Raw genomic sequence first — 54,906 nt, 5'->3', positions numbered from 1 at the left:
TGATCGACGAGCTCTCCCCCGGTGCCGGAGCAGCCACCGTCGCCGACGCCGCCCGGGCCGGCGACGTGGTCGTCGTCTCGATCCCGATCAACGGCTACCGGGACCTGCCGGCCGAGGCGTTCGCGGGCAAGGTCGTCGTCGACACCGGCAACTACTACCCGGAGTTCTTCGGACCCGTGGACGAGCTCGAGCAGGGCGCGGTGCCGACCACCTCCGAGCTGCTCCAGCGGTCGCTGCCGGACGCCCGGGTCGTCAAGGCGTTCAACAACCTCGGTGCCGCCGACGTCACCACGGACGGGTCCCCCGCGGGCACGCCGGGGCGCCGAGCCCTGACCGTCGCCGGGGACGACGCGGACGCGAAGGCCGTCGTCACCGAGCTGCTCGAGCGGTTCGGGTTCGACGTGGTCGACGTCGGGCCACTCAGCGAGGGCTGGCGGTACGAGCGCGACCAGCCGGCGTACGGGGTCCGGCACGACCGGGCCGGCATGACCGCCGCACTGGCGGCAGCGGCTCGCCGCTAGCCCGGGGGCGACACCTCGGGCGCCGCCCGCGCCTCGGGGTCGTCCCGCACCGCAGCCGCGACGAGCGTGTCGAGCAGCCCTGGCCAGCGCGCGTCGAGCGCGTCCCGGCGCAGCTGCACGGCGTGCTCGCGCCCCGTCACCCGCGTCCGGGTCAGGCCCGACTCGCGCAGCACCTTGAAGTGGTGCGAGAGCGTCGTCTTGTGGATGTCGAGCCGGTAGTCGGTGAGGTTGCACGGGTGGTGGTCGCCGTCCGACAGCCGCTCGATGATCACCAGTCGCGCGGGGTCACCGGCCGCCCGGAGCACCCGCACCAGTTCGAGGTCCTCGACGGCGGGCAGGGGGAAGGGGTCGTGCCCGACCGTCGACTCTTCGTTTGACATGCATCAAACCTATCAGGGATGATCCCAATGGTTTGATGCTTGTCAAACAATGCCGAGGCAACGGCCTCGACGCCGAAGGAGTGACCACCGTGCCTACCACCACCGACCGCCACGTCACCGACAACCGCGCCGCGATCCGCGCCGACCGACCCCCGGTCGGCCGGATCGCGATCGTCACCGCGGACCGCGTCGAGGACGTCGAGTTCTTCTACCCCTACTACCGCTTCGTCGAGGCCGGCTACGACGTCGACGTCCTGACGCCCGACGGCGGGACCCTCACCGGGTACGTCGGCCTGTCGCTGCGGACCGGGCTGCAGCGCGTCGCGGACGCCACCGCCGAGCACTACGACGCGGTCTTCATCCCCGGCGGCCTGGCCCCGGCCGAGGTCCGGACCGTCCCCGAGGCCCTGTCGTTCGTCCGGGACTTCGCCGCCACGGGCCGACTCATCGGCTCCGTGTGCCACGGACCCCAGGTCCTGGCCTCCGCCGGGCTGGTCGACGGACGCAGCCTGACGTCCTGGCACGAGGTCGCCGACGAGGTCCGTGCAGCGGGCGGCACCTGGATCGACGAGCCGGTCGTCGAGGACGGCCAGTTCGTCACCGCCCGGAAACCCGGGGACATGCCGCAGCAGCTGGCCCGGATCCTCGAGCGGCTCGCCACGGCACGGACGGAGCGCGACGATGTCTGACCCCGTCCGCACCCCCTTCTCCGCATCCGCCACCGCGGCCGACGTCCTCGCCGGCGTGGACCTGCACGGCCGCCGGTACCTGGTGACCGGAGGCGCCTCCGGCATCGGCGAGGAGACCGTCCGCGCCCTCGCCGGCGCCGGAGCCGAGGTCGTCGTCGGGGTGCGCGACACGGCCCGCGCCGATGCGGCGTTCGCCGACCTGGAGGCCCGTGGCCGGGTCGTGCCGCGAGCGCTCGACCTCAGCGACCTCGGTTCCGTGCGCCGCTTCACCGGCGCGTGGCAGGGCCCGGTCGACGGGGTGGTCGCCAACGCCGGCGTGATGGCCCTGCCCGAGAAGCAGCTCGCCGCATCGGGCTGGGAGATGCAGCTCGCGACGAACCACCTCGGCCACTTCGCCCTGCTGCTCGGCCTGCGGGAGCACCTGTTCGCGGCCGGGTCCGCGCGGGTGGTGACGGTGAGCTCGACCGCGCACCTGCGCTCCCCGTTCCACTTCGAAGACCCGCACTTCGCGGTGCGTCCGTACGACCGGTGGGCCGCCTACGCGCAGTCGAAGACGGCCGACGTGCTCCTCGCGGTGGGCGTCGCCGACCGCTGGGCGGAGCACGGCGTCACCGCGAACGCCGTGATGCCCGGCTGGATCACGACCCGACTGCAGCGCCACCTCGACGACGCGACGCTCCGGGCGATGGGCGCGCTCGACGACGACGGCAACCGGATCGAGCAGCCGTTCTTCAAGACGCCGGCGCAGGGCGCGGCGACGTCGGCACTGCTGGTCGCCTCCCCGCTGGTCGCCGGCGTGACCGGGCGGTACTTCGAGGACAACCAGGAGTCACCGGTGCTCGACGACGGCACCGGCCACGACCGCGGGGTGGCGCGGTACGCGCTGGACCACGGCGACGCGGAGCGGCTCTGGACGCTGGGTGCCGGATACGTCACCTGACGGATGCTGCCGGGACGGGCCTCCTGTCAGCGTGGAGCACGCCACGCACCATCCGTCACCAGCGACCAACGAGGAGCCCACCATGACCGGAAACCCGAAGCACATCGCCCTGGAGCCCGCCGCCCAGGAGTTCGTCGACGCGACGTCGAACCCGCCGTTCCTGAACGACCTGCCGCCCGCCGAGGGACGCAAGGCGGTCGACTCCGTGCAGGACTCCCCCATCTTCAAGCCCGAGGTCGACGAGGAGTGGCTGGAGATCGAGGGCGGTCCCACCGGCACCGTGAAGATCCGCCTGGTCAAGCCGGCCGGCACCACCGCGAACCTGCCCGTGATCCTGTACGTGCACGGTGCCGGCTGGGTCTTCGGCGACGCCCACACCCACGACCGCCTGGTGCGCGACCTCGCCATCGGGTCGAACGCCGCCGTCGTGTTCCCGGAGTACGACCGCTCGCCCGAGGTCGGCCACCCGGTCGCACTCGAGCAGTCGTACGCCGCGGCCCAGTGGGTCGTCAAGGAGGGTGGCGACAAGGGGCTCGACGCCTCGCGCTTCGCGGTCTCGGGTGACTCGGTCGGCGGCAACATGGCGATCGCCCTGGCACTCCTCGCCGCCGAGCGCGGGGACGTCGAGTTCGTGAAGCTCGTCGCCTTCTACCCGGTGACGAACGCCGCGTTCGACACCGGTTCGTACGAGGAGTTCGCCGAGGGATACTTCCTCACCCGCGCCGGCATGCAGTGGTACTGGGACCAGTACACGACCGACGAGGCCGTGCGTGCCCTGCCCACGGTGTCGCCGCTCCGTGCGCCGCTCGAGGTGCTCGCGACCCTGCCCGAGACCCTCGTCATCACCGGCGAGGCCGACGTGCTCCGCGACGAGGGCGAGGCCTTCGCGGCACGCCTGCGCGAAGCCGGCGTCAAGGCGACGAACGCCCGGTTCGGCGGCATCGTCCACGACTTCGTGATGGTGAACGCGCTGCACGACACCGAGGCCGCGAAGCACGCGCTGATGCTCGCCACCGCGTCGCTCCGCGCAGCCCTTGCCTGAGCAGGAGCACGGCCGCGCGGGCACCCCGGAGACGCTCGAGACGCTCGTCGCGCGCGAGGAGATCCGCACCCTGCTGGCGACCTACGCCCGCGGGGCCGACCGTCGCGACGCGGTGCTCGAGGCGTCCGTGTTCACCGAGGACGGGGTCGTCGTGCTGTACGACGGCGACCCCTCCTCGCACGATCCGGTCGACACGATCCACGGCCGCGAGCACCTGGCCGAGACGTTCGCCGGACTGATCGCGCAGTACGAGGTGACGACGTACCTCAACGGCCAGTCCACGATCCGGTTCACGGGGCCCGACGCCGCCGAGGGCGAGACGTACTGCGTCGCGTTCCACGTGCTGCACGACGGGGACGAGCGGGTGCTGCTGACGATGTCCATCCGCTACCTCGACCGGTTCGTGCGGGCCGAGGGCGCGTGGGCGATCGCGCACCGGGACCTCGTCTTCGACTGGACCGACCGGTCCCCGTCGCACACTTGACGAAGACCGCCACCACCGCACCCCGACACCGACACCGACACCGACACCGACACCCGACGGAGACACCATGTCGCAACCGCTCGAATCGCTCATGCACGCCAACCTGTTCGAGGTGTTCGGGGAACGCGACCCGGACCGCCGCCGCGCCACCATCGAGCGGACGTACGCCCCGGACGTCGAGTTCCTGGACCCCGACGAGGTCGTCACCGGCCACGACGCCCTGCACACCAAGGCGCAGCGCCTGCTCGACGAGGCCCCCGGGTTCGTGTTCTCGCCGGCCGGCCCGGTCTACGAGAACCACGGGATGGGGTACCTCGCCTGGCACTTCGGCCCGGAGGGGCAACCGCCCGTCGTGTCCGGGATGGACATCTGCTTCGTCGAGGGCGACGTGATCGCGAAGGTCTACACGCTGCTGACCAGCTGAACCCACCTGCGGACGCCCGACCCGGCGCAGCGTCACACACCCTGCGATGATGGTCGGGCGTCTGGACGGCGGGCGCGCGGCAGGAGGACACGGGCGATGTCGATGCAGCACGAGGTGCCCCCGGAGTCGCCGTACGCCTACATGAGCGCCGAGCAGGTGCGCACCTGGTACGCGTACATGAAGCTCCAGCTGCGCCTGCGGTACGAGATGAACCGGCAACTGCGGGCGGACAGCGACATCTCGCTCGCCGACTACGACGTCCTCGTCGCGCTCACGAGCGAGCCGGGCGGCGAGATGACGATGTCGGCCCTGGCGACCCGCATCGGGTGGGAGCGCAGCCGTGCCTCCCACCATGCCAAACGCATGGCCGAACGCGGGTTCCTCGAGCTCCGTCGGGCCGAACACGACCGGCGCACCACGGCCGTCGCTCTGACCGAGGCGGGCTGGCGGACGCTCCGCGAAGCGACACCGAGCCACACCGAACTCGTCAAGGACATGTTCTTCAGCGACCTGCGCGAGGACGAGCTGACGGGCTTCGCCGACGTGCTCGAGCGCGTCTACGAGTCGGTGCTCGAGCACGGCACCCTGCCCCGACCGGCCGACCACCCCTAGCCGCGCTTGCCCTCGCGTGCCAGTACGACGTAATTTAGGTGAAAGATCACCTAAATGAGCGAAGGGCAGCGTGTGGACGCCGAACGAACTGTGTCACCGCCGGTCCACGACCGTGCACTGTTCGGCCGCGCAGACGAACTCGCAGCCCTCACGCGCATGCTCGACGATGCCGCGGCGGCGGCGGACGGAACAGCCGAGCGCGGCGCCGCGGTCCTCGTCGAGGGCGAGGCGGGCATCGGCAAGACGACCCTGCTCGCCGCCGTCGAACGGCACGCGCGTCGAGCGGGCTTCCGCGTGCTGACCTGCACCGGCATCCAGGGCGCGAACAGCGTGGGCTTCGACGGCCTGCACGAGCTGCTCCACCCGCTGCTGCCCTTCGCGTCGGCCCTGCCACCCCGGCAGCGGACCGCACTGCTCACGGCCCTCGCGGTCGAGGACGGCCCGAGTCCGGACCGTCTCCTGGTGAGCACCGCGACGCTCGGGCTGCTCGAGGAGGCCGCGTCGCACCGGCCGGTGTTCGTCCGCGCCGAGGACCTGCAGTGGCTCGACCGGTCCACCACCGAGGTGCTCGACTTCGTGGGGCGCAGGCTCTCGAACACCCCGGTCGTCGTCATCGCGGCGGCCCGGACCGGACACGCCCCGAACGCCGTCCCCCCGTGCAGCTTCACGCGGTTCGAGCTCGGGCCGCTCCCCGACGACGCCGCCGAGGCCCTGCTCGACGCACACGCCGGCACCCTGTCCGCCTCGGTCCGCCGACGGGTGCTGGCCGAGGCCGGCGGCAACCCACTCGCCCTGCACGAACTCCCCGTCACCTGGGCCACGGGTGGCCCGGCCACCATCGCGTCCCGGCTCCCCACCACGCGGCGGCTCGAGCAGGCGTTCCTCGAGCAGGTCGCCGCCGTCCCGTCCGGCAGCCGCTCGTTCCTGCTGCTCGCCGCGGCGGCCGACGACGCAGGCCTGCAGGACGTCATGGCGGCGGCCCGGACGATGGACCTCGGGGTCGACGACCTCGAACCGCTCGAGGAACTCGGGCTCCTCCGCACGGACCTCGTCTCCCTGCGTTTCCGCCACCCGCTCCTGCGCTCGGCGGTGATCGGCAACGCCTCGGCCGCCGCACGGTCCGCGGCGCACCGAGCACTCGCGTCGGTGGTCGCCGACGGCATGCGCGCTGCCTGGCACCGGGCCTCGGCGACGTTCGAGCGGGACGAGTCCGTCGCCGCCGACCTCGAGGCCGCCGCCGACCGCGCGGCACAGCGGGGTGCCCGCCCCGAGGCGGTCCGTGCCTACGAGCGTGCGGCCACCCTGTCGCAGGGCGTCACCGGCCGGGCACGTCGGCTGGGCCGCGCCGCCGAGACCGCTCGGGCCGCCGGCATGACGGCCGAGGCGATCGAGCTCCTGGAGCAGGTCGACTCCCTCGCTGCCGACCCCGAGACGGTCACCGAGACCGCCGTCACGCAGACGGTGCTGAGCCTGACCACGGGTGCTGCCGGCCGACCGCGCATCGAACTCCGCCGGATCCGGCCCGTGCTCGCCGGGCCGGAGCACGCGGACCGACTCGTTCGGGTGCTCTGGGCGGCCGCCCTCAACGCCCGCGGCCGCAACCTGCCGCGGTCGGAGTGGCAGGACATCGAGGCGGCACTGCTCTCGGTGCGGTCGGGGAGCCCGCTGAAGCCGGTGGCCCTCGCCGTGCTCGCGCCGCTCGGCTCCGCCCACCACCTGCGCACCGAACTCGCACACCTGGTGCCGCAGCTCACCGAGCAGCCGCTCGCGATGGCGTCCCTCGCGATCGCCGCCGAGTCCCAGCAGGACCTCGAGACCGCGCTGACGTGCTGGGAGCTGGCGTACGAGCGCGCCCACCAGCTCGGCGCCGTCGCCGACGAGACCCAGGCGCTCCGGGGCCGGGCGACGGTGCTCATGCTGCGCGGGCGGGTGCGGGACGGCCTGGCCGACGCCGAGTACGCCGTCCGCATCGCCCGCGACGTGCAGCTCCCGCTCATCGCCGGGATGGCCTACGCCACGCTCGCCCGGGGCCACGCCCTGCTCGGCGACGACGAGGCCGCGCTGGCCGCGCTGCGCGAGGGCTCGGAGTTCGCGCACGGCGGGCGGCTCGCCCTCGCCAGCGCCGACGCGCGGTGGGCAGCGGGACTCGTCGCCCTCGGTCAGCGGCGCCACCGGGACGCCCAGATCGAGTTCACGCACATGACCGTCCACGCGACCCGGTCGCTGTGGGCGATCGCCGACCGCACCGAGGCCGCGGTCCGGGGTGGTCGACCCGAGTCGGTCGTCGAGAACCTCGCCGAGGCCGAGGCGGTCGCCCGCACCACCGGGTCCGCGCACCTGACCGCACTCGTCGTCCGGAGCCGGGCGCTGCTCGCCGAGGGCACGGACGCGGCGGGAACGGGCACGGACGGCGCGGACCCGGAGCCCCTCTACGCCCGCGCGATCGAGGTCGGCCGCCTCGCCGACGCCCCCGTCGAACTGGCGAGGACCCAGCTGCTGTTCGGCGAGTGGCTCCGCCGCGAGCGCCGTGTGGTCGAGGCACGGCTGCACCTGCGCGAGGCGCTCCACGCGTTCGACGCCGCCGGCACCGCGGGCTTCGCCGCTCGCGCCGCGGCGGAACTCCGCGCAGCCGGCGAGGCCCCGGAGCGGGCCGGCAGCACGACGGCGCCGACGCGCGAACAGCTCACGCCCCAGGAGCTGCAGATCGCGCGGCTCGCCGCCGCCGGCATGACGAACCGCGAGATCGCAGACCGCATCTACCTGTCGCACCGCACCGTCAGCACACACCTGTACAAGGTGTTCCCGAAGCTCGGCGTGACGAGTCGAACCGAGCTGGCGGCCGCGCTGGCAGCGTCCGGTCCGACGGACTGACGCACCGGTCGACGGCCTGGAGGCACGGGTTACGTCACGCAACGGATGCACCGTCGGTGGACCAGCTGCGAGCCTCGTGGCGGCGACCCGGCAGCGGGTCGCGACCACGACGACCACCGGGAGGCGCCCATGCCGGAAGGCTCCGCCGACGACACGGCGAGCGGCACGGCCGACGACACCGGCGGTGACGCCGACCACGCGGCCGCGCGGCTGCCGGACGCGCCGAGCGCGTTCTTCACGGCGCTCGTCACCGAGCACTTCGTGCTCCAGACCGCGCGCGGCATCACCGTCTCGGAGTCGTCGACCCGGGCCGCGATCTACCTGACGACGCTGTCGAGCGCCCTGGTGGCGTTCGGGTTCCTGGCCGACACCGACTTCGCCACGGGCTACCTCGCCGTGGTGATCCCGGTCGTCGTGCTGCTCGGCGTCTTGACCTACGAGCGACTCGTCCAGACCTCGTTGGAGGACGTGGTCGCCCTCGCCGCGATGCAGCGGATCCGCCGCTGGTACGGCACGATCCTGCCGGGCGCCCCGCGGTACTTCCCGGTGCCCGAGGACCGGATCGCGCCGAACGAGCTGCTCGACATCGGGCTCCGGCTGTCCTGGCGTGGGGTGTTCTTCACGCTGTCGAGCGCGATCGCGGTCGTGAACTGCATCGTCGCCGGCGCCGGGGCGGCCCTGCTGACCGCGAGCACGTGGGTGCCGTCCGGGTCACTGGCCGCCGGGGTGGTCACGGCCGTCCTGCTCGCCGGGGTGCACGGGGTCTACCAGGAGCGTCGGTACGCGCGGGTCCTCGGGATCCTGCGGTCGGCCGCCCCCGCGACGGACGTCTGACCCTGCCGTGGTGGAGCTGGCTCCACCACGACCCTCCTGCCCGCACCAGTGACCGGCCGCCGAGAACGAGATGGACTGACACCATGACCGCACCCCTCCTGCAGGCACACGACCTGACGAAGTCGTTCCCCGGGCCGGAACAGTCGAGGGTCCCGGTGCTCCGGGGCGTCTCGCTGTCCGTGCTGCCGGGCGAGTTCGTCGCCGTCGTCGGCCCCAGCGGCTCCGGCAAGTCGACGCTGCTGTACTGCCTGTCCGCCCTCGAGCCCTACGACAGCGGATCGGTGTCGATCGCCGGGCAACGCCTGGAGACCCTCCGGCCGAAGCAACTGCAGGCGCTCCGTCGTTCGACGGTCGGCTTCGTGTTCCAGTCGTTCAACCTCATCCCGTCGCTGACCGCGCGGCAGAACATCGCGCTGCCCGCCAGCCTCGCCCACCGGCCGGTCTCCGCGGCCCAGGTCGACGCCGCGCTCGCCTCGGTCGGACTCGCCGACCGCGGGGACCACCGACCGGGCGCGCTGTCCGGCGGGCAGCAGCAGCGGGTCGCGATCGCACGCGTCCTGGCGTCCGAACCGCACGTCGTGTTCGCCGACGAGCCGACCGGCGCCCTCGACACCACCGCCGGTGACGCGGTCCTCGACCTGCTGCGCCGGGTGGCCGACGGTGCCCGCTCGGTGGTGATGGTCACGCACGACCTCGAAGCGGCTGCGCGTGCCGACCGTGTGCTCGTCCTGCGCGACGGCACCGTGCACCGTGAGCTGGCGCACCCGGACGCCGCCCAGGTCCTCGAGGCCCTGACCGCCGCCGCGCAGGAGGCCTGACGTGCTCCGACTCGTCCTGAGCGACCTCCGGCAGAAGGCCGGCATCTGGATCGGCGCCCTCGTCGTCAGCGCGGCCACCGCAGCGGCCGCCGCCATCGCCGCCGGGATGCTCGAGACCGGCTTCGCGATCATCGGGTCCGGCAGACCGACGGACCTGCTCCGAGCCGGGGGCCTCGCCACGCTCGCGTCGCTCGTCGTCGTGCTGACGATCGTCGCCGTCACCGTGGTCCTCGGCAGCGTCACCCGCCTGACGATCGACCTGCAGCGTCGCGGTTACGCGCTCTGGCAGCTGGTGGGGGTGCCGTCCCGCACGGTGACGGTGGTCGTCCGGCTGCAGCTCGCGGTCGTGGGGCTGGTCGGCAGCACGATCGGCTGCCTCGTCGTGGCCCCGTTCGTGCCGGCGTTCCTGCACTTCGGGTTGTCGCAGTCCGACGGGCTCCGGGGTCTCGACGAACGGTTCGGTCCGACCAGCGCCGTCGCGGTCGTGCTCGCCGTGACGATCGTGGTCGTCCTGAGCAGCCTCCGACCGTCGCGCCGAGCCGGCCTCGTCCGCCCGATCGAGGTCCTGCGGGAGCCCGAGTCCGTCCGCACACGGACCACGTGGACCCGGTGGGCCGCGGGTGCCGTGGCGCTGCTGCTCGCCGCGCTGCTGACCAGCTCGATCGTCGACGCCGGCGTCCGGACCGGTGGGCAGGTGCTGCTCATCGGGCCGCTCCTGACGGCCGCCTGCACCGCGATCGGCCCCGTGGTGTTCCCGGCCGCCCTCCGGGCCTGGACGTCGGTGCTGCCCGCGCACCGATCGGCATCGTGGTTCCTCGCCCGCAACGCCGCCGCGTTCTCCGTCGACCGGAGCAGCGCCACGGTGAGCGCGCTCGTCATCACGATCGCCCTGCCCGGCAGCCTCTTCGCCGGCTTCGACACCCTGGGTGACGCCGTGCAACGGACCACGGGGTCGTCGGGTGGTGGACTCGACGTGCAGAGCGTCCTGCTCATGCTCGGCGGGCCGCTGCTCGTGTCGCTCTTCGGCGCGGCCGCCACCGTCCTGATGGCCGGACGCACCCGCGAGCAGGAGGCCGCGCTGGTCGAGGCCGCCGGCGGGTCCCGCGCCACCGTGCTCGCCCGTGCCGCCTGGGAGTCCGTCATCCTCGTCGGCACCGCGGTCCTCGTGGCCGCCGCGGTCCTCGTGCTCACCGCCTGCGGACAAGCCGTCGCGCTCGCGGTCACCGTCCCCGGCACGCAGCCCCAGCTGGGCCTGCAGGCCGCGCTCCCGGCCGCCCTCGTGAGCCTCGTGCTCATGGTGGCCGCCGGCACGATCCCCCTCGTCACCGGACGCCGACGCAGCATCCCGCTCGTCCTCGCCGCCGACTGACCCCGAACCAGGAAGACCCCCCTCTTGCGCATCCTCTTCTCCGGCGTGCCCGCACTCGGACACCTCCTGCCCCTCGTCCCGCTCGCCCGTGCCGCGCAGGCGGCCGGACACGACGTCGCCCTGCTCACCAGTGGTGGGATGCGCGAGCCCATGTCGACCGAACTGCCCACGGTGCCGGTCCTGGCGGCCGGACCCATGCCTCCCGACCTGTTCGCCGAGGTGGCCCGGCGCATCCCCGGCAGCGACCCCGCGAACCGCCCCGAACCGGCGGCCGTCGCCGAGTTCTTCGCCGGCACACGCGTCGACCTGACCGTCGACGACGCCCTGCGGGCAGCGCGCGGGTGGGAACCCGACGTGGTCGTCGCGGACGCCGTCGACCTGGTCGGACCGCTCGTCGCCGCGGAGCTCGGCGTGCCGTACGCGATCGTCGCCTTCGGCCCCGAGGTCCCCGAGGAGTTCCGCCGCCCGATGGCTGAACTCGTGCTCCCCCGCTACGAGCAGCGCGGGGTCGTGCCGACACCGCCGGTGGCCCTGCTCGACCCGACGCCGGTGTCGCTGCAGGCACCCGGGTGGACGCAGCCGCCCGTCACGATCCCGTTCCGCTCCGAGCCGCACAGCCGGCCCGACGTCGCCGCCGAACAGCCGCTCGCACCGTTCCCGGCGAGCGAGTGGCGACCGCGGGTGCTCGTCACCCTCGGCACGGTCTTCGGCGACGCGACGCTGCTGACGGCGATCCTCGACGGGTTCCACCCCGACGAGGTCGACGTGGTGGCGACCGTCGGCGTCATCGGCGAACGCCTCGACGACACCGAGCACGTGCACTTCCTGCCGTTCCGCCCGATGCGCGAGCTGCTCGAGGGCGTGGACCTGGTCGTCGCCGCGGCCGGTGCCGGCACGGTGCTCGCCGCGGCCAGCGTGGGCGTGCCGATGGTGCTGCTCCCGCAGGGCGCGGACCAGTTCATCAACGCGACCCGTGCCGCCGAGGCCGGTGTCGCGGTCGTGGTCGACGAGCCGTCGGCGGTCGGTCCGGCGGTGCACCGGATGCTCGCGGAACGCAGCCACTTCGCCGCGGCACGGCGACTCGGCGAGGAGACCGCACAGCGCCCGAGCGCGACGGACGCCGTCAGGGAGCTCGTCGACCGGGTCGAGCGCATCGCCTGACGACGGCGCTCGTCAGCGGTCGGCCGGCCCGGGTCCTGCTGGGTCCGGGCCGAACACCGTCTGCGTGAACCGCTGCGCGAGCGGGTCGTCCTGGTCCCCCAGCCGCATGCCGAGCAGCGTGTTGATCAGCATCCCCTTGGCAAGGAACGACTCCGCCGCGGACTCCGACAGCCCGGCCTCCTCGACCAGGAAGTGCAGGATCCGGGTGAAGCCGTCACGGGCGACCGGTCCGACGACGGGGTCGGCACCGAGCATGTACGACTGCATGACGATGAGGTGCACGCCGTCCTCGGTCGCGAGCGCACGGTAGGCAGAGCCGAGCCGCGACGCGACGGTGCCCGGCTGCCCGTCGTCGAGCGCCGCCCGGAACGCGTCGAGCACGGCTTCGAGGCACCCGTCGACGACGGCGAGGAACAGGTTCTCCTTCGAGCCGAACATGCGGACGACGTACGGCTGACTGATCCCCGCGGCCTTCGCGATGCGCTCCGTGGTCGCGCCGTGGTAGCCCTCGCGGGCGAAGACGGCGGCCGCCGCGGTGAGCGTGGCTTCGCGCCGCTGGCTGCCGGCCATGCGCTCGGCACTCTTGGGAACCGGACCCCTTGCTGTCGTCATGCGGTGAGGGTATCATCCGATGCCATGAGTAATGAATCGATTACTAACAACGCCTCGAAGTCCGACGGCTTCCCGCCGGTCCGCCGGATCCTGCCCGTCCTCATCACCCAGGTCCTCGTCGCGATGACCGTCGCCGGAGCGTTCGCCGGCCTGTACATCGGACTGCAGAAGGCCCCTTCCCCGCACCACCTGCCCGTCGCCGTCGTCGGCTCGCAGGTCGCCGATGCGGCAGCGGGCGCGCTCGGCGACCGCGCCGACGTCCGCACCGCCGGGTCCCCGTCCGACGCACGCGACCTCGTCCGGTCCCGTGACGCCGTCGCAGCCCTCGTCCCCGGCAACGGCTCCGACGACTGGACCCTGTACACGGCGGGCGCCGAGGGACGGAGCGCGACGACCGCCGCGACCACGATGCTCTCCGGGGTCGCGGCCGGCGCCGGCGCCTCGGTCACCCGCACACAGGACCTCGTCCCGCTCGCGACGAACGACGCCCAGGGCATCGCGGGGTTCTACCTGGTCTTCGGCACGACCCTGGCGGCGTTCATCCTGGCGCAGGTCATGAACTCCCTCGGCACCCTCGCCCGACTGCGCACCCGGATCGTCGTCACGGTGGTCGGGAGCCTGGCCGCGGCCGCGGTGGTCGCCGTCATCGCCGGACCGATCGACGGCGCCGTCCCCGCATCGACCGGCGCCGTGGTCGTGGTGCTCTCGCTCCTCGCCGTCGCCGTCTCGCTGTCCACGACGGCGATCACCTCGATCGTCGGACCGATGGGCGTGATCGTCTCGACGCTCCTCTTCACCACCCTCGGCAACGCGACGAGCGGTGCGACGATCAGCACGCACCTGCTGCCGCCCGTGCTCGCCACCGTCGGACAGGCCCTCCCGCCGGGTGCCGCGTTCGGCGCCGTCACCGGGTTCAGCTACTTCGACGGGGCGGGCGCGACCGGCGCGCTCCTCACGCTGGGTGCGTGGATCCTCGCCGCAGCCGCGGCCCTGTCGGTGGCACACCGGGTGCGGACCGGCGCCGCGCGGCGACGGGACGTCGCGGCGATCGCCGCACCGGTGACGCCGGCTGCCGTCGTGGCGTGAGCGATGCGGTCGCCGCGACCGGCTGACGGACTGGAGGCCCGGTGCCGGCTGGCACCGGGCCTCCAGTCCGCCGATCGGCTGGGTCGGGTCGTTGCAGGATCGAGACACCGGTCCGGGCCGGCGTGCGGCATCGTGGACCCACCGATGGCAGGCAGGACGGAGCGCACGGTGGAGCGAGTGGTGGGGTGGGCCACGGTCGCCGCGGTCGTCGTCGTGACCGTGTCGATGTTGCTGCTGGTCCAGACGACCACCTGTCGCGACGCCGCCCCCGGAGCGGGCACGAGCTCGTGCACGACCACGCCGATGATCGGCGTCGCCGGCACGTGGATCGCCGGCGTCACCGGCGCCGTCGTGCTCGCGGTCTGCGTGTGGCAGATCGTCGGGGCGGCCCGGTCTGGCCGAGTGCCGATCGACTGATGCCGCTCCGGGAATGTGCGGCGGAACGGGCGTGCGAGGATTCCCCAACCGCACGACCGAGGGGAATGACGACCATGACCACAGCCCGGACGCTCCACTGGATCAGTACCGCGATGCTCGCCGTGGGGTTCCTCGGCGTCGGCGCCCTGCTGTACGACGCGTTCTCCGGCCCCGAGGGCGGCGGCGCGAACATCGGGCTCGGCATCATCATGCCCGTGTGCTTGCTCGCCGGCGTCGTCGGGCTCGCCCTGGGGGCCGTCGCCGTGGTGGCGACTTGGTGGGGTGCCCGGGCCGAGCGCTCGCGTGCCTCGGTCCGGTGACGCAGATGTCCCCGTCTTCCACTCCGCGGCCGTGGACGATGATCGCCGTCGTGGTGCTGGTGGGATGGGCGTTGGTGACGGCGCTGCTGTTCCCGGTCACCGGGGCCGACGAGCACGAGGGGCCCGGCGACCAGGTCTGGCGGACCTCGTCGAGCGCGTTCGGCGTGCCGCTCTCGCCCGAGTGGGACGTCCTCGCTTGGCTCGCCGCGCTCGCGCTGGTGCCGGTCGTCGTCGTCGGGCTCACGTTCCTGCTCAGCCGCCGACGACCGCACACCGCGCCCGTCAGTCCGTCGCCGGGTGGCCCTGCCCACTGAGGTGCGCGCGGAGCACGTCACGGACGCTCGTCCACGACTGCAAGCCGTAGCGGTCGTTGTCGACGTGGTGCAGCTGCGCCTGCCCGCTGAACATGCTCACGAAGTACTGCATCCCCTGCCATGCCGGGAACGTCTCGTCGGGGTCCTTCGACAGGCGCCTGCCGACAGCGCTCATCGCGGACAGGGTCCCGGTGGTGCCGGCCCACTGCAGCCGGAAGCGCTCCCCCGTCAGCTCGCTCATGGCGCGTGCGACGTCGCGTGCGGTGACCTGGTCGCCCGCCATCTCGATCACGCGCGGAGCATCGTCGTCCAGGGCGGCGAGGGCCGTGACCCGGGCGACGTCGTCCTTCGTGGTGAAGTCGAGCACCTGGTCCGCCGACGACCAGAACAGCACGAGCCGGCGGCCGAACAGGATCATCGGGGCATCGCCGGTCAGCAGGTCGGTGAACATGCCGGTCAGGATCGACGTCGCCTGCACCGGGGCCGCGTCGAGGTCACCGGCGAACTCGCGCCGCAGCTCGAAGTTGCGGTTGGTGCCGGGTGTGATCCGCCGGTAGTCGGCCGAGTAGTCGGACGGGATGAACCGCCGGACGCCCGCCGCCACGGTCGCCGCGAGCAGCGCGCGCTGGGCGTCGACGATCACCGGACGTGTCCCGCTCACGGCGGAGACCACGACGTCGGAGCCGCTGACGGCCCGGGTGAGGGCGTCGTGGTCGCCGTACTCGGCGGCGACGACGTCGACACGGGCGTCGTCGCCGAAGCGCTCTCCGGCGGTCCTGCTGCCGGGCCGGGTGAGGACCCGGACCCGCACGTCGTGCTGGGTGAGCTCGCGGACGATGCGGTGCCCGAGGTCGCCGGTGGCGCCGGCGACGAGGATGGTGGTGGTCATGGGCGGAGCCTCACTCTGTGGGGGTCGACGAGGTCGTCGTGGTGTGCCGCCGGGATCGTTCCGGGACGGCGAGGGGGTGGTGGAACGTGGGATCGGCAGTGGACGGCCCGGGGGTGGTGGTGCCGGCCGTCAGCGCGACCCGGGCCAGCAGCCGGCGCATCGTCGTCCGCTCGTCGTCGTCGAGGTGCCGCATGAGCACGCCCTCCGCCTCACGCAGGGCCGAACGTGCCCGGGCGAGCAGGGCACGCCCGGCGTCGGTGGGGTGGACCTGCCGCACCCGCCGGTCCGTCGGGGCCGGGCGACGCTCGACGAACCCGCCCGCCTCGAGTGCGTCGACGATGTAGGTCATCTGCGTCTTGTCGATCCCGAGGCGCTGCGCGAGGCCGAGCTGCGACGACGCTTCCTCGGTGGTGATGGCGACGAGCACCTGGTACCCGCGGGGACCGCCGGGGACGTCGGCCACCGCCTCGCTGCCCAGCCGCGTGAAGCCCTGGAACGCCAGCGGCAGTGCCCACCCGAGTTCGGATTCGATGCCCTCGGCACCCCAGTCGATCTCGGGGAGCGCATCGGTCGGCGTCGGACTGTCCATACCGGCGACCGTACCGGAACAAGATCGTCTTGTGCAAAGATCATCTGCGATCAAGACGGACAGCCGCCAGGACGCCGAGCAGCCGAGGACCCCATGTCGGACACCGCAACCATCACCCCGCTCACCCTCGACGTCCCCCAGGTGGAGCTCGACGACCTGCGCCGCCGTCTGCGGGCCACCCGCTGGCCCGATGCCGAGACCGTCGAGGACACCTCGCAAGGACCCCGACTCGAGAAGGTCCGCGCCCTCGTCGAACACTGGACGACGGAGTACGACTGGCGCCGGACCGAGGCGCTGCTGAACGGCTGGGGCCAGCACACGACCCGGATCGACGGGCTCGAGGTCCACTTCCTGCACGTCCGGTCCGCCGTCCCCGGTGCCCGCCCGCTGCTGCTCACCCACGGCTGGCCCGGTTCCGTCCTGGAGTTCCGCCACGCGATCGGTCCGCTCACCGACCCGGTGGCGCACGGCGGCGACGCGGCGGACGCGTTCCACGTCGTGATCCCGAGCCTGCCCGGGTTCGGCTTCTCCGGGAAGCCGACGACGACCGGGTGGAACACCGCCCGGACCGCGAGGGCCTGGTCGGTGCTGATGTCCCGGCTCGGGTACGCGGACTGGTTCGCCCAGGGCGGTGACCTCGGTGCCACCGTCACCGCGGAGCTCGCAGCCCTGCAGGCCGCCGGGGACATCGGACTCGCCGGGATCCACCTCAACATGGCGCTGTTCATGCCGACGGACGACGAGGTGCGGAACGCCTCCCCCGACGAGCAGGTCATGCTGCAGGAGAGCGGCCACTACTGGCGGGACCTGTCGGCCTACTCGCAGCAGATGTCGACCCGCCCACAGACCATCGGGTACTCGTTGGCGGACTCCCCCGTCGGGCTGGCGTCGTGGATCTACGCGATGTTCCAGGACGTCGGCGGCTCGCACGACGAACACGGCGATGCCGAGCGGCTCTTCCCGCTCGACGAGATCCTCGACGACGTCATGCTGTACTGGTTGCCGAACACCGCCGCCTCCTCGGCGCGGACCTACTGGGAGGCGACCCGGACCGGCTGGGCCACCCCGGGCACCGTCGAGGAGCCACTGACCCTGCCCGTCGGCCTGAGCATCATGCCGGGCGAGTACGTCCGCCGGTCGCGCCGCTGGGCAGCGCGCCGGTACACCGACCTGGTGTTCTTCAACGAGGTGGCGCGCGGCGGGCACTTCGCGATGCTCGAACAGCCGGAGCTGCTCGTCAACGACGTCCGTGCGACCTTCCGGAACCTGCGCTGATGCCTTGTGGACAGAGAGTAGATATCGCTACTCTCCGAAAGTGCGAATATCTGAACTTGCCCGAGCTGCGTCCACACCGGTCACCGCCGTCAAGTACTACCAACGCGAAGGCCTCCTGCCCCCCGGCGAGAAGTCGGCGCCGAACCAGACCGCCTACGACCACCGGCACGTCGAACGGGTCCGGCTCGTCCGGGCGCTCCTGGAGACCGGCGGGCTCTCGGTCGCCGTGACGAAGCAGGTCCTGGCCGTGCTCGACGCCGAGACCGCACCGCTGGCCGAGGTCTTCGCCGTCGCCCAGTACGCCATGACCACCCCGCGCTCCCCCGAGTCCGAGGCGACCCCGGAGGCCCGTGCCCGGATCGAGGAACGGGTGTCGGCCGCCCGCTGGTGCGCCACCTCGGACAACCCGGGACTCGAGACCGCGGCCCGGGCGCTCGACGGGCTGCGCACCATCGGGTTCGACGCTCCGGACGACTACCTCGACGCCTACGTGTCGGCAGCGGCGAGCGCGGCACGTGCCGACGTCGCCGCGCTGCAGGACCGCGACGGCCGGACCGCGATGGCAGAGCTGATGGTGATCGGGACAGTCCTCGGCGATCCGCTCTTCGCGGGACTCCGGCGCCTCGCGCAGCAGGACGCCACCCACGACCTGTTCCCCGTTGTCGACACGGACGAGGCCGGCGCGTGATCGCAACCCGCCGGATCGCCGCGGTTCGCCGAGCAGTGGCCTGGCACCCGGCACTCATGGCCGTGGCCGGCCTGATGCTCGCGTCCACCGCCGTCTGCCTCGTCGGACTCGTCGTGGATCCCCGGACCATCCTGGGAGCGCCGGCGTGGATGAAGCCCCTGAAGTTCTCGCTGTCGATCCTGCTCTACGCCGTGACCTGGGCGTGGCTCATAGCCCTCCTGCCGAGGTGGCAGACACTGGCTCGTCGGCTCGGCACCGTGGTCGCCGTCGCCCTGGTGGTCGAACAGGTGCTCATCGTGTGGGCCGCCGCGACCGGCACCACGAGTCACTTCAACGTCTCGAACAGCGTGCACGTCGTCGTGTGGGCCGTGATGGCGACGGCGATCACGACGCTGTACCTCTGCACCTTCGTCACGTCGATCGCGCTGTTCTTCCTGCGCCTCCCCACCCCCGCGCTGACGGTCGCCGTCCGTGCCGGTGCCGTCATCGCACTCGGCGGCATCGGGGTCGCCTTCCTCATGACCGGCCCGACCCCCACCCAGCTCACCGCTCCGGACGGGATCGTCGGCGCTCACACGGTCGGGATCGCGGACGGCGGACCCGGGGTGCCACTGCTCGGGTGGAGCACCGTCGGCGGCGACTACCGGGTCGCCCACTTCGTCGGTATGCACGCACTGCAGGTGCTCCCGCTCGTGGCGCTCCTCGTCGCAGCCGCGGGTCGGGACCTACCGTGGCTGGCACAGCGGACCGCGCAGGTGCGCATCGTCGCGGTCGTCGCCGTCGCGTGGGCAGCGGGCACCGTGCTCCTCACGGTGCAGGCCGCGGTCGGACAGTCGGTCGTCCACCCCGCCGGCGCGGTCGCCACGGCGGGGTGGGTTCTCGTGCTGCTGGCCGCGGCCGCGAGCGCGGCAGTGCTGCTCCGCGCTCGCCGCGCTCCGGTGGCGCGACTTCGCTGACGGTCGACCGCCGGACGGCGACTCCGGGCCCTGGACGCGACCACCCACGGACGGGAGGCACGGTGCCAGCTGGCGCCGTGCCTCCAGTCCGTCACGGCGAGCGTTCCGGACCCGCCCGTTACGCTGTCCCCGTGTCAGAGCCGCGCCGCAGTCCGGGGAACCAAGCTTCACTGCGTGAAGCCAACCGGGGTCGGGTCGTCAGCGCAGTGAAGCGACACGGCGGCCTGACGCAGGTCGAGCTCGCCGGGGTGACCGGGCTCTCCCCCGCGACCGTCTCGAACATCGTCAAGGAACTGGTCGCGACCGGTGCCCTGCACGCGACACCGAGCACCTCGAGCGGTCGGCGGGCGCTCCGCGTGACCCTGCCGCACGGCCTCGGGCTGGTCGCCGGGGTGCACGTCTCGCCGCGGCACCTGCGGCTGGCGTTGTCGGACCTGAACGGCGCCGTGCTGGCCGAGCGGCACATGCCCCTGGCCCGTGACCACCGTGCCGACGCCGAACTCGACAAGACCGCGCTGCTCGTGCTGGACATGGTGGAGTCCATCGAGTCGTCGATGGACGAGGTGCTCGCCGTCGGGCTCGCCGTGGCCGCCCCGATCGACGCCCGCACCGGGATGACGGCGCGCGGCGGGATCCTGCGGGGTTGGGACGGCATCGCGCTCGGCCAGTCGCTCGCCCGGCGGATCGACAAGCCCGTGCAGGTCGACAACTCGGCCAACCTCGCCGCCCTCGCCGAACACCGCAGCGGGGCAGCACGCGGCCGCGACACCGTGGTGACGCTCGACGTCGGCAACGGCATCGGCGCCGGACTCGTCCTCGGCGGGCACCTGTTCCGCGGGCACCACGGCATCGCCGGCGAGTTCGGGCACACGCCCGTCCTGCCGAACGGCCCCCTGTGCCGGTGCGGCAACCGGGGGTGCCTCGAGGCGATCGCCGGAGCCCCCGCGGTGCTCGAGGGCGTCCGCGACGAGGTCGGCACGCTCAAGCTGGCGGACCTGATCCTGCGGGCCATGGGCGGCGATCAGGTCTGCATGCGCGCCGTGGCCGACGCCGGGCGGGCGATCGGTTCGGCGGCGGTGGGGCTCTGCAACGTCCTCGACCCCGAGCGGGTCGTGGTGACGGGCGAGTTCGCGCGCGCCGGGGAGCTCCTGCTCGGCCCGATGCGGCACGCCCTCGAGTCGTCGTTGATCGTCGACGTCGACGGCACGCCGGACGTGGTGCAGGGGCAGCTCGGCGAGAAGGCCTCGGTGACCGGCGCGCTGGCCCTGGCGATCGAGGCCGTGGACGTCACTCGAACCCGGTAGATAACGGTTTCGTCACGGAGCGCGGTCCTTGCGTTCAACTCTTGCAGCCAAGAACGCTCGCTGTCACACTCAGGGCACCGCCGATGGGGGCGGTCCACTGTTGGAGGACGTTTCAATGAAGAAATCCACCACACGAGCGATGCTGGGCGTCAGCGCCCTGCTGCTCGCGATCACCACCCTGGCGGGCTGTTCCAACGGCGCGGACGCCGGGACCGGTTCCGGCGGGGGCGGCGGGGACGCGTCGAAGGCCAAGATCGGCCTGCTCCTGCCCGACTCCGTCACCGCTCGCTACGCCAGCGCCGACCGTCCGCTCTTCACCGCCGAGGTGAAGAAGCAGTGCAGCGGCTGCTCCGTCATCTACGCGAACGCCGACGGCGACGCGTCGAAGCAGCTGCAGCAGGCCCAGTCGATGCTCACGCAGGGCGTCAAGGTCCTGGTCCTCGACCCGTTCGACGGCGAGGCCGCAGCGTCCATCGTCCAGCAGGCGAAGGCCAAGAAGGTGCCGGTGATCTCGTACGACCGGCTCATCAACAGCCCCGACCTGAGCTACTACATCTCGTTCGACAACGAGAAGGTCGGTGAGCTGCAGGGTCAGGCCCTGGTCGACGCCCTCAAGGCGAAGAAGGTCCCGGAGGGCTCGGGCATCATCATGGTGAACGGCTCCCCCACCGACAACAACGCCTCGCAGTTCAAGAAGGGCGCGCACTCGGTCATCGACGACAGCGGCTACAAGGTGCTCGCCGAGTACGACACCCCCGGGTGGGACCCCGCCAAGGCGCAGGACTGGGCAGCCGGCCAGATCAGCAAGCTCGGCAAGGACGAGATCACCGGCGTCTACGCGGCGAACGACGACACCGGCGGCGGCGTCATCGCGGCCCTGAAGTCGGCCGGCGTCACCGAGCTCCCGCCCGTCACCGGGCAGGACGCCTCACTCGCGGGCATCCAGCGGATCCTCGCCGGTGAGCAGTACATGACCGTCTACAAGGCCTTCAAGCCCGAGGCGTCGAAGGCCGCCGACCTGGCGATCCAGTTCGCGAAGGGTGAGACCCCGAAGGGCGACACCACCGTCGACACCGCCGGTGGCGCCAGCGTCCAGTCGACGCTGCTCGACCCGGTCGCCGTCACCACGGACAACGTGCAGTCGACGGTCGTCAAGGACGGCTTGTACGAGGTGTCGAAGATCTGCACCGCGCAGTACAAGGCAGCCTGCGACAGCGCCGGCATCAAGTAGGTCCGACCCCCTCTGCCCGCCCGGTCCGACTGCGGACCGGGCGGGCCTCACCGATCGAGGACGACACCCGTGAGCACGACACCCGTGAGCAACGCGTCACCAGCAGCACACCCCTCCGCCGACCCGGTGATGTCCCTGCGCGGGATCACCAAGCGGTTCGGCGCCGTCCAGGCCCTCAGCGACATCGACTTCGACGTCTACCCGGGCGAGGTGGTCGCCATCGTCGGCGACAACGGCGCCGGCAAGTCGACGTTCGTGAAGATCCTCGCCGGGGTCTACACGCCGGACGGCGGCACGATCACGTTCGGCGGCGACGAGGTCACCGTCCCGAACCCCGCGGCGGCCCAGACCCTCGGCATCGCGACGGTGTTCCAGGACCTCGCCCTTGCCGACAACCTCGACGTGGTCTCGAACCTGTTCCTCGGGCGCGAGATCGCCCACCCGTTCCTCGACGAGGAGGAGATGGAGCGCCGCTCGTGGGAGCTCCTGCAGCAGCTCGCGGCCCGGATCCCGTCGGTACGGATCCCGATCGCGTCGCTGTCCGGTGGGCAGCGACAGACCGTGGCGATCGCCCGCTCGCTGATCGGCGACCCGCAGGTGGTCGTCCTCGACGAGCCCACCGCCGCGCTCGGTGTCGCGCAGACCGCCGAGGTCCTGAACCTCGTCGAACGCCTGCGCGAGCGCGGACTCGGCGTCGTCCTCATCAGCCACAACCTCGCGGACGTGCAGGCCGTCGCCGACCGGGTCGCGGTCCTGCGACTCGGCCGCAACAACGGCACCTTCCGCATCGACGACGTCTCCTACGAGGAGATCATCGCGGCCATCACCGGTGCCACCGACAACGCCGTCACCCGTCGCGCCGCCGCCCGCACCGAGCAGGAGACCTCCGCATGAGCAAGACCGACGAGACCCTCACCGCAGCGACCCCGACGCCCTCGGCCGCCGACCTGCAGGATGAGCGGCTCCTGCGTGACCAGGGGATCGGCGGCGCTGCGAAGGCGTTCGTCCGACGGGTCCGCGGCGGCGACATCGGCTCGCTGCCGGTGGTCGTCGGCCTCATCGTCATCTGGGCGGTGTTCCAGGCGCTCTCCCCCGACTTCCTGTCCCCGGGCAACCTGGTCAACCTCGCCCTGCAGTGCGCCGCGGTCGGCACCATCGCGATCGGCATCGTGCTCGTGCTGCTGCTCGGCGAGATCGACCTGTCCGTCGGCAGCGTCAGCGGGCTCTCCGCCGCGATCCTCGGCCAGGGCCTCACCACACTCGGCTGGCCGCTGTGGCTCGTGCTCACCGTCGCCCTGGCCGTCGGTGCCGCCGCCGGCCTGCTCTACGGCCTGCTGTTCACCCGCTTCGGAGTGCCGAGCTTCGTCATCACGCTCGCCGGTCTGCTCGGGTTCCTCGGGCTGCAGCTGCTCATCCTCGGGCCGAACGGCTCGATCAACCTGCCGTACGATTCGCCGATCGTGCAGTTCGCCTCGGCCTCGTACCTGCCGCCGTGGCTCGCGTACCTGCTCGCCGTCCTGGCCGCCGGCGGACTCTTCTTCACCGAGATCCGTCGCGCTGCCCGCCGCCGCCGTGCCGGGCTGTCGACCGGGGCGATGTCCCTGACCGTCGTGAAGGCCGTCGCCCTGTTCCTCGGTCTCGCGCTGATGGTCTGGTACCTGTCGCGCGACTTCGGCACCGGCACCTCGTTCGTGTTCTTCGTCGTGCTGGTCGTGCTGATGAACTTCGTGCTGAAGCGCACCCGCTGGGGCCGCTCGGTCTTCGCGGTCGGCGGCAACGTCGAGGCCGCACGACGGTCCGGCATCCGGGTGAACCGCATCTACATCTCGGTGTTCATGCTGACCTCGCTCTTCGCCACCGTCGGCGGCATCCTCGCCGCCGCCCGCCTGAACTCGGCGAGCCTGTCGTCCGGCGCCGGTGACACGAACCTCAACGCGATCGCCGCAGCCGTGATCGGCGGGACCAGCCTGTTCGGCGGCCGTGGCAGCGCCTGGTCGGCGCTGCTCGGCATCATCGTGATCCAGTCGATCTCGAACGGGCTCACCCTGTTGAGCCTCGACTCGTCGATCCGCTACATGATCACCGGCGCGGTGCTGCTGCTCGCCGTCATCATCGACTCGCTCTCGCGGCGCAGCCGCGCCAGTCACGGCGCGGCCTGAGCGGGGACCCGGACCCCGTCACACCGACGGACGGGAGGCCCGTTGCCAGCTGGCACCGGGCCTCCCGTCCGTCTCGGCGCGCGTCTCGGATCCGGAAGACGCCGTCGTGTTCCCCCGACGCCGCCCCGTGCGCGAGACGCCTGTCGACAACGGAGGCGTCTCGGCTACTGGCGGTGTCTCGGCGCGCTACTTGCTCTTCGAACCCGAGGTGCCCGGCAGGCTGAGGATGTTGTCCGTGCCCTGCGGCACGACGATCAGCGAGCCGTTGTCGCCGGCGCTCTTGAGGGCCTCGATCTCGCGCTGCTTGAGGGCGGCGTCGGAGAGCGGGTGCTCGTTGAGGACCTCGTTGGCGTCGGCCTGACCCTGCGCCTCGGCGACCTGCTGCTGCGCCTGCACCTTCTTGGCGTCCAGGAGTGCGCGCTCCTTCGTGACCTGGATCTGCGCCTGCTGCGCGGTGGCGTAGGCGTCGATGACGGACTTCGGCGGCGTGATCTCCTGCAGGGCGAAGTTGTCGACGTGTACGCCCGAGCCCTTCCACCGCTTCTCGAGCGCCTGGATCATCGCCTTCTCGACGGTGCCGCGCTTGGTGATCAGCTCGATGGTGGTGAAGTCGTTCGGCACCTGGCGCACGACGCTGCGGACCGAGTTGCCGATGAACTGCGTCTTGAAGTTCTCCTCGGTCTTGTACGACCGGTAGATGTCGGTGACCGACTTCGCGTCGATGCTGTACTGCAGGTTGAGGCTGACGTTCGACGAGACGCCGTCCTGGTCCTGCACCGTGACGTACGGGCCGGAGCGGACGTTGCCGTTGTTGTCCGAGTCGGAGCCGTTCACCGCGTTGATGTAGGTGACGGTCTGGTTCCGGATGTTGAACGTGTGGAGCGTGGCCCACGGCGCCTTGAAGTGGAACCCGGAGTCCGTGCTCTGCCCGACGATGTTGCCGGAGATGTCCACCTGCACCTTCGACTCGCCCGTGTCCTGCGCGTACAGGGTGCTGCCGAGCGTGAGCCCGACGAACAAGACGCCGGCAGCGGCCGCGGTCCACGTCGCGATGAGGTTCGGGCGGCGGGTCGGGACGGCGGGGCGTGCCTCGCGACCGGGTGTGGCCGGTCGTGCGGGGGTGGAGTAGGTGCGTGTTCGGAAGAAGAGCGCGACGAGCGCGATGACGAGGAAGACGATGGCGGCGACGAACATGACGATCACTCCTGGATGCTTGTCCGTGCAGTCTGCCGTACCCGGAGGGGTGCAGGTGACGCGGGGGCGTGCGCGCGCGCCGCATGCGCTAGGCCGGGCCGACGACCTCCTCGATGCGCTCGAGTCCGCTGCGACAGCCTCCGAGGTACTCGTCGTACAGGTCCGGTCGCCGGTCACGCGCCCACCGCGTGACGTCGATCAGGTGCAGCGCGGTCATCGACGCGAGCCGCCGGTGGTCGTCGTCCGAGGCGAGTCCGGCAGCCGCCATGAAGTCGTCGTGGTCCGCGCGGGTGACGGACCCGTCGATGAACGTCCACACGAAGACCCGGCGGGCGTCGGTCCACGGTGCCGGACCGGTCTCCGCGGCGCCCCAGTCGATGAGCACCGGCGGCCGGTCCGGACCGCGGGAGACCAGGTTGCGAGGTGCGAGGTCGCCGTGGGCCAGCCCGAACTCGAACTGCGCGTCCGACAGCGGAGCGAGACGATCACGCACCCGGTCCGGCGACGCGTAGGCACCGTCACGGAGCAGCGGATCGTCGTCGCCGAGCGCATCGAGGTCGTAGTCGAGGTGCGCGGTCCAGGCGAGCCGGAGGTCGTCGCCGAACCGCGAGAACAACGACCGAGGCGCATCGACGAGCGGGATCGTGGCGACGGCTCGGGCGGCGCTACCGAGCCACCGCCACGGGCGGTCGATCGGTCGTGGGTCGGGCGCGACGTACTCCGACACCGAGAAGGGGACACCGCCCTCCGTCCCGTGGGCGAGCGGTTCGGCGACCGGGATGCCGACCCGGCTCGCGCTCCGAGCGGCCCACGACTCGACGGGGTACTCGTCCTGCCGACTGGGGTCGACGGGGAACCGCAGGACCACTGGTGCAGCACCCGCGCGGTCCACCCGGTAGGTGTGGTTCACCGCCCCGCCGTGCAGCCGTTCGACCCGGTCCACCGACCCGCCGACCGAGCGCAGGACGGCTCGGAACCACTCCTGCTCGACAATCTCGTCCGACATGGGACCAGCCTGGCCTCCCCCGGACCTTGACTGTCCATCTCGGCCTCACCGTACCCACGCTGACCGACGCTGGAGGCGGCATACCCGAGGTCAGGAGACCGGCGTCCCTGCCCGGTCCAGCTCGGCCAGGACCCGGCGGCTTCGACGTACGCCGATCACCGTCGCGACCGTGACGAACACCACGACGGCGGCGATGAACACCAGGAACGCCCAACCCCAACCGAACGTCGTGGCCGAGGCACCTCCGAGTCCCAACAGGCTCAGCCCGGTGCCGATCAGGGTCGGGGCCGAGGTCCAGGTGGAGCGTCGCTGCCACGCGAGCATCGCCCGCACGAGCGGCACGGCCCCGGGCGTCACCGGTGCCCGTCCGCTGATCTGTCGGGTGACGGACTTGCGGTCCGCCGGCGTGAGCGCGCCGAGCGGCTGTTCCGGCGTCTCGACGAGATACGGCAGCAGCCTGCGGTGGCGTCGAGCACCGACCCATGCGGTCACGTTCACGACCGCTCCGGCCAGGGCGAACAGGAACCAGATCACCGAGTCGGTGCGGAGCACGGAGGGAAGGCTGATGAACGCCCACAGGATCGACATGCCGGCGAACCCCGCCTGCTGCGACATCACGACCACCGTCGGCCCGTGCTCGACCAGGTGCTCGGCACGACGCGTCGCCTCGGCGAGGTCGCTCGGGTTCACCACCCGGGGACCTCGACGCGCACCGAACTGATCCGACCGGCGCGCGTCGTCGCCGTCACGGCCGGGTCGTAGCTGTCGGCGGTCGCCAGGTAGAGGGTGCGACCGTCCTCGCCACCGAGCGCACAGTCGATCGCGCAGTCCCCGGGGGCGTCGATGCGGTCCGTCACCTCGCCGCCCTCGACGACCCGCAGGAACTCCCCCGTGTCGACCGAGCACACCCAGATCGCGCCGTCACGGTCGACGGTGCTGCCGTCCGGGGTCACGCCGCCGGGCAGGGCCGCCCACTCGCGACGCCCGGTCAGCGAACCGTCGTCCTCGATGTCGAACGCGGTGAGCCGGCCGCCCCACGTCTCGCTGACCACCAGGGTCCGGGTGCCGGGCAGGATGTTGGCGCTGTTCGGGAACACCAGGCCCTCGGCGGCCAGGCGGACGGAGCCGTCGGGGTCGATCACGTAGAGCGGGCCGGGCCGCAGTTCCTCGCCCGCGTACAGGTCGTACCCGAAGGCGCCGATGTACGTCCGGCCAGTCTGGGCGTCGACGACCAGGTCGTTCACGAGCGACGACTCGATCGTGGAGAGGTCGGCGAACACCGAGGTGCTGCCGTCCGGCTCGACGGCGACGACCGTGCGGGACTCCATCGAGCTGATGATCAGACGCCCGTCGGCGAGCCAGCCGAGCCCCGACGACTGCCCGTCGACGGTGGCCTCGAGCCGGGGGCCGTCGGTCGAGGACGGGTCGACCGAGAACACTTGGCCGGTGTGCATGTCGGAGTACCAGAGCCGACCGCCGTGCCAGCGGTTGCCCTCCGGGAAACGGATGCCGGAGATGACGATGTCGGTCGCGGAGTCGAGGGTGATGTGCACGGATCCAGCCTGCCAGCGGGACCGGGGTGCTGCCCGGACGGATGCCGCGATCTCGGCCTAGGGTCGTCCCATGCCGGGTCGTCACCTCATCCACCACCTGGGCGTCTTCGCCAGCGACTTCGCCGCGAGCGCCGCGTTCTACACCGCTGCCCTCGCGCCCCTCGGCATCGGGGCGGGCTACCGCACGGACTCCGTCGCCGAGTTCTGGCAGCACGGGGACGACACCCCGAGCGTCTCGCTCGAGACCGCCCGGACCCCCGAGGCGACGACGCGCGGACTCCACCTGGCGTTCGAGGCCGGTTCACGGAGCGAGGTCGACGCCTTCCACCGCGAGGCCGTCGCCGCCGGCGGGGTGTCACGGCACGAGCCGCGCTACTGGCCGGAGTACGGCGCGTACACGGCATTCGTGTCCGACCCGGACGGCAACAACGTCGAGGCGCTGATCAAGGAGACCCGGCCCTGACCGGCAAGACCGGGGTCTGGGCGACGCACCGGGCACGACGGACCCGGCACGGCGCGTCTGGCACGATCGACCCATGCCCCTCGACGGAACTCCCCTGCACCGGCTCGGCTTCCTGACGATCGGGTCGTTCGACCCCGCCCGACCGTCCGAGGGCCACGAGGACACCCTGCGCGTGATCGAGCGCGCCGAGGCCCTGGGCTTCGACAGCGCCTGGCTGCGCCACCGGCACCTGCAGCACGGCATCTCCTCGCCGGTCGCGGTGCTGGCCGCCGCCTCGCAGCGCACCTCGCGCATCGACCTCGGCACCGCCGTCACCCCGATCGGCGCGGAGAACCCGTTCCGACTGGCGGAGGACCTCAGCACGGTCGACGTGCTCCTCGGTGGCCGCCTGAACCCCGGGTTCTCGGTCGGCACCCCGATGCACTTCGACCTGTACAGCGACGCGATCTACCCCGACACCCTGGAGCACGAGGACCTCGGCAACGGGCGGCTCCTGCGCTTCCGTGACCTGGTGCGCGGCGACCCGGTGACCGAGACCGTCGAACGCCGCGGCATCGAGGAGTTCGCGAGCACCGTCCAGCCGCACAGCGCCGGCCTGGCCGAACGGATCTGGTACGGCACCGGCAGCACGAAGTCGGCCGTGTGGGCGGGCGAGAACGGCTTCCACCTGCTCACCTCGAGCGTCACCCGCAGTGAGAACGGCACCGACTTCGCCACGAACCAGCGCGCCCAGATCGACGCCTACCTCGACGTCCACCCCGACCCCGCTGCCGCCCGCGTCTCGCAGGGCCTGGTCGTCATCCCGACCGACACCGCGACGAGCGAGCAGGAGTCCCGCTACCGCGCCTACGTCGACAGCCGCTCGGGCCGCGTCGGCGTGCCGATGGGACCCGCCGGGATGCTCTTCGCCGCCGACCTGGTGGGCACGTCGGCCGAGATCGCGGACCGGCTGCGTGCCGATGTCGGCTACCAGGCGGTCACCGAGGTCGCCTTCGCGCTCCCGTTCTCGTTCGAGCCCGACGACTACGCCCAGATCACCACGGACATCGCCGAGCGGCTGGGTCCGGAACTCGGCTGGGCACCGAAGCGCGCGGCCTGAGAACGGCGCCAGACCGACGGACTGGAGGTGGGCCCCACCAGCCGGTACCGGCGCACCGCGCCAGCGGGGTGACGGCCGTGCCTGGAGGGACGGTGCCAGATGGTGCCGTGCCTCCCGTCCGCCGTTGACGCGCGCCCAGGGCGCGCTCAGGGCGCCGGATCAGTCCTGCTGGTCCGCCTCCACCGCGTCCCGCAGCCGGTCGAGCACGTCCGGCACCGCCGAGCGCACCCGGCTCCAGCTCGGGATGAACGGCTTGTCGTTCGGCCGCGCCGTGAACGCGCCGCCGGCGTCGAGGATCGCCTTGGTGAAGAGCTCCACCGCGGCTTCTTCCGCGTGCTGGTCGAACGCGAGCCCGCTCATCTCGGCTTCGTGCCGGTAGACCTCGACGATGTCGAGCGCGTTCCGGTAGTACGTCGCCTTGAGCACCCGGAACGAGTCGGCCGTGAGCGGGACGCCCATCGTCGCGAGCTTCCGGAGCAGCGACTGCACGATGTCGTTGCCCATGCGTGCGAGGCCGCCGGTGCCGTCGGCCTCGGCGAGGGGCTGGTGCTTGTGGTCGTACGCGTCGGCGATCTCCACCTGGCACACCTGCCGGGTCGCGTAGTCGCGGTAGACCTCGGAGAGCATGCCGATCTCGAGTCCCCAGTCGCCGGGGATCTTCAGGCCGTTCAGCACGTGGGCACGCATCGCGAACTCGCCGGACAGCGGGTACCGGAAGCTGCTGAGGTACTCCAGGTACTCGGACTCCCCGTAGACCTGGCGGAGCGAGCGGAGCAGGGGCCCGACGAGCAGCCGTGCGGCGCGGCCGTTGATCCGACCGTCGGCGACGCGGGCGTAGTAGCCCTTCGAGAACTCGTAGTCGAACGCGGGGTTCGCGACCGGGTAGAACAGCCGCGCGAGCATGCCCCGCTCGTAGGTGGTGATGTCGCAGTCGTGCAGGGCGATGCAGTCCGCCCGCTCCGACGCCAGGGCGTACCCGGTGCAGTACCAGACGTTCCGGCCCTTGCCGGGCTCCCCCGGTGCCAAGCCCGCGCGCTCCAGTTCGGCGTCGAGCTCGCGCAGCCGCGGCCCGTCGTTCCACAGGATCCGGTGCCGCTGCGGCAGCCGCGAGAAGAACTCGCGGGCGTGCTCGAACTGCGAGCGGTCGGCCCGGTCGAGCCCGATCACGATCTCGCTGAGCCAGTCGGCCTCGGCCAGCTCGTCGACGATCCGCGACAGGGCCGGACGCTGGAGCTCGGAGTACAGCGCCGGCAGGATCAGGCTCATCGGGCGCTTCTCGGCGAAGCCGCGCAGGTCTTCTTCGAGGCTCGCGGTGCTGCGGCGACCGAGGTCGTGGAACGTCGTGATGACGCCGTTCTGGTGGAAGTCGCTCATCGGTGGCTCCTGACGGACGGGGTGGTGAATCGGGTGAGGCCCTCGGTCCACCCCTGCGGGCCGGGGGCGGTCGTGCGGTGGACGCGCTCGGGTCGGTCGTCGGCGAGTGGTCCGGGTGCCGGGCCGTGTCCGCGGACCACGACGGCGAAGTCGACCGCGTCGAGCATCGCCGTGTCGTTCGGGCCGTCACCGAGTCCGATCGTGCGCGGGACCGTCCCCGTCCGGCGCTCGTGGTCGGCGATCAGCGTCCGGACCGCCGCGCCCTTGTCGCGGCTCGCCGGCAGCACGTGCCAGAACCGGCCGCCGCGCACCAGGTCGAGGCCGACCGCGGCGAGCGCCGCGCGGAACGCGTCCGCCCGGTCGTCGTCCTCGGCGTGCCAGAGCAGAACCTCGGACGCTTCGCGGGCCCGGGCAGCACTCGCAGCGGCGACGTCGAGTCCGGTCCAGTCGGCGACGACGACGTCGGTCACACCCGAAAAGGTCGAGAACTGCAGACCCAGCACCGTTCGGATGTCGTCGAGCGCGGCACGCAGGCGTTCGAGCTCACCGTCGACCGGTCCGACCAGCACGTCGCCCGCCGGTCCGACGACGACCGCGCCGTTCTCCGCCACGAACGCGTGCCCGTCGAGCCCGGTGCGTGCCTGCAGCGCCGTGATCTCGGCCCGCGTCTTGCTGCTGCAGAACACCACGGGGACGTCGTCCGCCCGCAGCTGTTCCAGCATCGGCAGGGCCGCGTCGAAGGAGTAGTCGTGGTGGTCGAGGAACGTCCCGTCGAGGTCCGTGACGATCATGAGGTCGGGTGTTGGCATCGTGCTCCGCTGGCGGCTGGCTGGGCTGCGGGCGACGATGCCCCGCACCACCCTGCCACGCGCATGCGTCGGTTGGGTGAACAAGCCTGCGTCGGTCGCGCCACGCGACCAGCGGACGGACGGGAGGCACAGTGCCCGCTGGCACCGCACCTCCAGCCCGTCACGGCACGAGGAGCGTCGCGCGGTCACCAGGGCAGGGTGCCCTCGCGATCCGTGACGGTGCCGGTCGGCGTGTCAGCACCGAGGGTCGCAACGCGGACGGCCGCGTCGGCGCCCTCCTCGACGCTGTGCCCGAGGTTCCCGGTGAACTCCGTCGCGGTCTGGCCGGGGTCCACCGCGTTGAAGCGGACGTCCGGCGTCGTCTTGGCGTACTGCATGGTCAGCATCGTGACCGCGGTCTTCGACGACCCGTACGCCGCGAGCGGGTACCGCGACTCCACGCGTTCGGGGTCGTGGATCATGGTGAACGATCCGAGGCCGCTCGTCACGTTGATCACGGAGGGCTGCGCGGACCGCCGGAGGACCGGCAGGAACGCGTTCGTCACCCGCACGACGCCGAAGACGTTCGTCTCGTAGACGTCGCGCAACTGGTCGACGGTCATGTCCTCGGGCGCGGTGACGTCCCCGAGGATGCCGGCGTTGTTGATCAGGACGTCGAGGTGCCCCGCCTGGTCGAGGATCGTCGCCGCGGCCGCGACGACCGAGGCGTCGTCCGTGACGTCGAGCTGCACGAACGACGCCCCGAGTTCCTCGGCGGCTCGCCGACCGCGATCGGTGTCGCGGGCGCCGATCCACACGGTGTGCCCGGCGGCGATCAGCCGTCGCGCGGTCTCTCGGCCGATGCCCTTGTTGCCGCCGGTGATGAGGGTGTTCGTCATGGATCTCCTTCGAGCTCGTTGCTGGTGGTGAGGTGACCAGCGTGCGGCGCTGCGGGATCTCCAGCCACGGAAGAACAGTCCTACCCAGCGGCGGGTCCCCGCGCGGAGAATGGTGGGGTGTCCGCAGACCAGGTCGAAGCCCTCGGCGATCTCCTCCAATCGTGGCGGGGTCGGCTGACCCCGGAGGACGTCGGGATGGAGTCGTACGGTCGGCGCAGGACGGCAGGCCTCCGCCGTGAGGAACTCGCGCAGCTCGCGGGTGTCAGCGCCGACTACGTGATGCGGCTCGAGCAGGGCCGCTCCCGCACCCCCTCTGCCCAGGTCGTCCAGGCGCTCGCCCGTGCGCTCCAGCTCGACCGAGCCGAGACGGACCTGTTCCACCGCGCCGCCGGACTCGCCTCACCCCGGGCCGGTGTGGTGTCCCGCCACATCCCACCCGGAGTCCAGCGGATGCTCGTCCGGATGGGTGACCTGCCGCTCGCCGTGTTCGCCGCCGACTGGACACTGCTGCACTCCACGCCGCTCTGGCAGGCACTCTTCGACGCGCCGTCGGTGCGCGGGGACCCCGAGCAGAACCTGATCGTGCAGACGTTCCTCGACAACCGCGTCGCCGAGATCGCGACGGCGCACGGTGGGCCGGAACCGTTCGAGCGGGCGCTCGTCGCCGACCTCCGACGCACCGCCGGCAGCCTCGGCGGCGACCCTGCGTTCCGCGCGTTCATCGCCCGGCTCCGGACCGAGAGCGAACGCTTCGCCGGGTACTGGGACGAAGGACGAGCCGCGGCACACCAGTCGCTCGTGAAGACGGTCCACAACCCGGTGGTCGGCGACGTCGTCCTGGACTGCGACGTCGTCACCGTGCCCGACTCCGACATCAAGCTCGTCGTCTACTCCACGCCCGAGAGTGGCCCCGACGCCGACAAGCTCGACTTCCTGCGGGTGCGTGCCGTACGAGCGGCGGAGGTCGTCGAGCGATGACGATCCGCGCCACGGGGTCGACAGCGAAGCTCTAGCCGAGGGCGAGCACGAGCCCGGCGACGATGAGCACGACCGCCGTCGCACCGTGGACGGTGAGTGCCTGGCGGAGCGTCCCGCCGTTCGTGACGACGATGATCGCGTCACCGATCGGGGTGATGGCGGCGGCGAGCAGCACCCAGCCGAACGCGTGCGGACCGGCGACGAGCAGGACCACCAGCGGCACGATGCCGGAGGTGATGTCGCGGACCCCCTTGATGCTCGTGAATGCCCTGCGGCGGTCCTCTGCCACGCCGAACCCGGCTGTGGCGACCGTCGGTGCGAGGAGGAACCGGCCACCGATGAAGAGGATGAAGAGGCATCCGAGGACGGCGACTGCGAGTGCGGCGATGAACATGGGGGAACCTTCCGGTGATTGCCTAACGTCGTTCTGTAACGACGTTGATGCAGACCCTCCCCCTTGTCTACCGTTGTTAGGTAACCTTGTTCTGTTACCCTCTCACCATGTCTCCTCGACCCGCTCCCGACCTCGACGACCGGCGCGCGCAGATCACCCAGGCGGCTCGCGGGGTCGCGGCAGCCGAAGGGTGGGACGCCGTCACCATGCGACGACTCGCGTCCGAGATCGGGGTGACGCAGCCCGTCATCTACTCCGCGTTCGCCGGCGGCCGACAGGCCCTGATCGACGCGGTCGCGCTCGAGGGGTTCAAGGCGATCGCGGTCGCGATGGAAACCGTGCCAGCCGACCCGCAGGCCCGGATGCAGGCGTACCTCGGGTTCGCCGTCGACCAGCCGCGGGTGTACGACGCGATGTTCTCCATGCCGTCCGGGATCGAGTTCGGGTCGGGCACCGCCCCGGACGCGCTCCAGCGCACCTTCGCCGCGATCCACGAGGCGTTCCCTGGGCCCGACGGCACCGAGGCCGAGGTGGCATGGGCGACGCTCCACGGATTGGCGACCCTCGAGATCGGCGGGCGGCTCCCCGCGTCTCGGTCGGCCGCTCGACTCGACTTCGCCCACCGCGCGCTCACCGGGCATTGAGCCGGACGTGAGCCGAGACGGACTGGAGGCACGGTGCCAGCTGGCACCGTGCCTCCAGTCCGTCGTCGTCACCCGTCGAGTGCCGCAGCCCGGCCACCGGGACGCGTCACCAGGGAACCGTGCCGCCGTCGAGATCGAGGAAGCGGAGTCCCGGCTCCTGGAGAGTCCGCAGTGGACACTGTGACCGTGAACGAACGATTCCGCGGCCTCGCCCGCACCAGCACCGGCGTCCTCGTCCTGACAGCGGCGCTGACCATGACCGGCTGTAGCAACACCCCCGGAGGCAAGACCGTGGATCCGTCCGACGCCGAGAAGTCGATCGTTGATGTCGTGAAGGAGTCGACCGACGCGGTCGGTGGCGACTGGACCGTCTACCGCGGCCCCGCTGCCGAGGTCTGCACTCGGTCGGGTGGCCAGGAAGGCGCCCGCTTCGTGTACATCCTGGAGCGGAGCGGCACGGACGGCGGCGGCGATCCGGCAGCCGACATCCGCACCGTCGAGGAACTCTGGAAGGCCAAGGGGATCACCACGGAACGGTTCGAGAGCGGCGGCGCAGACCCGCTCACCGGGATCCGCGGCGTCGACGGCCCCGTCACCTCGATCGGCTTCAACGCCTACCCGCAGCGCTACAGCATCACCGGCGTCTCGAAGTGCTCCGACGGCGACGTGCAGGAGCTGCGCTCCGCGGAGTGAGCACCCGTCACACGAGACGGCGTGGATCGGACGGAAGGTCGACGCGCGAGGGAAGATGACGAGGTGAACCGCACCGACCGGCTCTACGGCCTCGTGGAGGAGTTGCGCGCCGTCTCCCCGCAACCGCGGAGCGCGCGTCGTCTCGCGGAACGGTTCGAGGTGTCGGTGCGGACGATCGAACGGGACATCTCCGCGTTGCAGCAGTCGGGCGTGCCCATCTGGGCGGAGCCCGGCCGGACGGGTGGGTACGTCATCGACGCGTCCGCGACGCTCGGCCCGGCGGGCTTCACGCCGGACGAGGCCCTCGCGGTGCTGATCGGGCTCGGCTCGCTGGGGCGCAGTCCGTTCCGGCACGCCGCGCACACCGCGGCCAGGAAGACGCTCGCGGTCATGCCCGCCGGGGACGCCGCACGAGCCAGCGCGCTGGCGTCCCGCGTGCACTTCCTGGAGAGCGAGGAGGACACGGTCGTCCCGGCCGAGTTCGCGGCGGCCCTGCGCGCGGATCGAGTGGTGAGACTCCGGTACCGGGACGCCGACGGAGCGGAGTCCGTCCGAGACGTCGAACCGCTGGGGTCGATCGGGAAGGACGGTCAGTGGTACCTGATCGCCTGGTGCCGGATGCGCGACGGGGTGCGGGCGTTCCGGGGCGACCGGATGCTGTCGGTCGACGTCACCGACGAGCGGCCCTCGCAGCGCGTCCTGCGATCCGAGGACCTCGCGATCCAGTACGGACGACTCCGGCCGGTCCTCGACGAGTAGCTGCGCCGTCGGTTTCCGGAAACACCGACAGGACGGTGTCGCGACGGCCGGAGAAGCTGGTCACTCCGAGTCAGCAGCACCACCGTGAGGAACCCCATGTCGTTCGCATCCGTCCGCATCATCACCGACGACCTCGAGGGCATGGTCGCCTTCTACGAACGGGTCACCGGCCAGCAGGCCGAGCGCCCCGCACCGGTCTTCGCGCAGTTCAGCGGCCCGGGTGGGACCCTCGCGATCGCCAGCACCGCGACGGTGGCCATGCTCGGCGACGCGCTGACGCCCGCGACGAACCGCTCCGTGCTCATCGAGTTCGAGGTCGCCGACGTCGACGGCGACTTCGCCGAACTGCAGCTCAGCAGCGACGACGTCGTCCTGGAACCGACCACGATGCCGTGGGGCAACCGCTCCGCACTGGTCCGCGACCCGGACGGCAACGTCGTCAACCTGTTCAGCAGGCCCGCCGCCAGCTAGTCGGGGCGCTCAGGCGGCGGCGGCGTTCGCCGACGAGCGGCACTCCTCCGGCGGCCGCCCCGCGACGGACTCCGCCGCGATGTCGCGGAGCCGCGCGAGGCGGTCGTGGGTGGCACCGAGGGCCTCGATCTGGCGTCGGATGCGATCGCTCTCCTCGTCGAAGTGGTCGAGCATCGTCCGCGTCGCGACCCCGGTGTCGAGGAAGGGCAGGAGTTCGACGATCCGACGACTCGGCATGCCCGCCGCGTAGAGCATCTGCATGAAGCGCACCCGCGCGACATCGGGCTCGCGGTACTCCCGGTGTCCGCCCGTGGTCCGCTCGGACTCGAGGAGGCCCTGTTCCTCGTAGTACCGCAGCGACCGGACGCTGACGCCGGCCCGTTCTGCGAGTTCACCGATCCGCATCGTTCTGCCCCTCGGACTTGATTCTGACGTTGACGTCAGGTTCTAGCGTAGCGGGCATGAACCTCTCTGGAGCCACCGCCCTCGTCACCGGCACGAACCGCGGTATCGGACGCCACCTCGCCGCGCAGCTGATCGCCCGTGGGGCGAAGGTCTACGCCACCGCCCGACGCCCTGACCTGATCGACCTCGAGGGCGTCGAGCGCCTCGCCCTCGACATCACCTCCCCCGCGTCCGTCGCAGCGGCGGCCGCGGTCGCGACCGACGTCGATCTCCTGATCAACAACGCCGGGATCGCGACCACGGCGACCCTGCTGGGCGACCTGGACGCAGCACACGCCGACATGGACACGAACGTCTGGGGCACCCTGTCCGTGATCCGCGCGTTCGCGCCGGTCCTGGCGGCGAACGGCGGTGGGAGCATCGTGAACATCGCCTCCGGCGCCTCGTGGCTCGCCATGCCCGGAGCCTCCGCCTACGCGGTGTCGAAGGCGGCCCTGTGGAACATGGGCAACGCGTTGCGTCACGAGCTGGCCAGCCAAGGAACCACGGTGATGTCCGTGCACCTCGGAGTGGCCGACACCGACATGACCGCGGGGATCTCGATGGCCAAGACCGACCCGGCGAACGTGGCGCGCGCGACCCTGGACGGCGTCGAGCGCGACGACTACGAGGTCGTCGTCGACGAGCAGGCCGCGTTGATCAAGCAGATGCTCGCCGGCGACCCCAAGGACCTGTACGCGGTGGTGGCGCAGATGCTCGCGTCGTAGGGGCGGGCCGAGAACTTTCAGCCGGCCGTCTTCGTTCTCCGTCACCCAGGCCGAGCACAGGGGGCGGAACGCGGGAGCGAATGCTTGCAGCAACCCTCCACGAACGGCGCTCGCCAGCGGGGTGACGGCCGAGCCTGGAGGTGGGCCCCACCAGCCGGTACCGGCGCACCGCGCCAGCGGGGTGACGGCCGAGCCTGGAGGCACGGTGCCAGCTGGCACCGGGCCTCCAGTCCGTCAGCGGCTCGAGTCCAGGGCTGCGCATGACGCGACCACGACGCTGACCGGTGCGGCGGGAGCCGCGAAACGAGCCGCCGACGGCTGCCCCTTCCTCGGGCGCCATTCGCGTCGTATGGTTTACAGCGTTGTAAACGGGCCGCCGCAGGGACGGCCCGCAGGTCACGGCCGTTGCACGGCCCGATGGACGACGACGTCCACGAGGAGCACCCACTTGCGCCCCATCTCCTTCCGTTCCCGAGGGCTGCGCCGCGCGCTGTCGTCGGGCATCGTCGCTGCGACCGCCCTCGGCATGCTCGGGATCGCCGCGATCCCGGCAGCCGCGGACCCGACAGCCGACCGCACCGTCGTCTCGGGCCAGGCCCGGTTCGAGGTGCTCTCCCCCACGCTGATCCGCACCGAGTACGCCGGCGACTCCCAGTTCACCGACGGCAGCACCTTCAACGTCATCGGGCGTGACGACTTCGCCCCGACGACGTTCACGAAGACCGAGCGGGACGGCTGGCTGACGCTCGACACGGGCGCGATGACCGTGCGCTACAAGGAGGGCTCGGGGGCGTTCACGCAGGACACCCTGCAGACCACCGTGACCACGGCGTCCGGCCAGCGGGTCACCGGCACCCCGTGGGTGTCGACGCCGACCCCGTCCTGCACGATCGGGTCGCTCTGCGAGGCCGAGACCCTCGGGCTCACCGGCCTGTCCCTCGCCACGGACCACACGGGCTTCACCGGAGCCGGGTTCGCCGCGGGCTTCGAGTCCGTCGGCAACGCGATGACCTTCACGACCACGGCGGAACGTGCCGGCTCGTACGACCTCGCCCTGCGCTACGCGAACTCGCAGGGCGGCGACGGCCAGGTCGCCACCCGCACCCTCAGCGTGACCGTCGACGGCGGAGCCGCCAAGACGATCCGGCTCGCACCCGGCGCGAACTGGGACGACTGGAAGACCACCGCCGCCACGACGCTCGACCTGACGGCGGGCGAGCACCGCGTGCGCATCGAACGCACCGCGGACGACTCCGGCCGGGTGAACGTCGACAGCCTGGCCCTGGTCAGCACCGGTGCCGCCTACCCGGCGCCGTCGACCACGGTCACCGGCGAGGACTGCGCGTTCGGCACCGTGTGCCAGGCCGAGGACTCGGCACGGACAGCCCCTGCGACGCCCGCCACGAACCACAACGGCTTCGCCGGAACCGGCTTCGTCGCCGGGTTCGAGCGTGCCGGGGCGCAGCTGACGACCCACGTCACCGGCGTGCCGGCCGCGGGCGACTACGCCCTGCAGGTCCGCTACGCCAACGGCTCCGCCGGGACGCCGACGCTCACCGCGGCCCCGGCCGGTCAACAGGCGACCACTGCACCGCTCCCGAAGACGAGCGGCTGGGACTACTGGAACACCGCCACCGTGCCGGTGCACCTGGCCGCCGGCAGGAACGACGTCGTGATCGGGTGCCCGACCGTGGCGAACAACTGCAACGTGAACTTCGACACCGTCGCCGTGGTCGACACCGCGTCGCCGGTCCTCGCCGCGCACGCCCCGCTCGGTGGGTACCGACGCGACCTCGACACCGCCAACGGATCCGTGAAGACGAACCCGGGTCTGCTCTACCAGGACGGCTGGTCACTCCTCGACGACAGCGCCTCGGCGTTGTACGACCAGGCGAACGACACCGTCACGCCGGCGGGTGACCACGGCGGCGAGCGCTACCAGGACGGCTACGTCTTCGGGTACGGCTCCGACTACCGCCATGCCCTGCAGGAGCTCGCCGTCCTGACCGGTCCGACGAAGCTGCTCCCCCGCTGGGCGTACGGCGTCTGGTACTCCGAGTACTACGACCGTTCGCAGGCCGACTACCTGGCGATCGCGAAGCAGTTCGAGGACGAGGACGTGCCCGTCGACGTCATGGCGATCGACACCGACTACAAGATCGGCAGCACCACCAACCAGGGCGACAGCAAGTGGAACGGCTGGTCGGTCGACCCGTCCCGGATCCCGGACATGACCGGCCTGCTCGCCGACTGGCACGCCGAGGGCATCCACAACACCCTCAACATCCACCCGTCGATCTCGAGCCAGGACCCGCAGTTCGCGAAGGCCCAGGCCACTGCGAAGGGCAAGCTCACCAAGGGCGACGGCGACCGGTACCTGTTCGACTGGTCCGACCCCGACCAGCTGAAGGCCTACTTCGACCTGCACACCTCGCTGCAGCCGAAGGGCGTCGACATGTGGTGGCTCGACTGGTGCTGCAGCGAGAACTCGAAGTACTCCGCGAACGGCGTCACCCCCGACGCGTTCATCAACCAGCAGTACGCGAAGTACACGGACCAGGCGCTCGGCGGCCGGGGGCTCGCGTTCTCGCGGGCGTACGGCTCGCTGACCGCCGGTGGCTACGGCAACCCACAGGCGGTCCCGACCGGACCGTGGGCGGACAAGCGCACGACCGTGCACTTCACCGGCGACACCACGTCGTCGTGGGACATGCTGCTCGCCGAGGTCGGGTACACCCCGGGTGAGTCCGCTGCGACCGGCCTGGCCTCGGTCAGTCACGACATCGGTGGCCACAACGGCGGGCAGTACGGCATCGAGGGCGCCGAGGAGGGCACGACCCAGCTGCCCGAGGACCTCTACGCCCGCTGGGTGCAACTCGGGACCTTCCAGCCGATCGACCGCCTGCACAGCAACCACAGCGACCGGCTGCCGTGGCAGTACCCGGCCGCCGCCGAGGCCTCGGCCAAGCAGTTCCTGAACCTCCGCGAGGCCCTGGTCCCCCTGACCTACACGCTCGCGGCCCAGGCCACCGAGACCGGCACGCCGATCCTGCAGCCGCTCTACCTGCAGTACCCCGAGGCGCAGGAGTCCTACGCCCAGGCCGGCTCGGAGTACCTGTACGGCCCGAACGTGCTCGTCGCCCCGGTCACCACCGCGAACGACGACTCCGGCAAGGCGACCCGCTCCGTCTGGTTCCCGGCCGGCAGCTCGTGGACCGACTGGTTCACCGGCAAGACGTACGCGGGCGGCACCACCGCCGACGTGACGACCGACCTGAACAGCATGCCGGTGTTCGTGAAGAGCGGCGGGATCGTCCCCACCCGCTCGGAGCAGGTCAAGAACGACGCCGCACCGCTCGACTCCGTCACCCTGACGGTGGCGACCGGAGCGAACGGCTCGTTCGACCTGCACGAAGACGCCGGCGAGGACGGCGCTGCGGACAACGCCGCCGACACCGCGCAGTCGAGCGCGATGACCACGGCAGCCGCGTCCGCGAAGGCCGGGGCGGGCAGCGCTTCCACCGCCGTCCGCTACACCCAGCAGGCGACCGGCGGTTCGCTCGCCATCGCCCCCGCCGACGGCTCCTTCGCCGGCCAGGTGCAGGACCGCTCGTGGACGGCGACGTTCACGAACGCCGACCGCCCCCGCACCGTCACCATCGACGGCCGAGTGATCACGAACACCGCCTGGACCTACGACGCCGCCACCCGCACCATCAGCGTGCCGGTCGACGAACGGTCCGTGACGAAGCGCACGGTCGTCGCCTTCAGCAGCAAGGCGGCGGCGACCCCGGCCCTGCGGGTCGAGTCGCCTCGGGTGGACGCGGGCGACACGCAGACCGTGACCGGCAGCGGGTTCCCGGCCGACACCGATGTGGCGCTGGCGACCGCGCCACGCATCGGCGGGGCCACCGCCCACACCGACGCGAGCGGTGCGTTCTCGGCCGACCTGCGGGTGCCGGGCACGGCGTCCGGTCGGGTGACCGTCACCGCATCGGTCGACGGTGTGGCCCTCGCTCGGGCCGCCTTCACCGTCGTGGCTGCGGCTGTTCCGGCGCCGACCACGTCGCCGAGCGCGGGCACTCCGGGCAGCGGCGCTCCGACGCCGGGTGACAGCGGATCCGGCACACCGGGCGCGGCAGCGCCGGGCAACGGTGGCGCGGATGCGGGCAGCGACCCGGGCGGCGCACTGGCCTGGACGGGCGCGAACCTGCTCCCCCTCGGGCTGCTGGCGGCGGCACTGCTCGCGGCCGGTGGACTGGTGTGGACGCTGCGGAGCCGGCGACGGCGCGCGCGTGCCTGAGCCCGCCTGATCTGTCGCCCTGGGCGGAACTGATCGACGGACGGGAGGCCCGGTGCCAGCTGGCACCGGGCCTCCAGTCCGTCCGCGGTCGCGCTGCAGATCCCCGATCAGGCGTCCGCAGGACGGTTGCGACCGAAAATAAGGTTGCTCGACAAAACGTTCTACGTCTGACATGTTAACGGCTCGTGAGCATGTACACCCGCTGCGGCGTGAGGAGAAGACGTGACGAAGCAACAGATCACGGCAATCGCGGGCCTGCTCCTGCTGGCCACGCTGTTGGCGGTCTTGATCGGGGTGTTCGACGCTCGCCGACGTGTGATCGCCGCGGAAGGCAATGACCTCCGCACGGGCCAGAGCGCGTGGGTGACCGCGACCCTCGACGATCTCGAGCGTGCGCGGAGCGCCTTCGAACCGGGAACCAAGGTGTTCGTGGAACTCGATGATCGTGTCCGCGCCGTTGCGATCCTGTCGGGACGGTGGACAGATGTCCCCCTGCACGAAGGGCATGCCCTGACCAGTGGTCCCGGCGAAGCTCTCGCCGGCGCGGACGTCAGCGTCCACGGTGACGACATCGCGGTCGGTGGCACGACCTACAACGTGGTGGGACGTCTCGGCGTCCGCGCCGACAGTCTGCTGTCCGATGAGGTGGTCATCGCCGATCCGTCGCGGTTCTCCGCGTCACCACAGCGGCTACTCCTGGACGGCCCGAGCAGCGCCCACCACTACAGCGCACAGTTCCCCGACAGGAGCGTCGAGATCATCGACGACGGCACGAACCGCAGGACGAACGTCGACGCTGTGTCGCCAGTTCTGGTCGCGCTGGGCGCACTCGTCGTCGTGCTCGTCGCCGTCGTCGCTGGCTTGCAAGCTGGACGATGGGAACTCCGCGCCGCCGCCGTCCGATTCACCACGGGGATCCGACCACTGAACACCCTTCGCAGCGCGGCCGCCAGAGTGGCTGCGATCGGCACCGCCGCCTCTACGGCTGCCCTCGCGGGCGCGGCGCTCGTCAGGCAGACCACCAGCCTCGACCTCGACGTCACCACCGCAGTCGTCGCGGTCGGAACGGTCATGCTCGCCGTCGCCGTCGCCGTCGCTTCGTTCTGGCAGGGAACCCGACGATGGAACTGCTGAACGACCTCCGGTCCAACTGGACGATCATCGTCGCCAAGATCGTCCTGCTCGTGCTGCTCGCACTCTGCTGGTACAACGTGGCATCGTTCACCCAGTCCACATCGCAGGCCGTGGCCCAGGGCCTGTCCGCCGATGCCGACGTCGACCTCTACACGGTGATCGACGATCTCGACCCGGACGCTTTCGAAGCGATCCGGCGGGACCAGCACGCGCTCGACGCAGTCGCAGCATTCGCCGACCGCATCGACGACGAGCCCGGGTTCGACTTCATCTCCTCGTACGACCAGCCCGTCACCGTCCAGGACTTCCGCGGCGACGACCGCTTCGACGTCGGGTACGGCACCGAGTACACGCTCAACGGGAAGTACCAGGACGAGTCTGGACGGAGCGTTCAGGACATCAAGTCCATCCAGCTCAACGAGACCGCGTACGAGTTCGCGGGGCTCTCCGTGCAGGACGGCAAGCCGATCGAGTGGAGCGCTGTCGACTGGGGATCCGGCCGGATCCCGGTGCTGCTCGGCAACGAGTACCGCGGCGTGTACGAGCTCGGCGAGCGACTCACCGGAGCGGTCATCCTGCAGGAGCAGGAGCTCGAAGTCGTCGGATTCCTCGAACCGAACAGCGCCATGTACTTCCGCGGTGAAGCCAACCACTACCTCGACGACACCGTCATCGTGCCCTACCCGCCGACACTCGCCGGACTCGACCGAGCAGCACTGGACCGGCTGGATCCCGAGCTGTTCGGGCGCCTGGTGTTCCAGATGCTCAACGCCGATCTCGCCGTCGATCACCGCCTCGATTTGGGAGGCGTCGTCGCGCGTCTCGACGCGATCGGAAACGACACCGGCTTCCGGTCGTACACGTTGCTCGGAGTTCCGGCCTACCTCGTGCAGCTCTCCCTCGTCCGCCAGCTCATCCAGGACAACCTGGTGCTCGTCACCGCGCTGCTCGCCGTCCTCACCACGGGCGTGGGCATCATCACGGCGTTCCTCCACCGGCTCCTGCATCACCGTCGAGCGCCAGTGGCACGGGTGCACCATCTCCTCGGGAGGAGCCCGGATGCCACGAACCGACTGTTCCGCGCAAGCCGCCTGACCGAGTACACCGCCGCGCTCGGGCTGTTCCTCGCGACCAGCGCGCTGCTCCCCAACGACAGTGCGATGGCACGACTCGGAGCCGGCACCGCCCTGCTCCTCTGGTGTGTGGCGGACGGCGTACTCGGTCGACGAGCCGTCCGCATCGAACTGACCGCCCAACGCCGAAGAGGTACCCCACGATGATCGTGCTGCGCGACGTTTCGAAGACCATCACCGAGCCCGACGGATCGACCCGAGCACTGTTCGACCGACTCGACTTCGACCTTCATGAAGACGATCACTCGGTCGCGATCACCGGGCGGAGCGGATCCGGCAAGAGCACGCTCCTCCGGATCCTCGCCGGCCTCGACACGGACTTCGGCGGGACCTACGAGCACGACGGGCGCGTGCTCGAGCGCACCGCACGGAGGATGGCGGCGCACCGACTGCGACACATCGGCATCGTCACCCAGGACCACAGCCTCCTCAGCGACCGCAGCGTGCTCGACAACGTCCGGCTCGGCGTTCCTGCTCGCGCTGATTCTGCCGCCCGAGCACATGACGCCCTCGAGGCGGTCGGCATCAGTCACCTCGCTGGCAAGCGCCCACGACGACTGTCAGGAGGAGAAGCGCAGCGCGTCGCGATCGCTCGAGCCATCGCGAAGCGCCCTGCCGTCGTCCTCGCCGATGAGCCCACCGGCGCACTGGACGAGACGACCGAAGACGACGTGCTCGCCCTCTTCGACCGGCTGCAGCAAGCAGGAAGCAAGTTCGTGATCGTCACCCACAGTGAGCGCGTTGCACAGCGATGTGGACGGCAACTCCAGCTCCACCACGAGCAACTCATCGCGCGCGGCACGTGAGGGACTGGAGGTGGGCCCCACCAGCCGGTACCGGCGCACCGCGCCAGCGGGGTGACGGCCGAGCCTGGAGGGACGGTGCCAGCTGGCACCGAGCCTCCGGTCCGTCAGTGGTTGCGCTCCAGATCCCCGATCACGCGCGCGCAGTACGGTCGCGGCTGAAGAACTCGGCGAACATCTCCCGTTTCGCCGCGTGTGAATCGGGCTCGAGCTCGAGTCCCTCCATGTTGAGGTCGGTCCCGAACAGTCGCAGGATTCCCGGGCCACTCGGCTCCGCGGTCTCGAGGGACACCGAGAACAGTGTCGAGCGTGCCGTTTTCGATCGCCTCGAGCATCTGCTCGTAGACGACGTCACGGAGAAGACGGCGGGGACCCTGGCTGGTCGGAGATTTCGGTACAAGCATGCCGGGACACATCCCGCATATCAGTCGCGAGGAAGAGCGGTTACGAACTATGTCAACGCCAGAGGAACGAGAACTCCCTGAACTGCTCGCACGAGTGTCGTTCGAGGTGATGGGGCGACTCGCGAAGCTGTCGGCCGAGGAGGACATGTCGCTGACGCTGTTGCGGATGCTTGCGATCCTCCGGGACCGGCGACTGCGTATGGCTGAGCTGGCGGCGGCGCTCGGAACAGATCGCTCCAGCACGTCGGGCCTGATCGCACGCGCCGAACGACGCGGCCTCGTCGAACGCGAGCCCGCTGCCAACGACAAGCGCGGTTTCACAGTCGCCCTCTCGCAGCGAGGGCACACCTTCGCCGCGGAAGTCGAGGAACGGACTTTCGCAGCGCTTGCACCGCTACTCAATAATGTCCCTGCTGCAGACCGTGACCGGCTCAGTGTCCTTCTGGGGTCCGTCGTCGAAGCGTGACGAGGGGTTCGGCCTGCCGACGCTGCGTATCAGGAGCACGGTTATGTGCCGCAGCAGACCCAGCGTTGATCCCCTCGCAGCCGTGTGTCGCAGGAGCTCGGCAGCGTTTGCGTCGTGCCGGCCGTTTACGAGACAGGGCCGACTGCGAAGTGGATAGCGTCGTCCGGTAAAAGATCGGTGAACGGTCGGCTGCACCGTACTTACACACGAGCTGCCCATCAAGTGGATCGCGCCCTAGGTACGGGGTCGGGCGCCGGGAGGGGAGGCTGCATTAGTCGACCGGACCGGCGGTGTACATCGGTTCGGAACCAGTCACCACCGATGCCCGCACCCCACCGCCGACCAAGCGGACCGTCAACGTCCCGCTGAGCGCCGTCGCCGACAGCGACACCTGCCCGTGCAGCGCCGCCCGCCGCGGGTAGCAAGCACTCGTCCCCTCGAGCTGATCAGCCGACGCGACAAGGCAGATCGTCGACCCGTCCCGCCCAACCCCGGCCCAAACGTTCCACGGCGTCGCCGCATCGTCGCCCGACAGCGAACGATTCGTGAACACCAGCCGGGCGCTCGAGGACTCCATCGACGTCACGATCCCCGCCGGCGGCAGGTCAGCAGCGGTCTGCGGCTGCTCGAGCCGCCGGTCGACCGCCACCGCCCCGGTCGCCGGCGTCACAGTCGACGCCGGCTCGACGGCGCGGCCACCCACGGACACACCGACCGCAGTACCCGCGACGAAGGCGATCACGACGGCTGCTGCGCCAAGGGCCCACATAACCCGGTGGTTGGTACCGCGGAAGCGGCCGCCTCGCCGCCAGACACCCGCCCCACGCTCCTCGGCGGCAGTAGCAATACCCACGCCCCCGACCTCAGACTCCTTGCTGTCAGACACCTCGTGTCCGAGCGCGGTGCGGTCGGCGGCGTCGGGCTCAGCGTTGCTCAGGGCGGCAAGGGCGCTCCGCGCGCGGGCCGCATCCGCAGGTGTCAATGCGGACCCCCACGCGACGCGTTCTAACCGTGCACGTTCAGCGTCGACGCCCTCAATCTGGTTCATCGCGCCCCTCGTCATCGATCCCACCGCGCAGTCTGACACTGGTACACGCGCTCAAGGGTTGCAGGCCCAATAGCCGATCAAGACCCTGTCGCCGACGAATGCGCTCACGACCGGACCGATGGCATGCTCCATCACCACACGTAGCCGCGGCATCCGATAGCCGATCGTCTACCGGTCGCCGTCGGTCTCGGTGGATCGGGTGAGGAGTTCCGTGAGACGTTCGCGGAGCGCTTCTCGGGTGGCGGCGTCGAACGCGAAGCCGGCGGTGGCTTCGTGCATCCACAACCCGTCGGCCGCGAGCCGCACGATGAGGTGGTCGATCGGCATCGCGGCCGCGGTGGCTGCATCGCCGACGGTCCAGCGGTTGAGGACGGTCCGCCAGGATTCCGCGTGCGTCGGGGTGAACGTTGCCTCGAGCAGGAGCATGAGTTCCGCTGTCGAGGCGGACCGCATGGATACTGCCATGTACGCGGCGAGACGCTGCTCCCGTGTCGAGGTGTCGAACGGCACCTCAAGGGCATCGAGGAGCTGCTGTTCCCAGCGAGCGGCTTCGTGTTCGTGGAGCGCTTCGAGGAGGGCTTCCCGGGTCGGGAAGTGGTACAGCAGGCCGCCCTTGGTGAGGCCTGACTCGACGGCAACGGAGTCGAACGTGACCGCAGTGATCCCCGAGGACTCGACGATCCGTGCCGCGGATTCGAGAACGAGGGTGCGTTTGCTCTCGCGCATGAAGAGGCCCTTCCAGGTCAGTGGTCTGCGTCCGGGATGGTCGCGTTCGATCCCGGTCCGTGTCTGCGGAGAAGGATCCCGGTGACGATGGCCCCAACACCGAGTACTGATGCGACGATCACCATCACCACGAAGTAGCCCGTGTCGTACGCGCTGCCGGCGGCAATGAGGATGCTGCGGCCATCGTCCGAAGCTCGTGCGGCTTCCGCCGCGGCGGACAGACTCTCACGCGCTTGATCAGCGTTCACGATGCCGCTCGGGAGCCGCACGAGTGCGGAGTAGATCGCAGTCACGATGCTGCCCAGGATCGCGACAGCGCTGAGGTTCCCCACTTCGTACGACACTTCCTCGATTGAAGAAGCCATGCCGGCACGTCGGGCTGGCACGTTGCCGACGATCGCCGTGGACGCGACCGACATCGTCGCGCCGGAGCCGGCGCCGAGGACGATCAGCCCCAGGAACAGCCAGCCGTTCAGAGAGTGGAAGGACACCGCGATGATCACCACACCGACGGCGCTCAGCGCCAGTCCGCCCGCGATGAGGGGAAGTAGACCGACCCGGTGAAGCACGAAACCGCCAGCGAGCGAGGTGGTGAGGGTCCCCACGGCGATCAGCGCCACGAGCAGACCCGCGTGGAACGGGGTCATACCCTCGAGGAGCTGGAACCGCTGCGTCGTCACGAGTTGAACGCCCGCGAACGCGAACATGCCCAGGCCAGCCCCGAGAAGCCCAGAAGAGAACGCGGGGTTCCGGAAGATGGTGAAGTCGAGCAACGGATACGGCAACCGGGCCTGACGGCGAGTGAACAGCACGGCACCGATGACCGCGGCGGCCAGCGCCCCACCGATCACGAGCGCCGACGGGGGACGATGTGCGATCTCCTTGATCGCAACGACTGCCCCGACGAGCGTGATCATCGCGTACACCGACGAAAGCAAATCCCACTTCTTTGTCGGATCAGGGTCGTTCGGTGGGGCGACGAACAGGGCGGCGACGAGGGCAATGACGGCGACAGGTACGTTGATCAGGAACACTGACCCCCACCAGAACTGTTCGAGCAGCAGACCGCTGACGATCGGCCCCAGCGCACCGCCGAGCACCGCGACGCTACCCCACACCGCGATCGCCACGTTGCGCTCACGGTCGTTCGTGAACGCCACCCGGATCAACGCCAACGTCGCCGGCATCATCGATGCCGCACCAACCGCCAGGATCGCTCGTGCTGCGATCAGGACCTCCGGGTTCGGGGAGAACGCAGCAACCAGTGACGCCATCCCGAAGATGCTCATTCCGGTCAGGAACATCCGCCGGTGCCCGACGCGGTCGCCGAGTGTTCCGGCTCCCAGCAGCAGACCCGCCATGACCAGCGGGTACGCGTTGATGATCCACAGACCCTCGTTCGCGGTGGCGCCGATCTCCTCGGTCAGGGTCGGTAGGGCCGTGTAGAGGATCGAGTTGTCCAGGGAGATCAGAAGCAACGACGCTGTGACCACGGCGAGCAGGGTCCATCTGCGACGGGAGGAGAGATGCATCCTTCAAACTATACCGGATGAAAGGTTTAGTTTGCTATCGCCGTCGAGTGGCTCGTCGACCACCGAACTCTGCCCTCTCCGGTGACCGCCTCGGTAGGGGATCGGCTACCGGTCGTAAGTCACTCCAGGAGCGATTGCACCGCGTTCCAGAGGTCCATCTGCTTCCCGCCGGCGAAGAGCGCTCCAGCCTTCTTGAATCGGTAGGTCGTAGCGCCCGACATGCCCGCCCCGAGCAGACGCACATGACCCACCGGGCGGCGATCCTCTGCGCTGGACACATCCCAGTCCGACGGTGAGCCAACAGGAGGGCCCTGACACACGACGAGGTACCTGTGGCCAGCGTCCGTCTCAACCTCGAACTGTTGCACATGGTCCAGGTCCGCATCGCGGCCCTGCTGCTCGCCATGGACGGTCACCAGCCGGATGTTCGCCTGCATACCGGAAGCATCCCACCAATCCCCATGCGCGCCCGGTCAACGATCGCGGTGCGAGACGAGGCGGACTCGGGAAGTCGGCGGATCCTCGCGCCATGAACGCTCTACTCATCGGGTACGCCCGCGTCTCAACCTACGAACAGGACCTCACCGCCCAGCGCGTCGCGCTGGAACGGCTTGGAGTCCTCCCGCCCAACATCCACACCGATCATGGCCTGACTGGCACGAATAGATCACGACCAGGGCTGCGCGAAGCGCTTGCCTCCTGTCGTGACGGGGACACACTCGTCATCGCCAAGCTCGACCGGCTCGCACGAAGCCTCCGCGATGCGAAGGACATCGTCGACGAACTCACCGCCAAGAACGTCAAGCTCAACATCGGCGGCTCCGTCCACGACCCGAACGACCCCATCGGCCGACTGCTGTTCAACGTCCTCGCGATGGTGGCCGAGTTCGAGTCCGACCTCATCCGCGCCCGAACGCGCGAAGGAATGCAGATCGCGAAAGCGAAAGGCCACCTCCGCGGCCGGCAACCCAAACTCAGCCCCGCGCAACAACGCCACCTCCTCGAGGTCCACGAAGCTGGCACGCACTCGGTCGCCGAACTCGCCGAGCTGTTCGGCATCGGACGCGCAACCGTCTACCGCTGCGTCAACCGACAAGCGCACCCCAACCGCTAAATCCTCAGCTCCGCTCTCAGACGTAGGCGTCCGAGAGCGGAGCCCCACCCGGGACCAGAACCATCGAGGGTCCCCGCCTGGCGGCTTCGAGCAAGCACGTCCGTTGAACGACTCGTCAGCGAGACAGATTGCTACGCCAGCGGTGGCCGGAGTGCGGCTGCTTGGGCCGCGGCGAGACCTTGCTCGGCTGAGGCGAGAAGAGCGGTGTCGTGTCCGCGTCGGAGCTCGACCGCTTGACGGAAGTCCTCGATTGCTCGGTCCGCGCGGCCGGCGGCGAGCAACGCCTTCGCTCGGTGTTGCCGCATGACGGCCTCCCGGGCTGTTCCAGCGCACTCCGCAACGAGTCGGTCATACTCCCGGACCGCGCTGAGGTGATCACCCAGATCACGTTTGCAGTCTGCGATCAGTGCTCGCACGCGCATGCTCTCTGGGAGTCGTTCGAGGCGCTCGAGGGCGTTCTGCGCGTGACCGGTCCACAACAGTTCAATGACTGCAACCAGCGGGTCACCTGCCATGCCGTCACGGAACTTCGCGAGATCGGTGATCGCTGGCCGAAGGTCAGCGCCCCGGATGACCCAGCCAGGTCCGCCCTCGACGTCACTCGTCATTGCAACACCGTAGAACGGATTGCCCGTGATCCCTCATCCGCTCGCCAAGACGACCCCGGCCCGCCGGTAGCCGATCGGTTTCCGGGACGCTGCTCATCGCTACCGTGGCTGCATGGCCCAGCTGTTCCTGATCCGCACCACCACCGAAGATGACTGGGAGCGGGTTCGTGAGCTTCGCATCGAGAATGCGACCGACAATCCGATCTCCTACGGGGCCAGCCTGGAGTACACGCTCCACATGACGGAGAGCGACTGGCGGCTGCGCGCGAAGCGCGGGGACGGCCCCGACTCGACAAGCGTGGCCGCGATCGAGCGCACGTCAGGACGCTGGGTGGGAATGATGAGCGCCCAGCACGGTGATGTCGACGGGATGGCCCCGGTACTCACCGGGGTGTACGTCAGCCCCGACTTCCGAGGCCGTCGTCATGGCATCGCAGACGCGCTCCTGAAAAACGTCGTTGACTGGGCTGCCAGACGCGGCCCAACTCTGCGGCTGTACGTCTACGAGCACGCGGTACCAGCGATGCGCTTCTACTCGCGGCAAGGCTTCCATCCCACCGGCCGATACCGTCCCCTACAGCTCCTCGGCGACCGCCGTCCCGGCAATCAGACGATGCGGCTGCTTGAGATGAGTCGCGCACTGCAGCCCTGACGACGATCGGCGCCCTCAAAGTCGTTCCGAAAGCCGATCGGCTACCGAGACACGTGGGCATCGTCGAGGTGCTCGGCAGCATCGCCAGTCGGCGGCCGCGGGTCGTCTCAGCGAAGGACAGCACCTACGACACGTGGTCGGTGGTTCTCCGGAACCCTGCAGTCCTGCAGGCGGCGCCGTTCACCATCACCGGCGCCGATCACCTCCCTGCCGTCGTGCGAGCCGCAGCCGCCCCGTGGACGCCTCGGGAACAGTCGGACGTCACGGCCGCTCCGGCCCTGCAGCCGTCGTTACCGGCGGACCTGAGGGTGAAGCGCGGCTCGGCGCGGCGTGGGCGGGTCTGGCTGCTTCGTTTGGTTGATGACCTGTGCCGCGACTGTTGTTTTGCGATTGGGCGTTATGCGACTGTGACTTTGCTATGTAGAACGATGGGTCTGTGTTTCGGGTACCTGGACAACGATGTGCAGGTTCCGAATCAAGGGGGATTCATGCGTAAGCATTCGTACGTTCGTGTTGCGGCTCTGGGTGGGGCGATGACGCTCGCGGCTCTTACCATTGGAGCTGCCGCGCCGGCGCAGGCAGACACGACCGCTGCCACTGGGACCCGAGTAATCGACCAGACATCAACCGCGATGCCCGTCGACCACGCAGCAATGTCGGCGCTGAAAGCACGCCTGGACGTGTCGCCGTCATCGACGAGCCCCCGCGTCGCCAGTGCCGCACCGAACAGCATCAAGTCATCCGAAGAGGTTCCGCTCCCCGCAGGTGTCTCCCTCGAGCCGGGACAGACCGTGCAGGTCAACTACGCGGATGGCACCGCGATCCACACGGCAATCAGCGCGGCGTGCACGAGCTCCTCCACCGCGGAGAAGCCCTACAAGGAGTCTGGGTACGCGTGGAGCTACCACTCGCACCACTTGAGTGCCGGGTGCTCCGGGTCCACCTCCGTCAATGGCCTTCTCGAGACACCGGGTCTTCTCGGGTGGAACGCTCAGGACTTCGAGACGGTGACAGTCACGCCGAACTCAACTCTGTACTGGGCAACCGACAAGAAGTGCAAGGGAACGTCAAGCACCAGGTGGCACGGGCTGAACTCGATCGGTTCGTCGGTGACCGCGCAATCCGCCGAAGTGAAGCTGGCCTGCAGCGTCTAAGCTGCAGCCAATCTAGGGAGGCATCATGGCAATCTCCGATCTTCATCCGCCGACCACGGAAGTGCGCCGGCCGGCACGGCACCGGATCGCGTCCGTTGCGCTCGGAGTGGTGTTCGGGCTGGTCGCGTACTACGCCATCGCGGCAGTGTCGACCGCTCCTTCGTCCGGAGGGTTCTTCATCAGCCCTCTGATGCTGGTCCTGATCGGCGTGGTCGCCGCTGCCGCGGTGCTGGTAGCTGATCAGTGGCCGACTCTCGGACTCACCGCGGGGATCGTCATTCTCGCCATCGTTGCGTACGCGGTGTTCCAGCACGTCACGTGGACGTCGAACGATGCAGGTTCCCTGAACCCAGGGGCGCTCCTCGGCGTCGGCGCGGCGACTGGATACCCGATGATGCTCGGAGCGGCGATGATCGCCGCGTCTGCACGGAAACTGGTGAAGAAGCCCGTGGACTAGCCGACGGGGTGTCGTGGGTGGTTCCGCTTCCCTCGAACTCGCCAAATGGCGATGGCCCTCGACTGCTCCGGCGGTCGGGGGCTTTCGTCATCTCCGCTGCAGATCCCACGCAGCGCCGGTGTGACGACGGTCCGAGAGCTCAACGGCGTCCTACCAATTCATCGTGCGCAGCTCGGCATCGTGGTGACAACGGGGACGTTCACCCGGGGAGCGGTCACGACCGCCCGCCAGCTCGGCATCATCGACCCCACCCCGAACCGCACCGACACCGGGCAGGCCAAGCTGCTGGACATGGCGCTCGGCCGCTGCTCCCGGACGCGGTCCCGGTGATAGACCCGTTCCACGTCGTCAAGCTCGCCGGCGACGCGTTGGACCAGTACCAGCGCCGAGTGAAGCAGCACCTCCCCGGCCGCCGTCTACTGCTCGGTAGCCGGTCCTCCCACGCACCTCGGTGTCCAACTCGGACTCAGGCTCGAACCGGACGATCCGCGAGAAGACTCATGTCGCACATAGGTGGTCCGCTGAACGTCGCAATGAGGCAGCCCTGTGCGGACGACCCAACGACAGGCACAGGAACGAAGAAGCCCACCGAGATCCTCGGTGGGCTTCTGTCGTCGTGTCAGACACGTTTCGGTCGGGCTGACAGGATTTGAACCTGCGACCCCTTGACCCCCAGTCAAGTGCGCTACCAAGCTGCGCCACAGCCCGCGAGTTCCGGAGAACTCAGGATCCCGGAGGATCCTCGCCCACGTCCGACCGGAGCGCGAGCGACCGGTCCAGCATAGCGGACGTCAGACCCCCTCCGTGCCACGGCGAGTCGGAGCAACGCGACCCGAACGACACGCTCAGCCCGGCCGCACCACCTCGCGCCGTGCCGCCAACCACGGCAACCCGAGCCCGACGAGCAGCCCGCCGGACCCGTCCGCCGCCAGGTCCCCGATCGTGTCGTCGTACCCGACGAAGATCTTCGAGTCGACGAAGTTGTGCCCGAGCCACTCCCCCATCTCCCAGACCGCCCCGACCGCGAGTCCCGCACACAGCGCGAGCACCGCGACGACCACCCGGCGCTCGGCGTGCGGCGCCGGCACCGCACGCAGGTCCGCACCGATGACGTAGAGCACCGCCGCGAGCAGCCCCGTCAGCACGACGTGCATGAACTTGTCCCACAGGAAGACCGTCGTGTACCACTCGAGCACGCTCGACCACCCGGCGAGGAGCACGAGCACGCACACCGCCACGTCGAACGCCGGCCGCAGCCCGAGCATCCGCGGCACCACGACCCCGAGCAGCGCCAGTGCCATGACCGGGAACGCCGTCCCGCCCCACCCGACACTCGCCACGACGACGCTCACGAGCGTCAGCGCCCGCACCACGTCGGCCACCAGGAACCGCGGCCGCAGGAACGTCGGTCCGAGTGTGGCGATCACGACGCCCACCGCAGGACCGCGTGCACGGCAGCGTGGTCGGACGGCCACACGCCGCCCGGCCGCCGCACGTCGACCGCGACGCGGTCCACCTCCGCCTCGGACGTCACGAGCACCCCGTCGATCCGCCGGCCACCGACGCGCGGGCTCCCGTAGTGCGGGTACGTCCCGTAGGGCTCACCCACCTGCCTGGAGGCCCGTCCCCAGCTGTCCTCGACCCCCGCCTCCGCCAGGGCTCGCCATGGCGCGGAACCGGCGGGGCTGTTCCAGTCGGCCATGACCACGGCGGGCAGGCCGCGCTGCCGGACGATCCGGCCGAGCAGTTCGGCGGACCGCAGCCGGGCCCACGGCGAGGCGACGTCGAGGTGGGTGGCGACGGCCAGGAACCGGACGCCGGTCGCGCGGTCGTCGACGACGGCTCCGACGGCGTGCCGGGGGAAGGACGTGGCCCACGACCGCGAGCCGGGGCGGTGGGG

At 70.6% G+C, this 54,906-nt stretch carries 62 protein-coding genes, 1 tRNA gene and 1 pseudogene (2 of these 64 only partly in view); 42 read left to right on the top strand and 22 right to left on the bottom strand.

The genetic code is table 11. From position 1 onward, the window contains the following. Window positions 1-521, top strand: the 3' portion of a protein-coding gene (locus DEI85_RS05960) for an NADPH-dependent F420 reductase (RefSeq protein WP_258376268.1). Its footprint begins 238 nt before the window's first position; the window shows 521 of its 759 coding nt (coding positions 239-759); the start codon falls outside the window, past its left edge; it ends in the stop codon at window positions 519-521. On the opposite strand, the gene DEI85_RS05955 is transcribed toward DEI85_RS05960, so the two are convergent. After that, a complete protein-coding gene (locus tag DEI85_RS05955) occupies window positions 518-901 on the bottom strand; it encodes an ArsR/SmtB family transcription factor (RefSeq protein WP_110859345.1) in 384 nt (127 codons plus the stop codon). The genes DEI85_RS05960 and DEI85_RS05955 overlap by 4 nt on opposite strands. A gap of 89 nt (window positions 902-990) precedes the next feature. Here DEI85_RS05955 and DEI85_RS05950 point away from each other — a divergent pair, with 89 nt between their 5' ends. The 11 genes from DEI85_RS05950 to DEI85_RS05900 all read left to right on the top strand — a co-directional run bounded on the left by DEI85_RS05950 (window position 991) and on the right by DEI85_RS05900 (window position 12,145). Continuing rightward, window positions 991-1,590: a type 1 glutamine amidotransferase domain-containing protein gene (locus DEI85_RS05950; RefSeq protein ID WP_181430107.1), complete on the top strand. Its 600-nt coding sequence runs from the start codon at window positions 991-993 to the stop codon at window positions 1,588-1,590. Continuing rightward, complete coding sequence (locus DEI85_RS05945; protein WP_111123151.1) at window positions 1,583-2,530, top strand: SDR family NAD(P)-dependent oxidoreductase; 948 nt, start codon at window positions 1,583-1,585, stop codon at window positions 2,528-2,530. The genes DEI85_RS05950 and DEI85_RS05945 overlap by 8 nt, the downstream gene beginning before the upstream one ends. A gap of 82 nt (window positions 2,531-2,612) precedes the next feature. Further along, entirely contained in the window at window positions 2,613-3,572 is a 960-nt protein-coding gene (locus DEI85_RS05940) for an alpha/beta hydrolase (RefSeq protein WP_110859342.1), read from the top strand. After that, the gene (locus DEI85_RS05935; protein WP_111090600.1) at window positions 3,565-4,056 is read left to right on the top strand and encodes a nuclear transport factor 2 family protein; all 492 of its coding nucleotides are present in this window, start codon (window positions 3,565-3,567) and stop codon (window positions 4,054-4,056) included. The genes DEI85_RS05940 and DEI85_RS05935 overlap by 8 nt, the downstream gene beginning before the upstream one ends. Before the next feature lie 67 nt (window positions 4,057-4,123). Continuing rightward, a complete protein-coding gene (locus DEI85_RS05930; protein ID WP_258376266.1) occupies window positions 4,124-4,480 on the top strand; it encodes a nuclear transport factor 2 family protein in 357 nt (118 codons plus the stop codon). Window positions 4,481-4,576: 96 nt separating this feature from the next. Then, window positions 4,577-5,092: a MarR family winged helix-turn-helix transcriptional regulator gene (locus DEI85_RS05925; protein WP_110859340.1), complete on the top strand. Its 516-nt coding sequence runs from the start codon at window positions 4,577-4,579 to the stop codon at window positions 5,090-5,092. A gap of 54 nt (window positions 5,093-5,146) precedes the next feature. Next, entirely contained in the window at window positions 5,147-7,963 is a 2,817-nt protein-coding gene (locus DEI85_RS05920) for a LuxR C-terminal-related transcriptional regulator (RefSeq protein ID WP_111123150.1), read from the top strand. A 129-nt stretch (window positions 7,964-8,092) separates the two neighbouring features. Beyond that, window positions 8,093-8,797, top strand: a complete 705-nt coding sequence (locus tag DEI85_RS05915; protein WP_146248976.1) for a hypothetical protein — start codon at window positions 8,093-8,095, stop codon at window positions 8,795-8,797. Window positions 8,798-8,880: 83 nt separating this feature from the next. Next, the gene (locus DEI85_RS05910; protein ID WP_110864806.1) at window positions 8,881-9,615 is read left to right on the top strand and encodes an ABC transporter ATP-binding protein; all 735 of its coding nucleotides are present in this window, start codon (window positions 8,881-8,883) and stop codon (window positions 9,613-9,615) included. 1 nt (window position 9,616) lies between these two features. Beyond that, complete coding sequence (locus DEI85_RS05905; RefSeq protein WP_111123148.1) at window positions 9,617-10,984, top strand: FtsX-like permease family protein; 1,368 nt, start codon at window positions 9,617-9,619, stop codon at window positions 10,982-10,984. Window positions 10,985-11,008: 24 nt separating this feature from the next. Further along, window positions 11,009-12,145 (top strand): glycosyltransferase, encoded by a 1,137-nt coding sequence (locus DEI85_RS05900; protein ID WP_110859335.1) that lies wholly within the window; start codon window positions 11,009-11,011, stop codon window positions 12,143-12,145. Between the two features lie 12 nt (window positions 12,146-12,157). On the opposite strand, the gene DEI85_RS05895 is transcribed toward DEI85_RS05900, so the two are convergent. Then, entirely contained in the window at window positions 12,158-12,757 is a 600-nt protein-coding gene (locus DEI85_RS05895) for a TetR/AcrR family transcriptional regulator (RefSeq protein ID WP_110859334.1), read from the bottom strand. Window positions 12,758-12,781: 24 nt separating this feature from the next. On the opposite strand from DEI85_RS05895, the gene DEI85_RS05890 reads away from it, so the two are divergent. From DEI85_RS05890 to DEI85_RS05875, 4 genes are all read left to right on the top strand, one after another. After that, complete coding sequence (locus DEI85_RS05890) at window positions 12,782-13,843, top strand: hypothetical protein (RefSeq protein WP_146238503.1); 1,062 nt, start codon at window positions 12,782-12,784, stop codon at window positions 13,841-13,843. 144 nt (window positions 13,844-13,987) lie between these two features. Next, window positions 13,988-14,260, top strand: a complete 273-nt coding sequence (locus tag DEI85_RS05885; RefSeq protein WP_146238502.1) for a hypothetical protein — start codon at window positions 13,988-13,990, stop codon at window positions 14,258-14,260. Between the two features lie 74 nt (window positions 14,261-14,334). Beyond that, window positions 14,335-14,580 (top strand): hypothetical protein, encoded by a 246-nt coding sequence (locus tag DEI85_RS05880; protein ID WP_146238501.1) that lies wholly within the window; start codon window positions 14,335-14,337, stop codon window positions 14,578-14,580. 5 nt (window positions 14,581-14,585) lie between these two features. Beyond that, a complete protein-coding gene (locus tag DEI85_RS05875) occupies window positions 14,586-14,894 on the top strand; it encodes a hypothetical protein (RefSeq protein WP_146238500.1) in 309 nt (102 codons plus the stop codon). Here DEI85_RS05875 and DEI85_RS05870 read toward each other — a convergent pair. Both DEI85_RS05870 and DEI85_RS05865 read right to left on the bottom strand, forming a co-directional pair. Continuing rightward, window positions 14,863-15,783, bottom strand: coding sequence for an NmrA family NAD(P)-binding protein (locus DEI85_RS05870; protein WP_110859329.1), 921 nt, complete (start codon window positions 15,781-15,783; stop codon window positions 14,863-14,865). The two genes, DEI85_RS05875 and DEI85_RS05870, sit on opposite strands and share 32 nt — an antisense overlap. A gap of 10 nt (window positions 15,784-15,793) precedes the next feature. Next, entirely contained in the window at window positions 15,794-16,372 is a 579-nt protein-coding gene (locus tag DEI85_RS05865; RefSeq protein ID WP_110859328.1) for a MarR family winged helix-turn-helix transcriptional regulator, read from the bottom strand. Between the two features lie 93 nt (window positions 16,373-16,465). Here DEI85_RS05865 and DEI85_RS05860 point away from each other — a divergent pair, with 93 nt between their 5' ends. The 7 genes from DEI85_RS05860 to DEI85_RS05830 all read left to right on the top strand — a co-directional run bounded on the left by DEI85_RS05860 (window position 16,466) and on the right by DEI85_RS05830 (window position 23,985). Then, window positions 16,466-17,647: an epoxide hydrolase family protein gene (locus tag DEI85_RS05860; protein WP_111123147.1), complete on the top strand. Its 1,182-nt coding sequence runs from the start codon at window positions 16,466-16,468 to the stop codon at window positions 17,645-17,647. Window positions 17,648-17,687: 40 nt separating this feature from the next. Next, window positions 17,688-18,335 carry a MerR family transcriptional regulator gene (locus tag DEI85_RS05855; RefSeq protein ID WP_110859326.1) on the top strand — a complete coding sequence of 216 codons (648 nt, stop codon included), beginning with the start codon at window positions 17,688-17,690 and terminating at the stop codon, window positions 18,333-18,335. Then, window positions 18,332-19,291 carry a hypothetical protein gene (locus DEI85_RS05850; protein WP_181420010.1) on the top strand — a complete coding sequence of 320 codons (960 nt, stop codon included), beginning with the start codon at window positions 18,332-18,334 and terminating at the stop codon, window positions 19,289-19,291. The genes DEI85_RS05855 and DEI85_RS05850 overlap by 4 nt, the downstream gene beginning before the upstream one ends. Before the next feature lie 206 nt (window positions 19,292-19,497). Continuing rightward, the gene (locus DEI85_RS05845) at window positions 19,498-20,595 is read left to right on the top strand and encodes an ROK family transcriptional regulator (protein WP_258376264.1); all 1,098 of its coding nucleotides are present in this window, start codon (window positions 19,498-19,500) and stop codon (window positions 20,593-20,595) included. 115 nt (window positions 20,596-20,710) lie between these two features. Continuing rightward, complete coding sequence (locus DEI85_RS05840) at window positions 20,711-21,826, top strand: sugar ABC transporter substrate-binding protein (RefSeq protein ID WP_071246748.1); 1,116 nt, start codon at window positions 20,711-20,713, stop codon at window positions 21,824-21,826. Between the two features lie 129 nt (window positions 21,827-21,955). Further along, entirely contained in the window at window positions 21,956-22,720 is a 765-nt protein-coding gene (locus DEI85_RS05835; protein ID WP_111038920.1) for an ATP-binding cassette domain-containing protein, read from the top strand. Then, window positions 22,717-23,985 (top strand): sugar ABC transporter permease, encoded by a 1,269-nt coding sequence (locus DEI85_RS05830; RefSeq protein ID WP_110859323.1) that lies wholly within the window; start codon window positions 22,717-22,719, stop codon window positions 23,983-23,985. Before DEI85_RS05835 ends, DEI85_RS05830 begins: the two co-directional genes overlap by 4 nt. A gap of 186 nt (window positions 23,986-24,171) precedes the next feature. Here DEI85_RS05830 and DEI85_RS05825 read toward each other — a convergent pair whose 3' ends face one another. The 4 genes from DEI85_RS05825 to DEI85_RS05810 form a co-directional block, all read right to left on the bottom strand. Then, entirely contained in the window at window positions 24,172-25,179 is a 1,008-nt protein-coding gene (locus tag DEI85_RS05825) for an SPFH domain-containing protein (RefSeq protein ID WP_214523964.1), read from the bottom strand. An 88-nt stretch (window positions 25,180-25,267) separates the two neighbouring features. After that, window positions 25,268-26,185 (bottom strand): phosphotransferase family protein, encoded by a 918-nt coding sequence (locus DEI85_RS05820; protein ID WP_111123145.1) that lies wholly within the window; start codon window positions 26,183-26,185, stop codon window positions 25,268-25,270. A 90-nt stretch (window positions 26,186-26,275) separates the two neighbouring features. After that, complete coding sequence (locus DEI85_RS05815) at window positions 26,276-26,875, bottom strand: hypothetical protein (RefSeq protein ID WP_146244725.1); 600 nt, start codon at window positions 26,873-26,875, stop codon at window positions 26,276-26,278. After that, entirely contained in the window at window positions 26,872-27,738 is an 867-nt protein-coding gene (locus DEI85_RS05810) for an SMP-30/gluconolactonase/LRE family protein (RefSeq protein ID WP_181430106.1), read from the bottom strand. The genes DEI85_RS05815 and DEI85_RS05810 overlap by 4 nt, the downstream gene beginning before the upstream one ends. A 70-nt stretch (window positions 27,739-27,808) precedes the next feature. Between DEI85_RS05810 and DEI85_RS05805 the strand changes: the two genes are divergently transcribed. Together DEI85_RS05805 and DEI85_RS05800 are read left to right on the top strand one after the other, a co-directional pair. Continuing rightward, window positions 27,809-28,201: a VOC family protein gene (locus DEI85_RS05805; protein WP_111123143.1), complete on the top strand. Its 393-nt coding sequence runs from the start codon at window positions 27,809-27,811 to the stop codon at window positions 28,199-28,201. A 73-nt stretch (window positions 28,202-28,274) separates the two neighbouring features. After that, window positions 28,275-29,300, top strand: a complete 1,026-nt coding sequence (locus DEI85_RS05800; RefSeq protein ID WP_111123142.1) for an LLM class flavin-dependent oxidoreductase — start codon at window positions 28,275-28,277, stop codon at window positions 29,298-29,300. Window positions 29,301-29,459: 159 nt separating this feature from the next. Here the strand turns inward: DEI85_RS05800 and DEI85_RS05795 are convergent, their stop codons facing one another. From DEI85_RS05795 to DEI85_RS05785, 3 genes are all read right to left on the bottom strand, one after another. Beyond that, window positions 29,460-30,674 carry a glycosyltransferase family protein gene (locus tag DEI85_RS05795; RefSeq protein WP_111123141.1) on the bottom strand — a complete coding sequence of 405 codons (1,215 nt, stop codon included), beginning with the start codon at window positions 30,672-30,674 and terminating at the stop codon, window positions 29,460-29,462. Continuing rightward, window positions 30,671-31,483: an HAD-IIB family hydrolase gene (locus DEI85_RS05790; RefSeq protein WP_111123169.1), complete on the bottom strand. Its 813-nt coding sequence runs from the start codon at window positions 31,481-31,483 to the stop codon at window positions 30,671-30,673. Before DEI85_RS05790 ends, DEI85_RS05795 begins: the two co-directional genes overlap by 4 nt. Window positions 31,484-31,668: 185 nt before the next feature. Next, a complete protein-coding gene (locus DEI85_RS05785; protein ID WP_111123140.1) occupies window positions 31,669-32,361 on the bottom strand; it encodes an SDR family NAD(P)-dependent oxidoreductase in 693 nt (230 codons plus the stop codon). 117 nt (window positions 32,362-32,478) lie between these two features. Between DEI85_RS05785 and DEI85_RS05780 the strand changes: the two genes are divergently transcribed. After that, window positions 32,479-33,339, top strand: coding sequence for a helix-turn-helix transcriptional regulator (locus DEI85_RS05780; protein ID WP_111123139.1), 861 nt, complete (start codon window positions 32,479-32,481; stop codon window positions 33,337-33,339). 31 nt (window positions 33,340-33,370) lie between these two features. On the opposite strand, the gene DEI85_RS05775 is transcribed toward DEI85_RS05780, so the two are convergent. Beyond that, window positions 33,371-33,733, bottom strand: a complete 363-nt coding sequence (locus DEI85_RS05775) for a DUF4267 domain-containing protein (protein ID WP_110859313.1) — start codon at window positions 33,731-33,733, stop codon at window positions 33,371-33,373. A gap of 107 nt (window positions 33,734-33,840) precedes the next feature. On the opposite strand from DEI85_RS05775, the gene DEI85_RS05770 reads away from it, so the two are divergent. The 4 genes from DEI85_RS05770 to DEI85_RS05755 all read left to right on the top strand — a co-directional run bounded on the left by DEI85_RS05770 (window position 33,841) and on the right by DEI85_RS05755 (window position 36,300). Continuing rightward, window positions 33,841-34,377 carry a TetR/AcrR family transcriptional regulator gene (locus DEI85_RS05770; protein ID WP_111123138.1) on the top strand — a complete coding sequence of 179 codons (537 nt, stop codon included), beginning with the start codon at window positions 33,841-33,843 and terminating at the stop codon, window positions 34,375-34,377. Window positions 34,378-34,563: 186 nt separating this feature from the next. Continuing rightward, entirely contained in the window at window positions 34,564-35,070 is a 507-nt protein-coding gene (locus DEI85_RS05765) for a hypothetical protein (protein WP_146238498.1), read from the top strand. 63 nt (window positions 35,071-35,133) lie between these two features. Beyond that, the gene (locus tag DEI85_RS05760; protein ID WP_111123136.1) at window positions 35,134-35,829 is read left to right on the top strand and encodes a helix-turn-helix transcriptional regulator; all 696 of its coding nucleotides are present in this window, start codon (window positions 35,134-35,136) and stop codon (window positions 35,827-35,829) included. A 96-nt stretch (window positions 35,830-35,925) separates the two neighbouring features. Beyond that, window positions 35,926-36,300 carry a VOC family protein gene (locus tag DEI85_RS05755; RefSeq protein ID WP_111123135.1) on the top strand — a complete coding sequence of 125 codons (375 nt, stop codon included), beginning with the start codon at window positions 35,926-35,928 and terminating at the stop codon, window positions 36,298-36,300. Between the two features lie 9 nt (window positions 36,301-36,309). Here DEI85_RS05755 and DEI85_RS05750 read toward each other — a convergent pair whose 3' ends face one another. Continuing rightward, window positions 36,310-36,705 carry a MerR family transcriptional regulator gene (locus tag DEI85_RS05750; RefSeq protein WP_111102962.1) on the bottom strand — a complete coding sequence of 132 codons (396 nt, stop codon included), beginning with the start codon at window positions 36,703-36,705 and terminating at the stop codon, window positions 36,310-36,312. A 56-nt stretch (window positions 36,706-36,761) separates the two neighbouring features. Here DEI85_RS05750 and DEI85_RS05745 point away from each other — a divergent pair, with 56 nt between their 5' ends. The 5 genes from DEI85_RS05745 (at window position 36,762) to DEI85_RS05725 (ending at window position 44,848) form a co-directional block, all read left to right on the top strand. After that, a complete protein-coding gene (locus DEI85_RS05745; RefSeq protein WP_111123134.1) occupies window positions 36,762-37,472 on the top strand; it encodes an SDR family oxidoreductase in 711 nt (236 codons plus the stop codon). A 448-nt stretch (window positions 37,473-37,920) separates the two neighbouring features. Further along, entirely contained in the window at window positions 37,921-41,775 is a 3,855-nt protein-coding gene (locus tag DEI85_RS05740; RefSeq protein WP_220038924.1) for a TIM-barrel domain-containing protein, read from the top strand. Window positions 41,776-41,997: 222 nt separating this feature from the next. Next, the gene (locus DEI85_RS05735; protein ID WP_111123133.1) at window positions 41,998-42,909 is read left to right on the top strand and encodes a hypothetical protein; all 912 of its coding nucleotides are present in this window, start codon (window positions 41,998-42,000) and stop codon (window positions 42,907-42,909) included. Beyond that, a complete protein-coding gene (locus DEI85_RS05730) occupies window positions 42,897-44,189 on the top strand; it encodes a hypothetical protein (protein WP_111123132.1) in 1,293 nt (430 codons plus the stop codon). The genes DEI85_RS05735 and DEI85_RS05730 overlap by 13 nt, the downstream gene beginning before the upstream one ends. Beyond that, entirely contained in the window at window positions 44,186-44,848 is a 663-nt protein-coding gene (locus DEI85_RS05725) for an ABC transporter ATP-binding protein (RefSeq protein ID WP_110859303.1), read from the top strand. Before DEI85_RS05730 ends, DEI85_RS05725 begins: the two co-directional genes overlap by 4 nt. Window positions 44,849-44,978: 130 nt before the next feature. On the opposite strand, the gene DEI85_RS05720 is transcribed toward DEI85_RS05725, so the two are convergent. Next, window positions 44,979-45,137 (bottom strand): hypothetical protein, encoded by a 159-nt coding sequence (locus DEI85_RS05720; protein ID WP_181420008.1) that lies wholly within the window; start codon window positions 45,135-45,137, stop codon window positions 44,979-44,981. Between the two features lie 110 nt (window positions 45,138-45,247). Here DEI85_RS05720 and DEI85_RS05715 point away from each other — a divergent pair, with 110 nt between their 5' ends. Then, entirely contained in the window at window positions 45,248-45,715 is a 468-nt protein-coding gene (locus DEI85_RS05715; protein WP_111090567.1) for a MarR family winged helix-turn-helix transcriptional regulator, read from the top strand. 271 nt (window positions 45,716-45,986) lie between these two features. Here the strand turns inward: DEI85_RS05715 and DEI85_RS05710 are convergent, their stop codons facing one another. The 4 genes from DEI85_RS05710 to DEI85_RS05695 form a co-directional block, all read right to left on the bottom strand. Continuing rightward, window positions 45,987-46,763 carry a hypothetical protein gene (locus tag DEI85_RS05710; RefSeq protein WP_110859301.1) on the bottom strand — a complete coding sequence of 259 codons (777 nt, stop codon included), beginning with the start codon at window positions 46,761-46,763 and terminating at the stop codon, window positions 45,987-45,989. Window positions 46,764-46,931: 168 nt separating this feature from the next. Continuing rightward, window positions 46,932-47,489: a TetR/AcrR family transcriptional regulator gene (locus tag DEI85_RS05705; RefSeq protein ID WP_111123131.1), complete on the bottom strand. Its 558-nt coding sequence runs from the start codon at window positions 47,487-47,489 to the stop codon at window positions 46,932-46,934. Window positions 47,490-47,506: 17 nt separating this feature from the next. Then, window positions 47,507-49,021: an MFS transporter gene (locus tag DEI85_RS05700; RefSeq protein ID WP_110859299.1), complete on the bottom strand. Its 1,515-nt coding sequence runs from the start codon at window positions 49,019-49,021 to the stop codon at window positions 47,507-47,509. A 119-nt stretch (window positions 49,022-49,140) separates the two neighbouring features. Beyond that, window positions 49,141-49,458 carry a hypothetical protein gene (locus DEI85_RS05695; protein WP_110859298.1) on the bottom strand — a complete coding sequence of 106 codons (318 nt, stop codon included), beginning with the start codon at window positions 49,456-49,458 and terminating at the stop codon, window positions 49,141-49,143. A 92-nt stretch (window positions 49,459-49,550) separates the two neighbouring features. Between DEI85_RS05695 and DEI85_RS05690 the strand changes: the two genes are divergently transcribed. After that, window positions 49,551-50,135, top strand: a complete 585-nt coding sequence (locus DEI85_RS05690; RefSeq protein WP_083295199.1) for a recombinase family protein — start codon at window positions 49,551-49,553, stop codon at window positions 50,133-50,135. A gap of 131 nt (window positions 50,136-50,266) precedes the next feature. Here the strand turns inward: DEI85_RS05690 and DEI85_RS05685 are convergent, their stop codons facing one another. Next, window positions 50,267-50,743 carry a tetratricopeptide repeat protein gene (locus DEI85_RS05685; protein ID WP_110859297.1) on the bottom strand — a complete coding sequence of 159 codons (477 nt, stop codon included), beginning with the start codon at window positions 50,741-50,743 and terminating at the stop codon, window positions 50,267-50,269. A 112-nt stretch (window positions 50,744-50,855) separates the two neighbouring features. Between DEI85_RS05685 and DEI85_RS05680 the strand changes: the two genes are divergently transcribed. The 5 genes and pseudogenes from DEI85_RS05680 to DEI85_RS17640 form a co-directional block, all read left to right on the top strand. Next, window positions 50,856-51,395, top strand: coding sequence for a GNAT family N-acetyltransferase (locus tag DEI85_RS05680; protein WP_110859296.1), 540 nt, complete (start codon window positions 50,856-50,858; stop codon window positions 51,393-51,395). Window positions 51,396-51,448: 53 nt separating this feature from the next. Further along, window positions 51,449-52,549, top strand: a complete 1,101-nt coding sequence (locus DEI85_RS05675) for a hypothetical protein (protein ID WP_110859295.1) — start codon at window positions 51,449-51,451, stop codon at window positions 52,547-52,549. A 25-nt stretch (window positions 52,550-52,574) separates the two neighbouring features. After that, a complete protein-coding gene (locus DEI85_RS05670) occupies window positions 52,575-53,006 on the top strand; it encodes a hypothetical protein (protein WP_146238497.1) in 432 nt (143 codons plus the stop codon). A gap of 45 nt (window positions 53,007-53,051) precedes the next feature. After that, entirely contained in the window at window positions 53,052-53,336 is a 285-nt protein-coding gene (locus DEI85_RS17645) for a restriction endonuclease (RefSeq protein ID WP_375231866.1), read from the top strand. Further along, window positions 53,315-53,422, top strand: a pseudogene (locus DEI85_RS17640) (transposase); the annotation flags it as partial. The gene DEI85_RS17645 and the pseudogene DEI85_RS17640, both read left to right, overlap by 22 nt. Window positions 53,423-53,640: 218 nt before the next feature. Here the strand turns inward: DEI85_RS17640 and DEI85_RS05655 are convergent. The 3 genes from DEI85_RS05655 to DEI85_RS05645 all read right to left on the bottom strand — a co-directional run. Further along, window positions 53,641-53,714, bottom strand: a tRNA-Pro gene (locus DEI85_RS05655). Window positions 53,715-53,851: 137 nt separating this feature from the next. Further along, window positions 53,852-54,433, bottom strand: coding sequence for a DUF2238 domain-containing protein (locus DEI85_RS05650; RefSeq protein ID WP_071245046.1), 582 nt, complete (start codon window positions 54,431-54,433; stop codon window positions 53,852-53,854). Next, window positions 54,430-54,906 carry the 3' portion of an endonuclease/exonuclease/phosphatase family protein gene (locus DEI85_RS05645; protein ID WP_110859292.1) on the bottom strand. The gene runs 354 nt beyond the window's last position, so the window shows 477 of its 831 coding nt (coding positions 355-831); the start codon falls outside the window, past its right edge — the gene reads right to left on this strand; its stop codon occupies window positions 54,430-54,432. Before DEI85_RS05645 ends, DEI85_RS05650 begins: the two co-directional genes overlap by 4 nt.

The organism is Curtobacterium sp. MCBD17_026 (genome assembly GCF_003234895.2).
GTDB classification, from domain to species: Bacteria; Actinomycetota; Actinomycetes; order Actinomycetales; family Microbacteriaceae; genus Curtobacterium; species Curtobacterium flaccumfaciens.
The sequence above is the reverse complement of the archived record's forward strand: the minus strand, read 5'-3'. Positions and strand labels throughout refer to the sequence as shown.

Bases quoted from the DNA above. Each gene is read 5' to 3' on its own strand.
- DEI85_RS05755 (WP_111123135.1), top strand. From the start codon at position 35,926: ATGTCGTTCGCATCCGTCCGCATCATCACCGACGACCTCGAGGGCATG.
- DEI85_RS05700 (WP_110859299.1), bottom strand. From the start codon at position 49,021: ATGCATCTCTCCTCCCGTCGCAGATGGACCCTGCTCGCCGTGGTCACA.
- DEI85_RS05930 (WP_258376266.1), top strand. From the start codon at position 4,124: ATGTCGCAACCGCTCGAATCGCTCATGCACGCCAACCTGTTCGAGGTG.
- DEI85_RS05840 (WP_071246748.1), top strand. From the start codon at position 20,711: ATGAAGAAATCCACCACACGAGCGATGCTGGGCGTCAGCGCCCTGCTG.
- DEI85_RS05785 (WP_111123140.1), bottom strand. From the start codon at position 32,361: ATGACGAACACCCTCATCACCGGCGGCAACAAGGGCATCGGCCGAGAG.
- DEI85_RS05885 (WP_146238502.1), top strand. From the start codon at position 13,988: ATGGCAGGCAGGACGGAGCGCACGGTGGAGCGAGTGGTGGGGTGGGCC.
- DEI85_RS05825 (WP_214523964.1), bottom strand. From the start codon at position 25,179: ATGTTCGTCGCCGCCATCGTCTTCCTCGTCATCGCGCTCGTCGCGCTC.
- DEI85_RS05875 (WP_146238500.1), top strand. From the start codon at position 14,586: ATGTCCCCGTCTTCCACTCCGCGGCCGTGGACGATGATCGCCGTCGTG.
- DEI85_RS05865 (WP_110859328.1), bottom strand. From the start codon at position 16,372: ATGGACAGTCCGACGCCGACCGATGCGCTCCCCGAGATCGACTGGGGT.
- DEI85_RS05870 (WP_110859329.1), bottom strand. From the start codon at position 15,783: ATGACCACCACCATCCTCGTCGCCGGCGCCACCGGCGACCTCGGGCAC.
- DEI85_RS05725 (WP_110859303.1), top strand. From the start codon at position 44,186: ATGATCGTGCTGCGCGACGTTTCGAAGACCATCACCGAGCCCGACGGA.
- DEI85_RS05800 (WP_111123142.1), top strand. From the start codon at position 28,275: ATGCCCCTCGACGGAACTCCCCTGCACCGGCTCGGCTTCCTGACGATC.
- DEI85_RS05770 (WP_111123138.1), top strand. From the start codon at position 33,841: ATGTCTCCTCGACCCGCTCCCGACCTCGACGACCGGCGCGCGCAGATC.
- DEI85_RS05830 (WP_110859323.1), top strand. From the start codon at position 22,717: ATGAGCAAGACCGACGAGACCCTCACCGCAGCGACCCCGACGCCCTCG.
- DEI85_RS05805 (WP_111123143.1), top strand. From the start codon at position 27,809: ATGCCGGGTCGTCACCTCATCCACCACCTGGGCGTCTTCGCCAGCGAC.
- DEI85_RS05955 (WP_110859345.1), bottom strand. From the start codon at position 901: ATGTCAAACGAAGAGTCGACGGTCGGGCACGACCCCTTCCCCCTGCCC.
- DEI85_RS05920 (WP_111123150.1), top strand. From the start codon at position 5,147: ATGAGCGAAGGGCAGCGTGTGGACGCCGAACGAACTGTGTCACCGCCG.
- DEI85_RS05880 (WP_146238501.1), top strand. From the start codon at position 14,335: ATGACCACAGCCCGGACGCTCCACTGGATCAGTACCGCGATGCTCGCC.
- DEI85_RS05730 (WP_111123132.1), top strand. From the start codon at position 42,897: ATGGAACTGCTGAACGACCTCCGGTCCAACTGGACGATCATCGTCGCC.
- DEI85_RS05915 (WP_146248976.1), top strand. From the start codon at position 8,093: ATGCCGGAAGGCTCCGCCGACGACACGGCGAGCGGCACGGCCGACGAC.
- DEI85_RS17645 (WP_375231866.1), top strand. From the start codon at position 53,052: ATGGCGATGGCCCTCGACTGCTCCGGCGGTCGGGGGCTTTCGTCATCT.
- DEI85_RS05670 (WP_146238497.1), top strand. From the start codon at position 52,575: ATGGCAATCTCCGATCTTCATCCGCCGACCACGGAAGTGCGCCGGCCG.
- DEI85_RS05925 (WP_110859340.1), top strand. From the start codon at position 4,577: ATGTCGATGCAGCACGAGGTGCCCCCGGAGTCGCCGTACGCCTACATG.
- DEI85_RS05940 (WP_110859342.1), top strand. From the start codon at position 2,613: ATGACCGGAAACCCGAAGCACATCGCCCTGGAGCCCGCCGCCCAGGAG.
- DEI85_RS05690 (WP_083295199.1), top strand. From the start codon at position 49,551: ATGAACGCTCTACTCATCGGGTACGCCCGCGTCTCAACCTACGAACAG.
- DEI85_RS05860 (WP_111123147.1), top strand. From the start codon at position 16,466: ATGTCGGACACCGCAACCATCACCCCGCTCACCCTCGACGTCCCCCAG.
- DEI85_RS05775 (WP_110859313.1), bottom strand. From the start codon at position 33,733: ATGTTCATCGCCGCACTCGCAGTCGCCGTCCTCGGATGCCTCTTCATC.
- DEI85_RS05820 (WP_111123145.1), bottom strand. From the start codon at position 26,185: ATGTCGGACGAGATTGTCGAGCAGGAGTGGTTCCGAGCCGTCCTGCGC.
- DEI85_RS05835 (WP_111038920.1), top strand. From the start codon at position 21,956: ATGTCCCTGCGCGGGATCACCAAGCGGTTCGGCGCCGTCCAGGCCCTC.
- DEI85_RS05745 (WP_111123134.1), top strand. From the start codon at position 36,762: ATGAACCTCTCTGGAGCCACCGCCCTCGTCACCGGCACGAACCGCGGT.
- DEI85_RS05890 (WP_146238503.1), top strand. From the start codon at position 12,782: ATGAGTAATGAATCGATTACTAACAACGCCTCGAAGTCCGACGGCTTC.
- DEI85_RS05910 (WP_110864806.1), top strand. From the start codon at position 8,881: ATGACCGCACCCCTCCTGCAGGCACACGACCTGACGAAGTCGTTCCCC.
- DEI85_RS05710 (WP_110859301.1), bottom strand. From the start codon at position 46,763: ATGAACCAGATTGAGGGCGTCGACGCTGAACGTGCACGGTTAGAACGC.
- DEI85_RS05705 (WP_111123131.1), bottom strand. From the start codon at position 47,489: ATGCGCGAGAGCAAACGCACCCTCGTTCTCGAATCCGCGGCACGGATC.
- DEI85_RS05795 (WP_111123141.1), bottom strand. From the start codon at position 30,674: ATGAGCGACTTCCACCAGAACGGCGTCATCACGACGTTCCACGACCTC.
- DEI85_RS05695 (WP_110859298.1), bottom strand. From the start codon at position 49,458: ATGCAGGCGAACATCCGGCTGGTGACCGTCCATGGCGAGCAGCAGGGC.
- DEI85_RS05680 (WP_110859296.1), top strand. From the start codon at position 50,856: ATGGCCCAGCTGTTCCTGATCCGCACCACCACCGAAGATGACTGGGAG.
- DEI85_RS05685 (WP_110859297.1), bottom strand. From the start codon at position 50,743: ATGACGAGTGACGTCGAGGGCGGACCTGGCTGGGTCATCCGGGGCGCT.
- DEI85_RS05715 (WP_111090567.1), top strand. From the start codon at position 45,248: ATGCCGGGACACATCCCGCATATCAGTCGCGAGGAAGAGCGGTTACGA.
- DEI85_RS05790 (WP_111123169.1), bottom strand. From the start codon at position 31,483: ATGCCAACACCCGACCTCATGATCGTCACGGACCTCGACGGGACGTTC.
- DEI85_RS05945 (WP_111123151.1), top strand. From the start codon at position 1,583: ATGTCTGACCCCGTCCGCACCCCCTTCTCCGCATCCGCCACCGCGGCC.
- DEI85_RS05750 (WP_111102962.1), bottom strand. From the start codon at position 36,705: ATGCGGATCGGTGAACTCGCAGAACGGGCCGGCGTCAGCGTCCGGTCG.
- DEI85_RS05895 (WP_110859334.1), bottom strand. From the start codon at position 12,757: ATGACGACAGCAAGGGGTCCGGTTCCCAAGAGTGCCGAGCGCATGGCC.